Source organism: Streptomyces sp. M-16, assembly GCF_052114405.1.
In the GTDB taxonomy this organism is placed as follows: domain Bacteria; phylum Actinomycetota; class Actinomycetes; order Streptomycetales; family Streptomycetaceae; genus Streptomyces.
The window spans coordinates 1-57,671 of record NZ_JBFRER010000022.1; the positions used below are offsets into that span (position 1 = coordinate 1).

The following is a 57,671-nucleotide window of genomic DNA, read 5'->3' on the forward strand; positions in this document are numbered from 1 at the left end:
CCCGCGGGGCGACGGCCGGCTGCGGAGCGACTGCCGGAACCTGGCCGACGTGCTGCGCCGGACCCGCCACGAGTGCGCCACCCGGCACGCCCTGCTGGCCGCGGCGGCCCGCACCGGCTGCGCGGGGCCGGTCGCCGGGCTGGACGTACGGGGCGCGGCAGCCGGCCCCGGCGGCGGTGTGGTCGGCGGTCCGGGCGGGGGCCTGGTGGCGGCCGTGCTGGACCGGGGACCCGACCTGCCCGCGACCGCCCTCGGCCGGCTCGGCGCGGGCGAACTCCGCTTCCTCGCGCTGGCCCTCGTCCTGCTCACCGGGCCCGGGGTGCTCCAGGTGGAGCCGGTCGCCGACGTGCTGGCCGCCCGGCAGGCGCTCACCGTCCTCGCCGACGACCTCGACCGCGGTCTGGACCGGGGGCAGAGCGCCGAACTGCTGCGCCTGGCCCTGCTGTCCGGCGGGCGCGGCCACGTCCGGCTGGCGGCCGCGGTGGGTGAGGAGACGGCGGGAACCGGGCGCGGGCTCCCCGGCGTCTCGGTGGTAGACCTGATCTCATGAGTGCTGTCCCCGAGAACCCCGAGCCCGAGCCCCCGCACGGCGAACGGCTCTACCGGCTCCAGCGACGGCTGGCCGACTTCGCGGCCGCCCGGGACTGGGGCCCGTACCACACGCCCAAGAACCTCGCCGTGGCACTGAGCGTCGAGGCGTCCGAACTGGTCGAGATCTTCCAGTGGCTGACACCGGAACAGTCGGCCGCGATCATGGAGAAGCCCGAAAATGCCCATCGGGTGACCGATGAGGTGGCCGATGTGCTCGCGTATCTGCTGCAATTCTGTGAGGTTCTCGGGGTGGATGTGCTGGATGCGCTCGCCGCGAAGATCGAGAGGAATGAGGTCCGCTTCCCGGAGACCGGCAATTCGACCTCTGATCGTCACTCTTCGGAGTGATGGTGTCATCCACAACCATGTTTGTGTCCACAGATTTCCGAATACCCCTGGCTTTACTGGCTCGTTGCCTTCACTCTGGGTAGTGAAGGACGGCGGGATGTCGTGCGGACGGGGGACGGCATATGGATGCGGTACGGCTCATCGCGGCCGGCCGGCACGCGCTGGCACAGAGCGGAGCTGCGTGGGACATCGTCGGCGAGGCCTGGCAGGCCCAGGCGCTGGCGCAGGGGATAGGGAGCTGGCTGGCGGTCACCGGACCGCCGGAGCTGAGAGCGGAGGCACGGGGACTGGGGGAAGCGGGAGGCAGAGGCTGCGGGGTCATCGACCGGGCGGCGCTGCGCGGTGAGGGCAGCGCGCCCGAACAGCCGCCGCGCGCCGCGCGGCTGACGGCGGTGACCGACGCGCGGCAGGCGCTGCTGGGACTGCAGGCACTGCTCGGCGAGGTGGGGATAGCGCTCGTCGGCGTGGCCTGCGGGACGGACGACGAGAGCCTGTACTGGCAGTGCATAGAGTCGATCGACGCGGCCGACGAGTCGAGCGACCGGGTCCGCGCACTGCTGCGCCGGATGACCGTACGGGAACGGGGGTCGGCCTCCGGGGTGGTCTGAGGCCGGGGGCCGAGGGGTCCCGCCGTGCGCGACGGGACCCGGGCACGTCAGTGGGAGCGGTCGGAGCTGCGCCCGCTCTCGTGCGCGTGGCCGCCCGGGGAGACCGGCGCGCCGGAGGGAGCGCGGTCCGCGGAGTGCTGGAGGTCGGCGTCGAGCCGGGACAGGTCGGCGTTCAGCGCGGCCATCAGCTCTTCCGTCTGCTGCAGCAGGCCCTTCGGCGCCCCACCGTCCCGGGTGGGTACCGGGGGCTCCTGGCGTGCCCGGTCGTGTGCTGCCTGCCCGGTCTGTCCGTTTTCCTGGCGGGTCTCCGGCACGGCCTCGTGGGACATGGCGGCCTCCTCGGCCCTGGCCCTTCCGGGTGGAAGGGGGCGGTGGGCGCACCGGCGAGAGGCCGCCGGCGCGCGGGCCGGGGCGGTCCGGCTCCTTCCGAGCCAACGAGCCCCATCCGGGCTGGTCACTGGCCGGGCGGGGGGCGGATCTTCCGGTTGACGCAGATTCACCCCGCAGGGGCCGGAAGGGCAGGATGGAAGGCATGGATCTCCGCATTTTCACCGAGCCGCAGCAGGGCGCCGACTACGACACCCTCCTGACCGTTGCCAAGGCCACCGAAGACCTCGGGTTCGACGCCTTCTTCCGCTCCGACCACTATCTGCGGATGGGATCCGTCGACGGGCTGCCCGGCCCCACCGACGCCTGGATCACGCTCGCGGGTCTGGCCCGCGAGACCCGGCGGATCCGGCTGGGCACGCTGATGACGGCCGGCACCTTCCGGCTGCCCGGCGTCCTCGCGATCCAGGTCGCCCAGGTCGACCGGATGTCCGGCGGCCGGATCGAGCTCGGGCTGGGCGCAGGCTGGTTCGAGGAGGAGCACAAGGCGTACGGGATCCCCTTCCCGGCGGATCGGATGGCCCGGCTGGAGGAGCAGCTGGCCGTCATCACCGGCCTGTGGGCCACTGAGCCGGGTGCCACCTTCGACTACCGGGGCGACCACTACCGGCTGGAGAACTCCCCGGCCCTGCCCAAGCCCGCCCAGGCCAAGGTGCCCGTCCTGATCGGAGGGCACGGCGCCCGGCGCACCCCGCGCCTCGCCGCCCGGTACGCCGACGAGTTCAACATGCCGTTCGCGTCGATCGCGGACAGCGAGCGCCAGTTCGGCCGGGTCCGGGAGGCCGCCGAGCAGGCGGGCCGCAGGGCCGACGACCTGGTCTACTCCAACGCCCTGGTGGTGTGCGTGGGCAAGGACGACGCCGAGGTCGCCCGCCGGGCCGCCGCCATCGGCCGCGAGGTGGACGAGCTGAAGGCCAACGGCCTCGCCGGCTCCCCGGCCGAGGTGGTCGACAAGATCGGCGCCTACGCCGGCATCGGCTCCTCCCGCGTCTACCTGCAGCTCCTCGACCTCGACGACCTCGACCACCTGGAGCTCATCTCCGCCCGGGTGCTCCCCCAGCTCGGTTAGGAGGCAGCCGACCATGCCCCGCGCGAGCGGCCCCCTCGCCGACGCCCTGGACGGCCGGAGCGTCCTCCTGGACGGCGGGCTCAGCAACCAGCTCGCCGCCCAGGGCTGCGACCTGTCCGGGGACCTGTGGACCGGCCGGGTGCTCGCCGAGCACCCGGACCAGGTGGAGGCCGCCCACACGGCGTACGTCCGGGCCGGCGCCGAGGTGCTGATCACCGCGAGCTACCAGGTCGGGGCCGACCCGGTCCTGCTGCGGCGCAGCGTTCGGGTGGCCGGCCGGGCCGCGCGGGCCGCCGGCCACGAGGTGTGGGTGGCCGCCTCCGTGGGCCCGTACGGGGYGGTCCTCGCCGACGGCTCCGAGTACCGGGGCCGGTACGGCCTGGGCGTGGCCCGGCTGGCCGCCTTCCACCGCCCCCGGATCGAGGCCCTGGGCGGGGCGGACGTACTGGCCCTGGAAACCGTCYCCGACACCGACGAGGCCGAGGCCCTGCTGCGCGTCCTGGCCGGCACCGGGGCCCGCGCCTGGCTCTCCTACACCGTCGAGGCCGGCCGCACCCGGGCCGGCCAGCCCCTCGACGAGGCCTTCGCCCTCGCGGCCGCCGCCCCCGAGGTCATCGCGGTCGGCGTCAACTGCTGCGATCCCGCCGATGTCCTCCCCGCCCTGGAGACGGCCGCCTCCGTCACCGGCAAACCCCTGGTGGCCTACCCCAACGACGGCTCCGTATGGGACGCCGCCACCCGCACCTGGCACCCCCCGTCCGCCCCCGCCGACTGGAACGTGGCGGCTTGGCGTGCGGCGGGCGCCCGCCTCATCGGCGGCTGCTGCCGCGTCGGACCGGACACCATCGCCTCCTTGCGCACCCGATCGTCCTGACCGGCGCCCCCGGGCCGTCGGCAGGCCCCCGACCCGCGAGCCACCGGCGCGGGGAAGGGTAAATCCGTTGGCCCGAGGGCGACGCTCCGGTCATGCTGATGCGCATGTTCCTCACGATCAGCACCACGGGCACTGCCGAAAATCCGGCCACTGACCTGGGCTTTCTGCTGCACAAGCACCCCGGCAGGGTGCAGGGGTTCACCACCTCGCACGGCACCGCCCACGTGTTCTACCCCGAGGCCACGGCCGAGCGGTGCACGGCGGCCCTGCTGCTGGAGGTGGATCCCGTCGCGCTCGTGCGGCGTTCCCAGGGCGGGGGCCGGAGCGCAGCCCCCGACGCGGCGCTCGCGCAGTACGTCAACGACCGCCCGTACGCGGCCTCCTCCCTGTTCGCCGTCGCGCTGGGCAAGGTCTTCCGCAGCGCCCTGGCCGGCACGTGCGCGGCCCGGCCCGAACTGGCCGGGCAGCCGCGTCCGCTGCGCGTCGAGCTCCCGGCGCTGCCCGCCCGGGGCGGCGCGGACCTGGTGCAGCGGCTCTTCGGCCCGCTGGGCTGGAGCTCCGTACGCACCGAGCCCCTCGCGCTGGACGACCGCTTCCCCGAGTGGGGCGACAGCCGCTACGTACGGCTCGTCCTGGAAGGCGAACTGAAGCTCGACGACGCCCTGCGCCAGCTGTACGTGCTGCTGCCCGTGCTCGACGACGCCAAGCACTACTGGGTCGCCCCCGACGAGGTCGACAAGCTGCTGCGCGCCGGAGACGGCTGGCTGGCGTCGCACCCCGAGCACGCCCTGATCGCCGCCCGCTACCTGGCCCGGCACAAGCGGCTCACCCAGGACGCGATGGAGCGCCTGGAGCTGGCCCGCCTCGCCGAGGCCGACGGCAGCGAGGCCGGAGAGCTCGACGACGCCGCGGAGGAGACCCAGGACGACGCGGAGCGATCCGTCCCGCTCGCGGTGCGCCGGCGCGAGGCGATCCTCGCCGCCCTGCGTTCCGCCGGGGCCGCCCGGGTCCTGGACCTGGGCTGCGGACAGGGGCAGCTCGTCCAGGCCCTGCTGAAGGACGTGTCCTTCACGGAGATCGTCGGCGTCGACGTGTCGGTGCGGGCGCTGGCCACCGCCGCCCGGCGGCTGCGGCTGGAGCGGATGGGGGAGCGCCAGAGCTCCCGCGTCACCCTCCTCCAGGGCTCGCTCGCCTACACCGACAAGCGGCTGGCCGGCTACGACGCGGCCGTGCTCAGCGAGGTCGTCGAGCACCTGGACCTGCCGCGGCTGCCCGCGCTGGAGTACGCCGTCTTCGGCGCGGCCCGCCCCCGCACGGTGCTCGTGACCACCCCGAACGTCGAGTACAACGTCCGCTGGGAGTCGCTGCCCGCCGGGCACGTCCGCCACCGCGACCACCGCTTCGAATGGACCCGCGAGGAGTTCCGCGCCTGGGCCGGCCGGGTCGCCGCCCGGTACGGCTACACCGTCGCGTACGTACCCGTCGGCGACGACGACCCCGAGGTGGGTCCGCCGACCCAGATGGCCGTCTTCACGGCCGCCACCGACGCCACCGCAACCACCGGCACCACCGCCACCGGCACCCCGAAGGAGGGCGAGGCAGCATGAGCACTCCCACCACCCACCGCGTCCTGCCCGTCACCGACCTGTCCCTCGTCGTCCTGATCGGGGCCACCGGATCGGGGAAGTCCACCTTCGCCCGCAAGCACTTCAAGGACACCGAGGTGCTGTCCTCCGACTTCTGCCGGGGCCTGGTCGCCGACGACGAGAACGACCAGAGCGCCAGCAAGGACGCCTTCGACGTCCTGCACCACATCGCGGGCAAGCGCCTCGCCGCCGGACGCCTGACGGTCGTCGACGCCACCAGCGTCCAGCCGGAATCGCGCCGTCAGCTCGTCAGGCTCGCCCGCGAGCACGACGTGCTGCCCATCGCCATCGTCCTCGACATGCCGGAGTCCGTCTGCGCCGAGCGCAACGCGGCCCGCCCTGACCGTGCCGGGCTGCCCCGCCGGGTCATCCAGCGCCACCGCTCCGAACTGCGCCGCTCGCTGCGCGGTCTGGAGCGCGAGGGCTTCCGCAAGGTGCACGTGCTGCGCACGGTGGAGGAGGCCGAGTCCGCCGAAGTCGTCCTGGAGAAGCGGTTCAACGACCTCACCCACCTCACCGGTCCCTTCGACATCATCGGTGACGTCCACGGCTGCGCGTCGGAGCTGGAGACCCTGCTCGGCAAGCTGGGCTACGAGGACGGCGTCCACCCCGACGGGCGCACCGCAGTCTTCGTCGGCGACCTCGTCGACCGCGGCCCCGACAGCCCCGGCGTCCTGCGCCGGGTGATGGGCATGGCCGGGTCCGGCAACGCCCTGTGCGTCCCCGGGAACCACGAGAACAAGCTCGGCCGTTACCTCAAGGGCTCCAAGGTCCAGCTGACCCACGGCCTCGCGGAGACCGTCGAGCAGCTCGGGCGGGAGTCCGAGGAGTTCGTGGAGGAGGTGAGGGCGTTCATCGCCGGCCTGGTCAGCCACTACGTCCTCGACGGCGGCCGGCTGGTGGTCTGTCACGCGGGCCTGCCCGAGAAGTACCACGGCCGCACCTCCGGCCGGGTCCGCTCGCACGCCCTCTACGGGGAGACCACGGGCGAGACCGACGAGTTCGGCCTGCCCGTGCGCTACCCCTGGGCCGAGGACTACCGGGGCAAGGCCGTCGTCGTCTACGGCCACACCCCGGTCCCGGACACCACCTGGATCAACAACACCATCTGCCTCGACACCGGCGCCGTCTTCGGCGGCCGGATGACCGCCCTGCGCTGGCCCGAGCGCGAACTGGTCGACGTACCGGCCGAGAAGGTCTGGTACGAGCCGGTCAAGCCGCTCGTCGCCGAGGTTCCGGGCGGGCACGACGGCCGCCCGCTGGACCTGGCCGACGTACAGGGCCGCCGCGTGGTGGAGACCCGTCACCTGGGCAACGTGGCCGTCCGCGAGGAGAACGCGGCGGCCGCCCTGGAGGTCATGAGCCGCTTCGCGGTGGACCCCCGGCTGGTGCCCTACCTCCCGCCGGCCATGGCCCCGACCGCCACCGCCGCGCAGGAGGGCTGGCTGGAGCACCCGGCCGAGGCCTTCGCCCAGTACCGCGCCGACGGCGTCGAGCGGGTGGTGTGCCAGGAGAAGCACATGGGCTCGCGCGCCACCGTCCTGCTCTGCCGCGACGCCGGCGCGGCCCGCGAGCGGTTCGGGGTCGACGGCACGGTCACCGGCTCCCTCTACACCCGCACGGGACGGCCCTTCTTCCAGGACCCCGAGGTGACGGAGGCGTTCCTCGCCCGCCTGCGCGCGGCGGTCGACGGCGCGGGCCTGTGGGAGGAACTCGCCACGGACTGGCTGTTGCTCGACGGAGAGCTGCTGCCCTGGTCCCTGAAGTCCACCGGCCTGCTCCGCAACCAGTACGCCGCCGTCGGCGCGGCCTCCCGCGCCGTGTTCCCGGACGCCCTCGCCGCCCTGGAGGGGGCCGCGGCCCGGGGCGTGGACACCGGCGCCCTGCTGGAGCGCCAGCGCGGCCGGGCCGCCGACGCGGCCGCCTTCACCGAGGCGTACCGGCGTTACTGCTGGACCACCGACGGGCTGGACGACGTACGGTTCGCGCCGTTCCAGCTGCTCGCGGCGGCCGGCCGTTCGCTGGCCGCCGTACCGCACGACGAGCAGCTGGCGTGGCTGGACCGGCTGGCCGACGCCGACGAACGGGCCGCCGCCACCGACCGGTCCGGCGCCCCGCTGCTGCGGCGCACCGGCCGGATCCTCGTGGACACCGGGGACGAGGCGTCCGTGCGCGCCGCCACCGACTGGTGGCTGGAGCTGACCGCCGGCGGTGGTGAGGGCATGGTCGTCAAGCCGCTCGCGGCGTGCGTCCGCGACGGCAAGGGCCGGCTGGTCCAGCCGGGGGTGAAGGTCCGCGGACGCGAGTACCTGCGGATCATCTACGGCCCGGAGTACACGCGTCCGGAGCAGCTGGAGCGACTGCGTCCGCGGTTCCTCGGGCACAAGCGCTCGCTCGCCCTGCGCGAGTACGCGCTCGGGCTGGAGGCGCTGGACCGGCTGGCCGCGGGGGAGCCGCTGTGGCGGGTCCACGAGGCGGTGTTCGCCGTGCTCGCCCTCGAATCGGAGCCGGTGGACCCCCGGCTGTGAGCCGGCCGTGACCCCGGTCGTCACCCCGGCCGAGGGATGCGCGGCGTAAAGCGGAAGCCCCCGTACGGCCTGGAATTAGGTCGTATGGGGGAACTTCCGCGGTGAAGTCCGGGGAAAACACCGGCCGGATCGTTCATCCAGGGCAGCGGAATGTCCGCGAACCCGGAAGGACGGAACGTCACCTATGAAGATGACCGCGCGCGGAAGCATTGCGGCGCTCATGACCTGTATGGCCGCGGCCGGCGCGGCCACCCCGGCCGTGGCCGACTCGGTTCCCGTGGGAGTCCCGTTGGAGGCGGTGGAGACCACGCTGGGCGTACCCACCCCGCACATCGCCACCGCCGTCCCGATGCCGGTCGTCGGAGCCCCCGAGGCGCCCCGCCACCACAAGGGCGACATGCTCCCGACCCCGCTGCTCCCGGTGGTGCCGATCGGCACCGACCTCGGTGCCACCCGGGTCACCTCGCCGGTACCCAACCTGCTGGGCGACCCCGCGACGGACGGGGAGGGTTCGCTGGAGTCCCCGGGCACCACCCTGCTCACCCGCAGCCCCGGAGCCGTCGTCGGCTCGCCCCTGACGATGCCGGACGGCAGCAACAGCGGCATCCCGAACCTGACCGCCCCCAAGCTGGGCGTGATCGCTCCGGAAGTGATCGGCGCCCCGACGGCACTTCTCGGCCTGCGCTGAGTCCCCACAGCCGACGCCAGGTCAAAAAGCCGTCCGGTCTGGGTACGTGTACGGCATGGGATTCCATGTCGACTCCGAGACCGGGCGGCTCCGCCGCGTCATCCTCCACCGGCCCGACCTGGAGCTGAAGCGGCTCACACCAAGCAACAAGGACGCCCTGCTCTTCGACGACGTGCTGTGGGTGCGCCGGGCCCGCCAGGAGCACGACGGTTTCGCGGACGTGCTCCGTGACCGGGGTGTCGCCGTCCACCTCTTCGGCGACCTGCTCCGCGAGTCCCTCGACATCCCCGAGGCGAGACACCTCGTACTGGACCGGGTCTTCGACGAGAAGGAGTACGGCCCCCTCGCCACCGACCACCTGCGTGCCGTCTTCGGCGGGCTCTCCTCGGCCGACCTCGCGGAGGCCCTGGTCGGCGGCATGACCAAGCGGGAGTTCCTGGAGCGGCACGCCGAGCCGGTGTCGGTGCGCTTCCACGCGCTGGAGACGGACGGTTTCCTGCTGGGCCCGCTGCCCAACCACCTCTTCACGCGGGACACCTCCGCCTGGATCTACGACGGGGTGTCGATCAACGCCATGCGCTGGCCGGCCCGGCAGCGCGAGACCGTGCACTTCGAGGCGATCTACCGGCACCACCCGCTGTTCACCGGCTCGGGGGCCTTCCACTTCTGGTCGCAGGGGCAGGTGGACTACCCCTCGACCATCGAGGGCGGGGACGTCCTGGTCATCGGCAACGGCGCCGTGCTGATCGGGATGAGCGAGCGGACCACCCCGCAGGCGGTGGAGATGCTCGCGCGCGGCCTGTTCGCGGCCGGCTCGGCGACGGCCATCGTGGCGCTCGACATGCCGAAGCGGCGGGCCTTCATGCACCTGGACACGGTGATGACGATGGTCGACGCAGATACGTTCACTCAGTACGCGGGGCTCGGCATGCTCCCCTCCTACACGATCCGGCCCGGCGAGCGCCCCGGGGAGCTGCGGGTGAGCGACCATCCGGCCGAGCACATGCACCGGGCGATCGCGGCCGCCCTCGGCCTGGAGCGGATCAGGGTGCTGACGGCCACCCAGGACGTGCACTCGGCGGAGCGCGAGCAGTGGGACGACGGCTGCAACGTGCTGGCGGTGGAACCGGGGGTGGTGGTCGCGTACGAGCGGAACGTCACCACCAACACGCACCTGCGCAAGGAGGGCATCGAGGTGATCGAGATCCCGGGGAGCGAGCTGGGACGGGGCCGGGGCGGGCCGCGGTGCATGAGCTGCCCGGTGGAGCGGGACGCCGTGTGAGCAGGGGCGTACGACCCGGCCGGACTGTATATCAATACAGAGGATCGTATAGACTTCCAGCATCCCCTGTCAGCGCCACCCTGGAGTGTCCCCCATGGCCACCGACCTCTTCGGCCGCAGTTTCCTCAAGGAGCTCGACTTCACCGCCGCCGAGTTCCGCGGTCTGGTCGAGCTCGCCGCCGAACTCAAGGCCGCCAAGAAGGCCGGGACGGAGCGGCGTCGCCTCCAGGGCAAGAACATCGCGTTGATCTTCGAGAAGACCTCGACGCGCACCCGCTGCGCCTTCGAGGTCGCCGCCGCCGACCAGGGCGCCCACACGGTCTACCTCGACCCCACCGGCTCCCAGATGGGCCACAAGGAGTCCGTCCGGGACACGGCCCGGGTGCTCGGCCGGATGTTCGACGGGATCGAGTACCGGGGCGACAGCCAGGACGCGGTCGAGGAGCTCGCCGCGCACTCGGGCGTCCCGGTCTTCAACGGCCTCACCGACGACTGGCACCCGACCCAGATGCTCGCCGACGTGCTCACGATGACCGAGCACAGCGACAAGCCGCTGGAGCGCATCGCCTTCGCCTACCTCGGCGACGCCCGCTTCAACATGGGCAACTCCTACCTGGTCACCGGCGCGCTGCTGGGCATGGACGTCCGCATCGTGGCGCCGAAGGCCTACTGGCCGGCCGAGGCCGTCGTGGCGCGGGCCCGGGAGCTGGCAGCGGCCAGCGGGGCCCGGATCACCCTCACCGAGGAGGTCGCGGAGGGCGTGGCCCAGGCCGACTTCGTGGCCACGGACGTCTGGGTGTCGATGGGCGAGCCCAAGGAGGTCTGGGACGAGCGGATCGCGGCCCTGGTCCCGTACGCCGTCACCATGGACGTGCTGCGCGCGGCCGGGAACCCGGACGTGAAGTTCCTGCACTGCCTGCCCGCCTACCACGACCTGGGCACCAAGGTGGCCCGCGAGGTCCACGAGCGGCACGGGCTGGACTCGCTGGAGGTCACGGACGAGGTGTTCGAGTCGGCGCACTCGGTCGTCTTCGACGAGGCCGAGAACCGGCTGCACACCATCAAGGCCGTCCTCGTGGCGCTGCTCGCCGGCCCCGGTACCGGGGCGTAGCGGCGGCCCCTCCCGTCCGCGCCGGTCGGCGCCGTCAGGCGGTCGCGGCGCGGGCCGGCAGGGTGAACCACACGGCCTTCCCGCGCGCGGTGCGCCGGTGGCCGCAGGAGGAGCTGAGGGTCCGGATCAGCAGCAGGCCGCGGCCGTGCTCCTGCCAGGGGTCGGGAGGGGTGTCGTCGGGGCGGGTGGCGAGATCGCCCGGCGGGCGCGGGTCGCCGTCGTGCACCTCCACCTGGCAGCCGTTCGCCAGCAGCTCCACGACCAGCTCGATCGGGGCTCCGCCGCCGGAGGTGTGCTCCACGGCGTTCGCGACCAGCTCGGCGGTCAGCAGCTCCGCGGTGTCCCGGTCGGCCGAGGGGCCGCCGTCCGTGAGGGCGGTACGGACCACGGCGCGTGCGAGGGGCACGGCGGCGGTGGAGTGCGGAAGGGCGATCCGCCAGGCGGAGGCGTCGGGCAAGGCGGATCCGTCCGTTCCGGAATCGTCGCGGGGGCGTGGAGGGGCGGTGCGGCGGGAGTCCGTCCGGTGGCGCCCGGGTGAACTCCCACTTTCAACCATACGAAGTGGAATTCCGGCTCCGCAGGGCACCCCGGCCGAAGCGCAAGGGACCGGGGTCGGCGACCCCGGGGACCTCCGGCACGTTGGGTGGCCGGGCCCGGTGGCCGGGCCCGGTGGCCGCGCCAGGCCGGCGGGCGGTGTCGCGTTTCCGTGACGATGGTCACGAGTCGGTGATACCGTCGGTTCCGTGAGCCCCTTCACCGGTTCCACCCCATCGACCGAACGGTGGCGCAACCTGCGGGTGACCCGGCAGGACGGTGTCGCCACCGTGACCCTCGACCGCCCCGAGAAGCTGAACGCGCTCACCTTCGGCGCCTACGCCGACCTGCGCGATCTGCTCGCCGAACTGTCCCGCGAACGTTCCGTACGCGCCCTCGTGCTCGCCGGCGAGGGCCGTGGCTTCTGCTCCGGCGGGGACGTGGACGAGATCATCGGTGCCACCCTCGCCATGGACACCGCCCAGCTCCTCGACTTCAACCGGATGACCGGCCAGGTGGTCCGGGCCGTCCGCGAATGCCCCTTCCCGGTGATCGCCGCCGTGCACGGGGTGGCCGCCGGAGCCGGAGCCGTCCTCGCCCTCGCCGCCGACTTCCGGATCGCGGACCCCACCGCCCGGTTCGCCTTCCTCTTCACCCGCGTCGGCCTCTCCGGCGGGGACATGGGCGCCGCCTACCTGCTGCCCCGGGTCGTCGGCCTCGGCCACGCCACCCGGCTGCTGATGCTCGGAGAACCGGTACGCGCCCCCGAGGCGGAGCGGATCGGCCTGCTCAGCGAGCTGGTCGACGAGGGCAAGGCCGACGTCCGGGCCGCCGAACTGGCCGCCCACCTCGCCGCCGGACCCGCCCTCGCGTACGCGCAGACCAAGGCCCTGCTGACGGCGGAACTGGACATGCCGCTGGCCGCCGCGGTCGAACTCGACGCCAACACCCAGGCGCTGCTGATGCACGGCGAGGACTACGCGGAGTTCCACGCGGCCTTCACCGGGAAGCGGCCGCCGCGCTGGAAGGGCAGGTAACGCCATGCGGGTCGCCGTCGTGGGCGGGGGACCGGGGGGACTGTACGCCGCCGCGCTGCTGGCACGGCAGGGGCACCACGTGGAGGTCTGGGAACGGGGTGCCCCCGAGGACACCTTCGGCTTCGGCGTCGTGCTCTCCGACGAGACCCTCGGCGGCATCGAACGCGCCGACACGGTCGTGCACGCCGCCCTCGGCGGCGAGTTCGTGCGCTGGGACGACGTCGAGGTCGTCCACCGGGGCCGGCTGCTCACCTCCGGCGGCCACGGCTTCGCCGCGCTCGGCCGGCGCCGGCTGCTGGAGATCCTGCACGAGCGCTGCGCGGGCCTCGGGGTCAGGCTCCGCTTCCGCACCCCGGCACCCGACGCGCAAGAGCTGGCCCGTACGCACGACCTGGTCGTCGCGGCGGACGGGGTGCACAGCGCGACCCGCGAGAAGGGCGCGGCGCACTTCCGTCCCACCGTCACCGAAGGACGCTGCCGCTACATCTGGCTGGCCGCCGACTTCGCCTTCGAGGCCTTCCGCTTCGAGATCGCGGAGACCGCGCACGGGGTGATGCAACTGCACGCCTACCCGTACTCCGACGACTCCTCGACCGTGATCGTCGAGATGCGGGAGGAGGTGTGGCGCGCCGCGGGCTTCGACCTGTGCGACGAGCAGGAGTCCGCCTCCCGGTGCGCCAAGATCTTCAGCGAGGCCCTGCGCGGCAGGCCGCTGAGGGGCAACCGCTCCGCGTGGACCCGCTTTCGCACCGTGGAGAACGCGCGGTGGTCGCACGGGAACGTGGTCCTGCTCGGGGACGCCGCGCACACGGCCCACTTCTCCATCGGCTCCGGCACCAAGCTCGCCGTCGAGGACGCGCTGGCGCTCGCCGAGGCACTGGCGGCGGTCACCGAGGAGGAAGCGGGCACGGCGGGACCGGCGGGACCGGCGGGACCGGCCCCGGAGGGGGTCACCCCGGCCGGTGTGGCACGGGCCCTGGCGGCGTACGAGGCCGCGCGGCGCCCCGCCGTGGCCAGCACCCAGCGGGCGGCGGCGGCCAGCATGCGGTGGTTCGAGGAGATCCAGGGCTACGTCGGCCAGCCCGCCCGGCAGTTCGCCTTCAACCTGCTGACCCGCAGCCGGCGGGTGACGCACGAGAACCTGCGGCTGCGCGACGCACGCTTCACGCGAGCGGTGGAAGAGGAGTTCGGCTGCCCGGAGGGCGCGGCGGGAACCCCGCCGATGTTCACCCCGTTCACCCTGCGGGGCCTGACCCTGCGCAACCGGGTCGTCGTCGCGCCCATGGACATGTACTCGGCACGGGACGGGGTGCCGGGGGACTTCCACCTGGTGCACCTCGGCGAGCGGGCCCTCGGCGGGGCCGGGCTCGTCATGACGGAGATGGTGTGCGTCAGCGCGGAAGGCCGGATCACCCCCGGCTGCACGGGCCTGTGGACCTCGGGGCAGGCGGCCGCCTGGAAGCGGATCGTCGACTTCGTCCACACCTGCGCGCCGGGCACCGCCCTCGGCGTCCAGCTCGGGCACTCGGGCCGCAAGGGCTCGACGAGGGTCATGTGGGAGGGCATGGACGAGCCGCTGCCCGAGGGTAACTGGCCGCTCGTCGCCGCCTCCGCACTGCCCTACCGGCCCGGTGTGTCCGCCGTCCCGCGCGCGCTGGACACCGCCGACCTCGCCGCCCTGCGCTCCGACTTCGCGGCGGCCGCCGTGCGCGCCGCGGAATGCGGCTTCGACCTGCTGGAACTGCACTGCGCGCACGGCTACCTGCTGTCCGGCTTCCTGTCGCCGCTCACCAACCACCGCGACGACGCCTACGGCGGCCCCCTGGAGAACCGGCTGCGTTTCCCGTTGGAGGTCTTCGACGCGGTCCGCGCCGTATGGCCGGCGGACCGCCCGATGACGGTCCGGATCTCGGCGACCGACTGGGCGCCCGGCGGCACCGCGCCGGACGAGGCGGAGCGGATCGCCGCCGCCTTCGCCGCCCACGGCGCGGACGCCGTCGACGTGTCCACCGGCCAGGTCGTGGCCGAGGAGACCCCGGAGTACGGGCGCTCCTACCAGACCCCCTACGCCGACCGGATCCGCAACGCGCTCGGCGTTCCCGTCATCGCCGTCGGCGCCATCTCCTCCTGGGACGACGTCAACTCCCTGCTGCTGGCCGGGCGCGCCGACCTGTGCGCCCTGGGACGCCCGCACCTGTACGACCCGCACTGGACCCTGCACGCGGCGGCCGACCAGGGGTACGAGGGACCGGGCGCGCCCTGGCCCGCCCCCTACCGGGCCGGCAGCCGCAAGCCGCCGACGGGGAAGGGGTAGCGGCGGCCGCGGGGACGGGCGGTCAGAGCGCCTCCAGGAGGACGCGGTCCTCGACCGGGACGTAGCCGAGGCGCTGGTAGATGCCGTTGCTGGTGGGGTTGGCGAGGTCGGTGAAGAGCAGGACCTCGCGTGCGCCGGCCACGCGGGCGGCTCCGCTCGCCGCGTGGGTGACACCGGCGGCGTAGCCGCGGCCCCGGACGGCGGGCGGGGTGTAGACGGGGCCGACGCGGGAGGCGCCGGCGATCGGGCGGGAGAACGCCGCCAGGGACACCGGTCTGCCGTCGTGCTCCCAGAGCAGGGCGCCGCCGTAGGAGAGCCGCTGGCGCAGGGCGGCCTCCGAGGCGCGGCCGGGCTGGTCCGTCTCCCGGTCGAACTCCCGGGTCCAATCCAGCAGGAGGGGCAGGTCCGCCTCGTCCGCGAGCCGGGGCCGTCCGGCCGGGGCACGCTCCGGGGCCGTCAGGGTGCCGAGCCGGTAGAGCCGCAGCTCCTCCCCGGTCCGGGTCGGCCGCCCCCAGGCGGCGGCCAGCGTCAGGGCGTCCGTCCGGCGGGCGTTGATCCCGCGGATCCCGGAGAGCAGCGGGTCGGCCGTGAGCTCCGGGCCGAGGGCGCGGACCGCTTCCGGGGGCAGGGCGCCGAGCAGTACGGGGTAGGGCGGCGTGCGGAGCAGGGCGCCCGCGACGGTTCCGTCGGCGCCGGTCCACCAGCCGAAGACGGGGTCGTCGTCGCCGTGGGCGTGCAGGCCGCGCCGTTCCAGGGAGTCGGTGACGGTGAGCAGGCTGGTGTTGACCACCGGTCGTGCGGCCAACGCGGGGCGTGCGGCCGTCAGATAGGCCGCCAGATCAGTGCTGAAGGTCCATGTCATGGTCCATCGTGACGGGGGCCCGGAGCCGGGCGCACCCGAATTTCCGCGCTGTTCGCGGGGGCGCCCGGGGGTGGTCTCGGGGCTCTCCCCCGGGTGGGGGAGAGGGCTCCCCCACGTGGGGGAAGCGGCGGTGCCGGGCCGCTGGGATCTTGGGAATGCGGCAGGAGGCCAGGCCGCCCGGCGGCCCACCCGGGCCCGGCAGGAGGAGGAACCGTGAAGACCCGAACCCCGTACGTGAAGCCGTACAGCCGCCCCGTCACGGAGGCCCGCCGCAGCCGGTCGCTACGTCCGCACGAAGTCGGCGCCCGCGTCCCGCAGCCGGGTGTGCAGCTCGGTGAAGACCGCCGCCGCCCGGTCGCCCGGCCAGTCGGCGGGGAGCAGCTCGCGGGGCAGTCCGGGATCCGCGTAGGGCAGCCGCCGCCAGGAGTCCAGGGCGGCCAGGTAGGTGCGGTAGGCGGCCTCCGGCGTGGGCTCGGGGCCCGACTGGAGGGCGCGCAGCGCCGGCTCGTGCAGATCGAGGAACTCCTCGTGCTGCTTGGCCAGCGCCGCCAGGTCCCACCAGCGGGCCACCGCCTCGGCGGTGGGCGCGAAGCCGAGGTGGGAGCCGCGGAAGAGCTCGACGTAGGCCGTCAGGTGCAACCGCTCCAGTGTGTGCCCGGTCTCGCGGGCCAGCTGGGCCGGGGCGATCCACACGCCCGGGGCCACCGCTCCGAAGCCGAGCCGGGCGAGGCGGGAGCGCAGCAGGTGCCGCTTGTTGCGCTCCTGCTCCGGGACGGAGAAGACCGCGACGAGCCATTCCTCCGACACCTGAGGGGGGCCGTAGATCCGCCGGTCCCCGTCCTCCAGCAGCAGCCGGGCCTCCTCGGAGAGGTCGTAGGCGGCGGCGCCGTCGGCGGTCTTGGCGGGCACCAGGAAGCCGCGCCGCTTCAGCCGGGACACCGAGGAGCGGACGGAGGGCGCGTCGACGCCGGCCGCGCCCAGCAGGCGGACCAGCGCGGACACCGGGACGGGCCCCTCGAAGGTCCGCCCGTAGGCGCCGTAGAACGTGACGATCAGAGATCGCGGAGTGTGCTGCTCGACCACGGGTTCACTCTAGATCGCGCAGCCGGAAGCGCTGAAGTTTCCCGGTCGCCGTTCGGGGCAGTGCGGGCAGGAAGACGAAGGAGCGCGGGCACTTGTGCGGGGCCAGCTCGGAGCGCATGTGGGTGCGCAGGGCGTCCTCGGTCAGCACCGATCCGTCGCGCGGGACGATGTGGGCGACCACGATCTGGCCCCTGCGCTCGTCGGGGAGCCCGACCACCGCCACCTCCATGACGTCGGGGTGGCGCAGCAGGGCCTCCTCCACCTCCGGGCCCGCGATGTTGTATCCGGACGAGATGATCATGTCGTCGGCGCGGGCGACGTAGCGGAAGTAGCCGTCGGTGTCGCGGACGTAGGTGTCACCGGTCAGGTTCCAGCCGTCGCGGACGTACTCCCGCTGGCGGGGGTCGGCCAGGTAGCGGCAGCCGACGGGCCCGCGTACGGCCAGGAGGCCGGGTTCGCCGTCCGCGACGGGCCGGCCCGCGGGGTCCACCACCCGGGCCTCCCAGCCGGGCACCACGCGGCCCGTGGCGCCGGGGCGGGTGTCCTCGTCGGCCGCGGAGATGAAGATGTGCAGCAGTTCGGTGGCCCCGATGCCGTTGATGATGCGCAGTCCGGTGCGCTCGTACCAGGCCTGCCAGGTGGCGGCGGGCAGGTTCTCGCCGGCCGAGACGCAGCGGCGCAGAGCGGACAGGTCGTAGGCGCCCGTGTCGTAGGGGCCCAGGGTGTCCAGCATCGACCGGTAGGCGGTGGGAGCGGTGAACAGGACCGTGACCCGGTGCTCGGCGAGCGCGGGGAGCAGGGCGCGGGGTGCGGCCTGTTCCAGCAGCAGCGCGCACGCCCCCGCGCGCAGGGGGAAGACGACCAGTCCGCCGAGTCCGAAGGTGAACCCGAGCGGGGGACTGCCGGCGAACACGTCGTCGGGGCGGGGCCGCAGCAGATGGCGGGAGAAGGTGTCGGCGATGGCGAGGAGGTCGCGGTGGAAGTGCATGCAGCCCTTGGGGCGGCCGGTGGTGCCGGAGGTGAAGGCGATCAGCGCCACGTCGTCGGCAGAGGTCTCGACGGCGGGATAGGGCTCCCGGTGGGTCTCGGCCAGCCGCAGCAGGTCGTCGGGGGCCTCCCCGCCGTAGGCGGCGATCCGCAGGCCGGGCACCTCGGCCTTGACCAGGTCGTCCAGGACGTCGGCGTGACAGACGGCGTGGCCGACCCGGGCCATGGAGCACACCGTCGCCAGCTCCTGGGCCCGCTGCTGGGCCAGCACGGTGACGGCCACCCCGCCCGCCTTCATCACGGCCAGCCAGCAGGCGGCGAGCCACGGCCCGGTGGGGCCGCGCAGCAGCACCCGGTTGCCGGGGACCACGCCGAGGTCGCTGGTGAGGGCGTGGGCGAGCGAGTCGACGCGTCGGCGCAGCTCCCCGTACGACCACACATCGCCCGAGCCCGAGCGGAAGGCGGGGCGGTCGGGGCCGAACCGGTCGACGGTGGCGTCCAGCAGTTCGGCGCCGCAGTTCAACCGGTCCGGATAGGCCAGTTCGGGCAGCTCGAAGAGGAGCTCCGGCCAGGCGTCGGCGGGCGGCAGGTGTTCGCGCGCGAAGGTGTCGGTATGAGCGGAAGGCTTGAGCTCCAAGGCGGGTTCGCCCCCTTGCGACGTCCGGACGGGGTGGAGCCGGCCGTGCGGTGCCTCTCCCCGTTGACCCCGGGGAGCTGCCTCTAGAGCGTATCGTGATGGTGACGACAGTCAACAGGACGCGATAGGACTGGGGCATTCGGATGGCCGGATTCGCGCTCGGGGTGGATGAAGAGGAATGGTGCGGGCAGTTGCGTGCCCTGTCGGCGGGGCGGTTGCGGCCGCTCGCCGAGAAGGGTGAGCCCGGCCGGGTGAACCGGCCGCTGCTGGCGGCGCTCGGCGAGCTGGGGCTGCTGGACAAGGTGTTCGACTCCGGCGCGCTGGAGCTGTGCCTGCTGCGGGAATCGCTCGCCTACGGCTGCACCGAGGCGGAGACGGCCCTGGCCCTCCAGGGCCTGGGTGCGCACCCGGTGCTGAGGTCGGGCAGCGCGGAGCAGCGCGAGCGATGGCTGCCGGGGGTGCGGGAGGGCCGGCTGGTGGCGGCGTTCGCGCTCAGCGAGCCGGGCGCGGGATCGGACGCGGCGGCCCTGGCGCTGGAGGCCGTACCGGACGGGGCGGGATGGCGGCTGCACGGGCAGAAGTGCTGGATCTCCAACGCCCCCGAAGCCGATTTCTACACCGTCTTCGCCCGGACGGGTGAGTCGCCGGGTGCGCGGGGGGTCACCGCGTTCCTGGTCCCGGCGGACCGGCCGGGGCTGGGCGGCGAGGCCCTCGACATGCTGTCGCCGCACCCCATCGGCTCGCTCGCCTTCGACGGGGTGCCGGTCGGCCGCGCCGACGTCCTGGGGGAGCCCGGGCAGGGGTTCCGGGTGGCGATGGAGACCCTGAACCTGTTCCGGCCGAGCGTGGGCGCCTTCGCGGTCGGCATGGCACGGGCGGCCCTGGACGCGACGCTCACCCACACGGCCGGCCGCACCGCCTTCGGCGGGGTGCTGGCGGACCTCCAGGCCGTCGCGCACCGGGTCGCGGAGATGGCCACCCGCACCGAGGCCGCCCGGCTGCTGGTGTACGCGGCGGCCGGCGCCTACGACGGGGGCTCCCCCGACGTCCCCCGGCGGGCGGCCATGGCGAAGCTCCTGGCCACGGAGACGGCCCAGTACGTCGTGGACCACGCCGTCCAGCTGCACGGTGCGGTCGCGCTGCGCCGCGGCCACCTGCTGGAGCACCTCTACCGGGAGGTGCGGGCGCCCAGGATCTACGAGGGCGCGAGCGAGGTGCAGCGCACCCTCATCGCGAAGGAGCTCTACCGGAAGGGGTCGGTGGGATGAGCCTGGAGCGGATCAACCCCGAGGAGCTGTCCCCGGCGGCCGGCTTCTCGCACGCCGTCACCGCCACCGGGGGCCGGCTGGTGTTCCTGGCCGGCCAGACCGCGCTGGACGGCTCCGGCAAGGTCGTGGGGGAGACCCTGCCGGAGCAGTTCGAGCGGGCCCTGGCCAACCTGCTGACGGCCCTCGCGGCGGCCGGCGGCACCCCGGCGGACCTGGCGCGGGTGACGGTGTACGCGGTGGACGTGGCGGCCTACCGCGACCACGCCGCCGAGCTGGGCCGGATCTGGCGCCGGCTCGCGGGGCGCGAGTACCCCGCGATGGCGGTGGTCGGCGTGGTCCGCCTCTGGGACACGCAGGCCCAGCTCGAACTGGACGGCTTCGCGGTCCTCCCCTAGCCGCCCGCCCCGCCCCCCGGCCCCGCCCCCCGGCCCCGCCCCCCGGCCCCGGCCCCCGGCCCCGGCGCCGCACGAGGCCGGGGCCGGGGTGGGGTGTGGGCGCGGCGTCAGGAGCCCGCGGAGTCCAGGAGGGTGCCCATCCACTCCTCCACGCCCGCGACCGTCCGCGGCAGGGCCCCCGACATGAGCCGCGCCCCGTCGGCGGTGATGACCAGGTCGTCCTCGATGCGCACGCTCACCCCGCGCAGCTCGGCCGGCAGCGTCTCGTCGTCCGGCTGGAGGTAGAGGCCGGGTTCGACGGTCAGCACCTGGCCCTCCTCCAGGACGCCCTCCAGGTACGTCTCGGCCCGCGCCTTCGCGCAGTCGTGGACGTCCAGCCCCAGCATGTGCCCGCTGCTGCACAGCGAGTACCGCCGGTGCAGGTCACCCTCGGCGTTCTTGAGCACGCCCCACTCCGCGAGCCCTTCCGCGATGACCTTCATGCCGGCCCGGTGGAAGTCCCCGAAGCTCGCCCCCGGCCGCAGCGCCGCGATGCCCGCCTCCTGTGCGGCCAGCACCAGTTCGTAGACCTGCCGCTGGACGGGGGAGAAGCGCCCGGACAGCGGGAGGGTGCGGGTGATGTCGGCCGTGTAGAGGGTGTCGGTCTCCACGCCCGCGTCCAGGAGGAGCAGTTCGTCCCGGTTGAGCCGGCCGTCGTTGTGGATCCAGTGCAGGACGCCCGCGTGGGCTCCCGAGGCCGCGATCGTGTTGTAGCCGGTCCCGTTGCCCTCCGCCCGGGCGCGCAGTCCGAACACCCCCTCGATCCAGCGCTCCCCGCGCGGGTGAGCGAGCGCCTGCGGCAGGGCCCGGACGACGTCCTCGAAACCGGCCGCCGTGTGGTCCACGGCCAGCTGCAGCTGGTCGACCTCCCACGCGTCCTTGACCAGCCGCAACTCGGAGAGCGCTGCGGCCAGTTCGCCGTCCGTGGCGGCGTTGCGGGCCGGCGGTTCCCCGAGGGTGTCCAGGTGCGCGCAGCGGATGCCGGTCAGCCGCTCGGCCTCCGCGAGGTCCGGGCGGCGTCCCACCCAGAACTCGCCGTAGCGGCGGTCGCGGAAGAACTCCTCGTTCCCGTCGGCCCGGGGCGAGCGCGGCCTCAGGTACAGCACGGCCTCGTGCCCGTTCGGGCCGGACGGCTCCAGGGCCAGCACGTGCCCGGCCTGGTCCTCGCCCGTCAGTCCGGTCAGCCAGGCGTACGCGCTGTGCGGCCGGAAGCGGAAGTCGGCGTCGTTGGAGCGGACCATCAGCTCGCCGGCCGGGATGAGCAGCCGCTCGCCGGGGAAGCGCGCGGAGAGCCTGGCGCGGCGGCCCGGGGTGACGGTGTGCGAGGGGACGCGGGCGGCGGTGGGGAGCGGGGTGGCCGCCCAGTTTCCGGCCATGTACCGGGACAACTCGGCTGATACGGGCAGGTCGTGGCTGCCGGTGTTGAGGCGGGCGGAGGTGTCGCTCACGGAGGCTCCCTCAAGAAGTACCGAACTGGTGGGCGCACAGGGCTTGCCAGTGCAATTTCACATTACTATGTTACAGCTCACAGCGCGGCACGTTAATCCCCGTCAAACGCCGTGTGAAGCAGGGCAGTTCACGCACCATTTCCCCCACCTCCCTCCCCATCAGGAGCTCTCGGTGTCCCAGCACAGAGTTGTGCGTACGTCCCTCCTCTCCGCCGCCGTGGCGGTCACCCTCCTCGCCACCGCCGGCCAGGCCGTGACCCAGGCCGCGGAGCGGGGCACCCCCGTCGCCGCGTCCGGCGCCTCCGCACCCGCCGCCTTCACCTCCGGAGCCGCCGGCGCCACCGGCACCACGACGCCGAACCCCTTCGACGAGGTCGACCACCGGGCCGACGCCCAGGAGCTCTCACCGGCGCCCGCCCCGGCCCCCGGCGGCAAGGCCGTCACCGACGGCAGGGTGCCCGGCGCCGCCCCGGCCGTCTCGGCCCCGGGCTCCTCCGCGTCCGCCGAGCGCGCGGAGAAGAGCCGCAAGGCGGCCTCCGCCCAGGCCGCACCCACCGCGCGCAGCGTCGCCGCGGGCGTCCCCTGCACCCTTGACGGGATCACCGGCCTCGCGCCGGAGCAGTTCGCCGACTTCCTCGCCGACCCGGCCGTCACCGCCGACGGCTGCCTGCGCAACCTCATCTGGACCTGGGACGCGCGCCTGGCGCCGGTCATGTCCGACGCCCACGTCCAGGCCGTCTCCCGCCGGATATCCAGCCTGGCCGCCGCCCACGACGGCCGTAACTCCTCCCACCTGGAGGAGATGTTCACCTACCTGCACGCCGTCGTGTACCACGACTACTCGCACTCCGAGATCGACGTCACCGACGCCCCCACCGTCGACGCGATGCGCCGGGCCATCGCCGACTTCGGTGACGCCGCCCGCACGTTCGACGTGACGGCCACCAACGCCCGCACCCTGCGCGAGGCCCTCTACGCGGGCAGCGCCCCGGGTCTGCGCCAGCACCAGCTCGGCCTCATCAAGCGGGTCCTGGCCACCATGGACCCGTCCCACCCGGCCACCAACCTCGACGCCGGCTGGGCGGGCGCCGCGCTCTCCGCGCTGTCCGTCAACTACCTGGGCGTCTACCCGGGCAACCAGGACGCCGCCTTCCACTCCGCGGTCGCGGGCGACGCCGCCTACCGCGCCACCTTCAAGGCCTTCGCCGGCTACACGCACCTCAAGGGCACGGTCAACGCCTGGGTGGTGCGCGACGCGATCAGCGAGTACGGCCGCTTCGGCCAGGTCGACGGCCTCAAGGACCAGGTGGTCGCCGACCTCGGCGCCATGCTGCAGCCGCTCAAGTCCACCTTCGGCACCGAGCCCTGGGCCAAGGCCGTCTCCTGGCTGAACCTCTACGAGGCCTGCAAGCAGTACGGGGTGTGCAAGGAGGACATCGAGAAGCAGCTCTTCCCGAACACCTACACCTACGACAACGGCGGCATCAAGGTCCGCACCGCCCTCGACCGGGCCACCGTCGACCAGCTCTACTACGCGAGCAAGCAGGTCAAGACGCAGTTCCACCGCGTCATCGGCACCGACCAGCCCCTGGCCGGCGACACGAACACCACCCTGAACATCGTGCTCTACGCCTCCCGCGCCGACTACGAGAACTACCACCCCCTCCTCACCGGCTACGGCACCAACAACGGCGGCATCTACATCGAGAACGGCGCCACCTTCTACACCTACCAGCGCCGCGTCCCGCAGGACTCCTCGCTCACCCTCGAAGAGCTCTTCCGCCACGAGTACACGCACTACCTCAACGGCCGCTTCGCCGTCCCGGGCTCCTTCGGCCAGGGCCCCTGGTACGAGGGCGACCGCACCACCGCCATGGACGAGGGCACCGCCGAGTTCTTCGACGGCTCCACCCGCGACAACGGCATCGCCGTCCGCAAGTCCCTGGTCCGGGGCGTCATCAACGACACTTCCGGCGGCGGCCCCCGCATGAGCGTCCAGCAGCTGCTCAACGCCACGTACGACGGCGACGGGTTCCGCTTCTACAACTACGCGGGCACGTTCTTCGAGTTCCTGTGGACCGAGAAGCCCTCCCTGCTGCGCGAGATGTACGGCTACCTGCGCGCCAACGACGTCGCGGGCTACGACGCCTGGCGCAACCGCATGGGGTCGGACAGCTACCTCCAGCGCGACTACAACCGCTTCCTGGACGCGCAGATCGCCAAGGTGGACCAGCTCTACGTCCCGAACACCACCTTCACCGCCAACGACAAGCTGCGCGACTCCGCGCTCTCCTCGGTCAAGTCCGCCTTCGCGGCGGCCACGTACAACACCCCGGACTGCGTGGAGAACGGCGACCCCGGCAAGCGCCGCTTCACCTGTACCGGCCGGATCACCGCGAACCTGTCGAACTGGCGGAGCGACGACCAGAACTTCAAGGACATGTCCGAGACGGTGGACTACTTCATCCTCGACCGGGCGGGCGCGGCCTCCAACAACCTGGCCGACATGAACTGTTCCTTCGCTCCGGTGGAGATCTGGGCGAACAAGGTCGCGGGCACCTCCTCGTTCAGCTGTGAGGGCCCCCTGCGCAGCTGACGGCCACCGGGCCGGTCCCGATTCCCGCGGGGGGCGGGACCGGCCCGGGGCACCCCTCCGGCATGCCTAGGCAGCCCCTAAAGAATGTGACATATTACTGTCGTGTCCCAGAACCACTCCCCGGACGTCGTGATCATCGGTGCCGGTGTCGTCGGCGCCGCGTGCGCGTACTACGCGAGCCGCCGCGGACTGTCCGTGGCCGTCGTCGACCGCGGCCCCGTCGCGGGCGGTACGACCGGTGCCGGCGAGGGCAACCTGCTCGTCTCCGACAAGGAGGCCGGCCCGGAGCTCGACCTCGCGCTCCTGTCGGCCCGGCTCTGGCAGGAACTGGCGGAGGTCCTCCCGCGGGAGACCGAGTACGAGCCCAAGGGCGGCCTGGTCGTCGCCCCCGACGAGACCACCCTCAAGGCGCTCCGCACCTTCGCGGACGGCCAGCGCGCCGCGGGCGTGACCTCCACCGAGGTGGGGCCGGACGCCCTGCGCGACCTGGAGCCGCACCTGGCCCCGGGGCAGGCGGGGGCCTTCCACTACCCCCAGGACGCCCAGGTCCACCCGGCCCAGGCCGCGGCCCGCCTGCTGGCCGCGTCCGGCGCCGACCGCTACCTCGGCGAGGAGGTCACCGAAGTGCTCCTGCGGGGCGGCCGCGCCGTCGGCGTCCGCACGCCCCGCCGCACCCTCCTGGCCCCGGCGGTGCTCAACGCGGCGGGCACCTGGGGCGGCCACATCGCCTCCCTCGCCGGAACCACCCTGCCGGTCATGCCGCGCCGCGGCTTCGTCCTGGTCACCGAACCCCTGCCCCGCGTGGTCCGCCACAAGGTCTACGCCGCCGACTACATCGCCGACGTCGCCAGCGACTCCGCGTCCCTGCAGTCCTCGGCGGTGGTGGAGGGCACCCCGTCGGGCCCCGTCCTGATCGGCGCGACCCGCGAACGGGTCGGCTTCGACCGGACCCTGTCCACCGAGGCCCTGCGCCGGCTCGCCCGCCAGGCGGCGGCGCTCTTCCCGGTCCTGGCGGACACCCGCGTCCTGCGCACCTACCACGGCTTCCGCCCCTACCTCCCCGACCACCTCCCGGCGATCGGCCCCGACCCCCGCGTACCGGGCCTCTTCCACGCCTGCGGCCACGAGGGCGCCGGCATCGGCCTGGCCCCGGCCACGGGCGCCCTCATCGCCGCCTCCCTCACCGGAACCGACCCCGCCCTGGACCCGGCACCGTTCCGCCCGGACCGCTTCGAGGCCCCGAGCCCGGATTCCGAGGGCGACCGGGGCCGGGGGCGGGGCGGGGCGCCCTCCGGGACGTAGAACGTGATGGGGTGGCGCGAGGTGCCGCACCACCGGGCCGCCCCGGACGGGGCGCCATCAATCACGCAGTCCCGCACGGCAACCCCGCCCCGGCCCCGGCCCACCCCACCCCGCACAGACCCCGCCACCCCCGAACCCGCCCGGCAGGGCAAGACCCCGAGGAGACCCCGCTGATGCGCAGCCCCCGCTCGCTGGTAGGCGGCACCCCGGCGGCCACGTACCCGGTCACCTTCGACGGCCGTGAACTGACCGCCCAGGAAGGCCAGAGCATCGCCGCCGTCCTCTGGAACGCCGGGATCCTCGCCTGGCGCACCACCCGCGAAGGCGGCTCCCCGCGCGGGGCGTTCTGCGGCATCGGCGCCTGCTACGACTGCCTCGTCACCGTCAACGGCCGCCCGAACCAACGCGCCTGCCTCGTCCCGGCCCGCCCCGGAGACTCCGTCACCACCCAGGAGGGGACCGGACATGCCGACCTCGCCGTCTGACCGGGCCGCCCACGCCGCCGTCCCCGCGCCCCCGGCCGACCTCGCCGTCGTGGGCGCTGGCCCCGCCGGACTCGCCGCCGCCGTCACCGCGGCCCGGCTCGGTCTGCGCGTCACCCTCCTCGACGCGGGGGAGCGCCCCGGCGGCCAGTTCTACCGCCACCCGGCCCCCGGCCTCGGCGCCGTCCGCCCCCAGGCCCTGCACCACGACTGGCGGGCCTTCACCGCGCGCGAAGCCGCCCTGCGCGCCCACGTGGCGGCCGGCCGGATCGCCCACCTCCCCTTCCACCACGTCTGGACGGTGGTCCCGGACGGCGCCGACGGCTGGACGCTGCACGCCGTCGCCGGCCCCGAGGAGCGGGCGGCGACCTTCGGTGCCCGTGCCGTCCTGCTCGCCACCGGCGCCTACGAGCGGCAACTGCCGTTTCCCGGCTGGACCCTGCCCGGGGTCGTCGGCGCGGGCGGGGCGCAGGCCATGCTCAAGGGCGGCCTCGTGCTGCCCGGCCGCCGCGTCGTCGTCGCCGGGAGCGGCCCGCTGCTGCTCGCGGTGGCCGGCTCCCTCGCCGCCGCCGGGGCCGCCGTGCCCGCCGTCGTCGAGGCGGCCTCGTACACGGCGTACGCCCCGCAGGCCCGCGCCCTGCTGCGCAACCCGGCCAAGCTCGCCGAAGGCGCCGTGTACGGGGGCGCCCTGGCGCGCCACGGCATCCGCCTGCTGACCCGGCACGCGGTGACCGAGGCGCACGGCCGGGGCCGGGTGGAGGCCGTCACGGTCGCCCGCCTCGACCGGGACTGGCGCCCGCTGCCCGGCACCGCCCGCCGGATCCCCTGTGACGCCCTGGCCGTGGGCCACGGGCTCGTGCCCCAGCTGGAACTGGCCACCGCCCTCGGCTGCGACACCCTCCGGGCCCCCGACGGCACGGTCGCCCTGGACCTGGACGCGGCGCAGCGCACCTCGGTGCCCGGCATCTGGTCGGCCGGCGAGACCGGCGGCATCGGCGGCGCCCAGCTGGCCCTGACCGAGGGGGAGATCGCCGCGCACGCGATCGCGGGGGCGCCCGTCGCTTCCTCCCTCACCCGGACCAGGGCCAGGCTGCGGGCCTTCGCCGGGGCGATGGCCGCCGCCCACCGCCCCGGTGCGGGGTGGACCGAGTGGCTGCCCGACGCGGCCACCGTCTGCCGCTGCGAGGAGGTCCCGGCGGGCGGGATCCGCGAGGCCGTCGCCGAGCTCGGCGCGCGGGACGCCCGTACCGTCAAACTGCTCACCCGGGCCGGGATGGGCTGGTGCCAGGGCCGGATGTGCGGTCCGGCCGTCGCCGCGCTCGCCGGGGAGGACCCCGCGCCCGACCGGCGTCCGCTGTCCTGCCCCGTTCCGCTGCGCCACCTGGCCGCGCTGCCCGCGCCGGCCGACACCGAACTTCCCCCCTCCGCCCGCTGATCGGGCCCTCCCGGCCCTTGTGGCCACCTCACACCCACTAGTAAAATGTCACACACCACACTAGGGAGTCTGCTCATGAACCACGCGCCCACCCCCGCGCCCCGTCCCGACACCCGCACCCGCCCCTGGCACGGCATCATGGTCGCCACCGCCCTGCCGCTGCGCGAGGACCTGAGCGTCGACTACGACGCCTACGGCGAGCACGTGGCCTGGCTGATCGCCGAGGGCTGCGACGGCGTCGTGCCCAACGGCTCCCTCGGCGAGTACCAGACCCTCACCGACGAGGAGCGGGCCCGCGTCGTGCGCACCGCCGTCGAGGCCGCCGGCGACGGCGCCCGTGTCATGCCCGGCGTCGCCGCGTACGGCAGCGCCGAGGCCCGCCGCTGGGCGGAGCAGGCCGCCGAGGCCGGCGCGGGATCCGTCCTGCTCCTGCCGCCCAACGCCTTCCGCGCCGACGAGGCCACCGTCCGCGCCCACTACGCGGAGGTCGCCGGCGCCGGGCTGCCCGTGGTCGCGTACAACAACCCCATCGACACCAAGGTGGACCTGACCCCGGCGCTGCTCGCCCGCCTGCACGGCGACGGCAGCATCGTCGCCGTCAAGGAGTTCAGCGGGGACGTCCGCCGCGGCTACGAGATCGCCGAGCTCGCCCCGGGCCTCGACCTGCTCATCGGCGCCGACGACGTCCTGCTCGAACTCGCCCTCGCGGGCGCCGTCGGCTGGATCGCCGGGTACCCCAACGCCCTGCCGCGCTCCTGCGCCACCCTCTACCGGGCCGCCGTCGCCGGAGACCTCGCCACGGCCCTGCCGCTCTACAAGTCCCTGCACTCGCTGCTGCGCTGGGACTCCAAGACCGAGTTCGTCCAGGCCATCAAGCTCTCCATGGACCTGGCCGGCCGTCCCGGCGGCGCCACCCGTCCGCCCCGCTTCCCGCTCTCGGGCGAGATCGAGGCCGCGGTGCGCGCCGCGACCGAGAAGGCCCTCGCCGAAGGCCTGAACTAAGCGTCAATCAGGCCCCGAACCGGGCCCCGACCAGAGGGAAACCCATGCGCACGCGCCACATCTACCACGCGGTGGACTCGCACACCGAGGGCATGCCCACCCGGGTGATCACCGGGGGAGTCGGGGTGATCCCGGGTTCCACCATGGCCGAGAAGCGGCTCCACTTCATGGAGCACACGGACCACGTCCGCACCCTGCTCATGTACGAGCCGCGCGGCCACGCGGCGATGAGCGGCGCCATCCTCCAGCCGCCCACCCGGCCCGACGCCGATTTCGGCGTGCTCTACATCGAGGTGTCGGGCCTGCTGCCGATGTGCGGGCACGGCACGATCGGGGTGGCCACCGTCCTGGTCGAGACCGGCATGGTCCCGGTCGTCGAGCCGGTCACCACGGTCCGGCTCGACACCCCGGCCGGTCTGGTCAGCGTGGACGTCCGGGTCGAGGACGGCGCGGCCACCGCCGTCACCCTCACCAACGTCCCGGCCTTCAGCGTCGGCCTGGACCTGAAGGCCGAGGTCCCCGGCTACGGCACGGTCACCTACGACCTCGCCTACGGGGGGAACTTCTACGCCTTCGTCGAACTGGACGCACTCGGCCTCCCCTTCGACCGCTCCCGCAAGGAGGACCTGATCGCCGCGGGCCTGGCGATCATGGGCGCGATCAACGACGGTCCGGACCGTCCCGTCCACCCCGAGGACCCGGCGATCGCCGGCGTCAAGCACGTGTACCTCGCCGCCCCCGGCTCAGACGCCCGCCGCTCCCGCCACGCCATGGCCATCCACCCGGGCTGGTTCGACCGCTCGCCCTGCGGTACGGGGACCAGCGCGCGCATGGCCCAGTTGCACGCCCGCGGCCTGCTCGAACTCGACACCGACTTCGTCAACGAGTCGTTCATCGGCACCGAGTTCACCGGCCGTCTCACCGGGCGGACCACCGTCGGCGGTCTCCCGGCCGTGGTCCCCACCGTCACCGGCCGGGCCTGGATCACCGGCACCGCCCAGTACTTCCTCGACCCGACCGACCCCTTCCCCGGAGGGTTCCTGCTGTGATCAGCGTCCGCACCACCGACTACCACACGGCGGGGGAGCCCTTCCGGATCGTCGACCTCGCGGCGGGCGACATCGCGCCCGCGCCCGGGGACACCGTCGCCGAGCGCTGCGCCACGGTCATCGGCCCCGGGGGTTCCGGGACCGCGCCGAGGCGGAGCGCGCTGGACGACGTACGGCGCCTGCTGGTGCAGGAGCCGCGCGGGCACGCCGGGATGTACGGCGGGTTCGTGGTCCCCCCGGACGACGACGGGGCGCACTTCGGGGTGCTGTTCTGGCACAAGGACGGCTACTCCACCGCGTGCGGCCACGGCACCATGGCCCTCGGCGTATGGGCGGTGGAGACCGGGCGGGTTCCGGCGCCGCACGACGGGGACGTCCAGGTGCGGATCGACGTCCCGTCGGGTCGGGTCGGGGCCACCGTCCACCGGGACGGGGGCCGCACCACGGGGGTCACCTTCCGCAACGTCGCCGCCCGGGTGGGCGCCCGGAAGGTCCCGGTGGCCACCACGCTGGGCCTCGCCGAGGTGGACATCGCGCACGCCGGAGCCTGCTACGCCTCCGTCGCCGCCCGGGACCTCGGCCTGGACGTCTCGCGCGCCGCGCTGCCCGAGCTGGTCCGCGCCGGGCAGGAGATCCGGGCCGCACTGGCCACCCATCCCGCCACCTGGCACCCGGGCGGGCCGCTGCTGTCCGGGGTGTACGGAGTGGTCCTGTACGAGGAACTGCCCGACACCCCCTTCGGGCCGTACCAGCGCAACGTCACCGTCTTCGCGGACGGGCAGATCGACCGCTCCCCCTGCGGTTCCGGCACCTCGGCCCGGCTCGCCCTGCTCGCGGAGGACGGGCGGCTCGGGCCGGGGGAGGACCTGCTGCACGAGTCGGTGGTGGGCACGGTGTTCACCGGCCGGATGCTGGAGGGCGGGGTCACGGAGGTCACCGGCACGGCCTACCGCACCGGCGAGCACACCTTCACCGTCGATCCGCACGACGCCCTCGGCACGGGGTTCCCGCTGTGACGGTCCCCCCGGCGCCCGCGCTGCCGCAGTACGACGCCGGGCGGATCGCGGGCCTGCTCACCCCCGCCGGGGCGGCCGACGCCCTCGCCGAGGCCCTGCGCGCCGGGCTCGATCCGGAAGGCTGCCCGCAGCGCAGCTCCCTGCCCGCGCCGGGCGGCGAACTGCTGCTGATGCCCGCCGCGTCGGCGGAGTACGCGGGGGTGAAGGTCGCCGGGGTGGCGCCGGGCAACCCGGGGCGGGGCCTGCCCCGGATCACCGGGAGCTACCTGCTCCTCGACGGGGTGACCCTGTGGCCGGTGGCCCTGTTCGACGGCGCGGCCCTGACGGCCCTGCGCACCCCGGCGGTGTCCGCGCTGGCGCTGCGCCACCTGGCCCCGGCCGGGCCGGCGGGGCGGCTGGTGCTGTTCGGCTCCGGGCCCCAGGCGTACGGGCACCTCGACGCGGTGCTCGCGGAGCGGGTTCCCGCGGAGGCGGTGGTCGTCGCCCGCGACCCCGGACGGGCGGGGGCGCTCGTCGCGTACGCCCGTGAGCGGGGTGTCGCGGCGCGCACCGGCACCGCGGCGGACGTGGCCGGCGCGGACCTGGTGGTCTGCTGCACCACGGCCCGCGAGCCGCTCTTCGACGGGCGCCTGGTGGCCCCGGGCGCGCTGGTGGTGGCCGTGGGCTCGCACGAACCGGGCGCCCGCGAGACGGACACGGCCCTCGTGCGGCGGGCGGCCGTGTACGTGGAGTCGCGCGCGGCGGCCCTGCGCGAGGCGGGGGACCTGCTGATCCCGGAGGCGGAGGGGGCGATCGGACCCGGTCATATCAGCGGAACGCTCGCCGACCTGGTCACCGGGCGGATTCCCCCGGGAGGGCGGACGGGTTGTCCACAGCTCTTCAAGAGCGTGGGCATGGCCTGGGAAGATCTCGCAGTGGCGGTCGCACTGTTCCGGGCCGCAGGGACGAGTAGCGCAACGTGACATTGTACGCTGTTCCTCTGCTCGTCGCGGTGTCGGGGGTCTCGGAGGAAAAGCACATGGGTGACCTGAAGCAGCACAGTCTCATCAAGGCCCAGGAACGGCTCCGCGACCAGGTCGGCCACGCCCTCCGAGCGGCCCTGATCGCCGGGGAACTGCGCCCCGGGAGCGTGTACTCCGCCCCCGGCCTCGCGGCCGAACTCGGCGTCTCGGCCACGCCCGTGCGCGAGGCCATGCTCGACCTGGCCCGTGAGGGCCTGGTCGAGCCGGTCCGCAACAAGGGGTTCCGGATCACCGAGGTCAGCGAGCGCGACCTCGACCAGTACACGGAACTGCGGACGATGATCGAGGTCCCGACCGTCGGGCGGATCACGAAGATCGCCACGGTCGAACAGCTGGAGGCCCTGCGCCCCATCGCCGAGGAGATCGTCACCAGCGCCCGCGAGCACAACCTCATCGGGTACCTGGAGGCCGACCGCCGCTTCCACCTCTCCCTGCTGGCCCTGGCGGGCAACGACCGCCTCGTGGAGACCGTCGGCGACCTGCGCAAGCGCTCCCGCCTCTACGGCCTGACGGGCCTGGATGAGGCCGGCAAGCTGGTCTCCTCCGCCGAGGAGCACGTCGAACTGCTGGACCTGATGATCAGCGGGGACGCGGAGGCGGCGCAGGCCTGCATGGTCCGCCACCTCGGACACGTCCGCTCCCTGTGGGCCCAGGGGCGCGACGAGCCGGTCGGCCGTACCCCGGGAGGCCTCGGCTCGGGCGTCCAGTGACCCGGTGAGCCCCCCGCGCGGCCGGCGGGAGCGGTCTCGCTCCTGCCGTTCGTCGTGACGTGCCGCGCCAGGTGGTGACGGGGTGAAGAATCCCCGGCCGCCTGGCGCTGCGCGTTGTCGGGCTGCTGCCGTGTTCGGACCGCCCGCCGGCCTCAACTCGACTTCGAGGGGCCGGACTTGGACACGGCTGGATAACGGCGGCGCCAACCTCTTGTCAGTACAATTTCACATTACTATGTTACCGGTCACACCCTAAAGCGCGGCCCTTCACTGGAGTGACCCATGACCAAGCGCACCCAACTCGCCCTCGCCACCGCCGTGGTGGCCGCTCTCGCACTCGGTGCCTCGGGTTGCTCCGACCCCAAGAAGGGCGCGAACGCCGGACCCTCCGCGGCCAACCCGGCCGCCGCCAACGACGGCAAGACCATCGGCGGCACCCCGGTGAAGGGCGGCACCCTCACCGTCCTGTCCAACCAGGACTTCGCCCACCTCGACCCCGCCCGCAACTGGGTGATGCCGGCCATGGACTTCGGCACCCGCCTGCTCTACCGCACGCTCGTCACCTTCAAGGCCGAGCCCGGCAAGAGCGGCAGCGAACTCGTCCCCGACCTCGCCACCGACCTCGGCACCCCCTCCAACGGCGGCAAGACCTGGACCTTCACCCTCAAGGAGGGCGTGAAGTACGAGGACGGCTCGCCGATCAAGGCCCAGGACATCAAGTACAACGTCGAGCGCTCCTTCGCCCCCGATCTCACCGGCGGCCCCGACTACGCCGCCCAGTACCTGGCCGGCACCGAGGGCTACAAGGGCCCCCTGGACGGCAAGCACCTCGACTCCGTCAAGACCCCCGACGACCGCACGATCGTCTTCGAACTCAAGCGCCCCGTCGCCGAGTTCTCCCAGACCGCCACCCTGCCCACCTTCGCGCCGGTCCCGCAGTCCCAGGAGAAGGGCACCCAGTACGACGCCCGCCCGTTCTCCTCCGGCCCGTACAAGATCGAGACGTACGACCGGGACAAGAAGCTGGTCCTCGTGCGCAACGAGCACTGGGACCAGAAGACCGACTCCGTCCGCAAGGCCTACCCGGACAGGTTCGTCGTCGTCATGGGCCTCAAGGGAGGGCAGGTCGACGACCGCATCATCGCCGGCGAGGGCGCCGACGCCTCCGCCATCGAGTACTTCAACATGCGTCCCGAGAGCGCCGCGAAGGTCCTGCCCAAGCCCGAGATCAAGTCCCGCCTGCTCGCCGAGTCCCAGGGCTGTACGGTCATGCTCCACCTGAACAACTCCCGCGCCCCCTTCAACGACCCCAAGGTCCGCGAGGCCATGCAGTACGCGGTCGACAAGGAGGCCGTCGTCACCGCCGGCGGCGGCCCCGCCCTCAACGAGGTGGCCACCGCCTACCTGCCCCCGGCCCTCTCGGGCGGCAAGCAGGCCGACACCCTCAAGATCCCGGCCTCCGGCGACCCCGCCAAGGCCAAGGAACTGCTCAAGGCCGCCGGCAAGGAGCACCTGAAGGTCTCCCTCGCCGTCTCCACCGGGGACAAGGGCAAGGCGGAGGCCTTCCAGCAGGGCCTGGCCCGGGCCGGCATCGAGGTCGTCATCGACACCGTCGACCCCGGCGCGTACTACGACGTCATCGGCGACCTCTCCACCACCCCCGACATGACCTACACCGGCTGGTGCCCCGACTACCCCTCCGGCTCCACCTGGCTCCCCTTCGTCTTCGACGGACGCACCATCAAGGACAAGGGCAACCAGGGCAACTACGCCCAGTTCCGCGACGAGGCCACCATGAAGCGGATCGACGAGATCAACGCCATGGCCGACGCCAAGCAGGCCAACCAGGCCTGGATCGACCTCGACGCCGAGATCATGAAGAAGTCCCCCTCCATCCCGATCCTCCTGGAGCGCAAGCCGCTGCTCGTCGGCCCCAACATCGCCGGCGCCTACGGCCACCCCGTGTGGACCGGCACCGTCGACTACGGGACCGTGGGCCTCAAGGACCCGTCGAAGAGCCAGGGCTGAGAAGCCGGGGCCTGAAGACACCATGACCACCACCGCATCCGGCGCCGCCCCCGAGGCGGCCCCGGCCGGGACACCGGCCAAGGACGTCGCCCCGGGCAGCAGCCCCTGGCAGCTCGCCCGCCGGGAACTGCGCCGCCGCCCCGCCGTCCGCGTCAGCCTCGGCGTCGTCCTCCTCTTCGTCCTGATGGCCCTGGCCGCCCCGTGGCTCGGCGCCCTCGGCGGCTGGTCCCCGGACGAGTTCGACAAGGCCGCCATCGACCCCTACCTCGGCGGACAGCCCCTCGGCTCCTTCGGCGGGATCAGCCCCGAGCACTGGCTCGGCGTGGAACCCGTCACCGGCCGCGACCTGTTCGCCCGCGTCGTGCACGGCGCCCAGGTCTCCCTCCTGATCGCCTTCGCCGCCACCGCCATCGTCGTCCTCGCGGGCACCGCCGCCGGGATCGCCGCCGGCTACTTCGGCGGCCGCACCGACGCCGTCCTGTCCCGGCTCATGGACCTCACCATGTCCTTCCCCTCGCTGATCTTCATGATCGCGATGCTGTCGGTGGCCAAGGACGTCAACCGGATCGTCCTGATGACCAGCGTCATCGGCCTCTTCGGCTGGCCCGGCGTCGCCCGCGTCGTCCGCGGCCAGACCCTCTCCCTCAAACACCGCGAGTACGTCGACGCCGCACGCGTCGGCGGCGCGAGCTCCTGGCGGATCCTGACCCGCGACATCCTCCCCGGCGTCTCGGGCCCGGTCATCGCCTACACCACCCTGCTCATACCCGGCATGATCAGCACCGAGGCCGCCCTCAGCTACCTCGGCGTGGGCGTGCGCCCGCCCACCCCCTCCTGGGGCCAGATGATCGCCGAGTCCGTGGCCTTCTACGAGACCGACCCCATGTACTTCGTCATCCCGAGCGTCTTCCTCTTCCTCGCCGTGCTCGCCTTCACCCTCCTCGGCGACGCCCTGCGCGACATCCTCGACCCGAGGGGCGGCCGCACGTGATCCTCTACCTCGTCCGCCGCCTGCTCGCCCTCGCCGGCGTGCTCCTCGCGATCGCCGCCGTCACCTTCCTCATCTTCTACGTCCTGCCCAGCGACCCGGCCGCCGCCGCCTGCGGCAAGACGTGCAGCGCCGAACGGCTGGCCGACGTCCGGGTCTACCTCGGTCTCGACAAGCCCGTGTGGAAGCAGTTCGCCGACTTCCTCACCGGCATCTTCACCGGGCGCACCCTCGGCACCGGACAGTTCGCCGTCCAGTGCGACTTCCCGTGCCTGGGCTACTCCTACGAGAACTCCCTGCCCGTCTGGGACCTCCTGATGGACCGGCTCCCCGTCTCGGCCTCCCTCGCCGTCGGCGCCGCCGTCCTGTGGCTGCTGCTCGGCCTCGGCGCCGGGGTCACCGCCGCCCTGCGCAAGGACACCGCCACCGACAAGGCCCTGATGGTCGGCGCCGTCGCCGCCGCCTCCCTGCCCGTCTACTTCACCTCCGTCATGCTGATCTACGGAGTCATCCGCGTCGCCGACCTGCTCCCGTACCCCAGCTACCAGGCCCTCACCGACGACCCGCTCGCCTGGGCCTCGAACCTGCTGCTGCCCTGGACGGCCCTCGCCCTGCTCTACGCCGCCATGTACGCCCGCCAGAGCCGCGGTTCGATGATCGAGGCGATGGCCGAGCCGTACATCCGCACCGCCCGCGCCAAGGGCATGCCCGAGCGCACCGTCGTGGTCAAACACGGACTGCGCTCCGGGATGACCCCGATCCTCACCATCTTCGGCATCGACCTCGGCGGGCTCCTCGCCGGAGCCGTGATCACCGAGTCCATCTTCGGACTCCCCGGCATCGGCAGGCTGTTCTACGGGGCGCTCGTCAGCTCCGACCAGCCCGTGGTCCTCGGGGTCACCCTGCTCGCCGCCTTCTTCATCGTCGTCGCGAACCTCGTCGTCGACCTCCTGTACGCCGTGGTCGACCCGAGGGTGAGGTACTGATGACCACCGCACCGCCCCTGCTCGAAGTGCGCGACCTGCGCGTCACGTTCACCACCCCGCGCGGCACCGTCCGGGCCGTCGACTCCCTCGGCTTCACCGTCGAGGCCGGACGCACCCTGGGCATCGTCGGCGAGTCCGGCTCCGGCAAGTCCGTCACCTCGCTCGCCGTCATGGGCCTGCACCGGGCCGGCGCCGAGGTCACCGGCTCCGTCAGCCTCGCCGGACGGGAACTCACCGGACTCTCCGAGAAGGAGCTGTCCGCGGTGCGCGGCCGCCGGATGGCCATGATCTTCCAGGACCCGCTGTCCAGCCTGCACCCCTACTACACCGTCGGCGAGCAGATCGCCGAGCACTTCCGGGTCCACTTCCGGGCCGGGCGGGCCGCCGCCCGCAAACGGGCGGTCGACATGCTCGGCGAGGTCGGCATCCCCGAACCGGCCCGCCGCGCGGGGGAGTACCCGCACCAGTTCTCCGGCGGCATGCGCCAGCGCGCCATGATCGCCATGGCCCTGGCCTGCGAGCCCGACCTGCTGATCGCCGACGAGCCCACCACCGCCCTCGACGTCACCGTGCAGGCGCAGATCCTGGAGCTGATCGCCCGTCTCCAGCAGGAGCGCGGCCTCGGCGTCGTGATGATCACCCACGACCTCGGGGTGGTCGCCCGCGTCGCCCACGAGGTGCTCGTCATGTACGGCGGCCGCGCCGCCGAACAGGCCTCCGCCGACGACCTGTTCGCCGCGCCCGCCCACCCGTACACCCGGGGCCTGCTCGACTCCCTGCCCCGCCTCGACACCCCCGACGACGCCCCCCTGCCCTCCATCCCCGGCTCCCCGCCGTCCCTGCTGGCCCCCGCCCCGGGCTGCGCCTTCGCCCCCCGCTGCACCCGGGCCGCCGCCCGCTGCACCGGGGAACGACCGCTGTTCGTCCCGTACGGGGACGGCCCGCGGCACACCGTGGCCTGCCACTTCGCGGGAGTGCGCACCCCCGAGGAGGCGGCCCGATGACCGGCACCGACACAGGGACCCCCGAGCGTCCGCTGCTCTCCGTCCGGGACCTGACCATGACCTTCCCCGGCCGGCGCGCCCTGACCGGCCGCCGCGGCGCGCCCGTGCGGGCCGTCGACGGGATCTCCTTCGACCTGGCGGCGGGCCGGACCCTCGGGCTGGTCGGGGAATCGGGCTGCGGCAAGTCCACCACCGGCCGGATGCTGGTGCGGCTGCTGGAACCCACCTCCGGCAGTGTCACCTTCGACGGCAAGGACATCAGCCGGCTCTCCCAGGGCGCCCTGCGGCCCCTGCGCAGGAACATCCAGATGGTCTTCCAGGACCCGCACTCCTCCCTCAACCCCCGCCAGACCGTGGCCCGGATCATCTCCGACCCGCTGCTGGTGCAGGGCTGGAGCGCGTCGGACGCCCGCCGCCGGGCCGCCGAGCTGATGGAGCTGACCGGACTGATCCCGGAGCACATCGACCGCTACCCGCACGAGTTCTCCGGCGGCCAGGCCCAGCGCATCGGCATCGCCCGCTCCCTGGCCACCAACCCCCGGCTCATCGTCGCGGACGAGCCGGTCTCCGCCCTCGACGTCTCCGTCCAGGCGCAGATCGTCAACCTGATGGAGCGGCTGCGCGTGGAACTGGGCCTCGCCTACGTGTTCATCGCGCACGACCTCTCGGTCGTCAAACGGGTCAGCGACCGGGTCGCCGTCATGTACCTCGGCCGGATCGTCGAGATCGGGGACAAGAAGTCCCTCTACGAGAACCCGCAGCACCCCTACACCAAGGCGCTGCTGTCGGCCGTCCCGCTGCCCGACCCGGCGGCGGAGCGGCGGCGCGAGCGGATCGTCCTGCTCGGCGACCCGCCGAGCCCGGCGGCTCCGCCCCCGGGCTGCACCTTCCACCCCAGGTGCCCCAAGGCCCAGGACATCTGCCGCACCGAGCGCCCGCTCCTGCGGATCGCCGCCTCCCGAGAGGTGGCCTGCCACTTCCCCGGTGACTGACGGGGATCCAGGGGAAGGAAGCGGAGGACCCCGGAGCCGACACGATCGGCTCCGGGGTCCTCCCGCCGTTTCCCCCCGTCCGCCCCGCCGGCGGTGGTGCCGGCGGGGCCCGTTCGCGTAGGGCTAGGCGAGGCCCAGTTCGCGGCGGAAGAAGGCCAGTTCCTGTGCCATCACCTTCTCGCGGGTCCCGCCCGGGGTCATGTGGGTGACGCCCGGCAGGGCCAGCAGGTGGTGCGGGCGGCCCGCGTCGGTCAGGGCGCGGGACAGGCGCAGGGTGTGGGAGGGGTGGACGTTGTCGTCGGCCAGGCCCGTGACCAGCAGCAGCGGCCGGGTCAGCTGCGGTGCGTCGGGGAGCAGGCAGTCCCGCTCGTACACCTCGGGGTGTTCCTGCGGAAGCCCCAGGTACCGCTCGGTGTACGCCGTGTCGTAGTGCCGGAAGTCGGTCGGAGCGGCCCCCGCGGCGGCCGCGTGGAAGACGTCCGGGCGGCGCAGTACGGCCATCGCCGCCAGGTAGCCGCCGTAGGACCAGCCGCGTACGCCGACCCGGCCGAGGTCCAGGTCGCCGTGGCGGGCACCGAGGGCCCGCAGGGCGGCGACCTGGTCCTCCAGGGTGATCTCGGAGAAGCCCCGGTACATGGCGTGGGTGAAGGCGGGGGAGACGTAGGGGGTGCCCCGGTTGTCGACGGTGACCACCGCGAAGCCCTGGTCGGCCCACCACTGCCGGGCCTGCCAGCGGCGCGGCTCGGCGGCCACGTCCTGGAAGCCGGGGCCGCCGTAGCTGTCCATCAGCACGGGCAGCCGCCGCCCCGGGACGTGGTCGCGCGGCAGTACGAGGGCGGTGGGCACGCCGTGCTCGGTGACCCGCTCCAGGACGGGGACCACCCGGTACGGCAGCGGCGCCGACAGGTCGCGGGGGACGAACGCGCGGCCGTCGGCGGTGCGCACGGTGCGCCGCAAGCCGTCGGCGTCGGCCGAGGTCAGCAGCAGCGCCCCGCAGGAGGCCTGTACGGAGTGCACCCCGGGCCCGTCGGCGAGCGGGGTCAGCCCACCGGTGTCCGGGTCCAGCAGCAGCACCTGCTGCTCGGCGGGGTCGCGCAGTCCGGCCTCGATCAGCAGCCGGCCCTCGTGGATCCCGGCCACGCGCCGGACCTGGATCCCGTCACCGGTGAGCGGCTTCCCGTCGAGGGCCAGGCCGCGCGCGGCCCCGCCGGGGGTGTCGGCGGCGGTGAGCATCCGCCCGTCGGGCAGCCGGGCCGGGGTGCCGGGCACCAGGGGGTCCACCCACTGGGGGTGCGTGGTGGCCGACAGCTCCCGGGTGCGGCCGGTGGCCGGGTCGGCGCTGAGCAGCAGGACGCTGCGCTGGAGCCGGTCCTGGACGGTCAGCAGGATCTCCGTCGGCGACTCCCAGCCGGCGTCCGAGACGTAGGGGTGGGCCGTGGCGTCCCAGTCGACGCGCACGCGGCTGCCGTCCGGGCCCAGTACCCACAGCTGTACGTCGGCGTTGGGGCCGCCCGCCTCGGGGTAGGCGAAGTCCTCGGCGGGCAGTTCCGGGTGGGCGGGGTCGGCGAACCAGCGCCGCTGCAGGGCGCTCTCGTCGACCCGGGCGGCGAGCAGGGTGGTCCCGTCCGGGGACCACCAGTGGCCGCGGGCGCGGCCGAGCTCCTCGGCGGCGGCGAACTCGGCGATGCCCCAGCGGGCCCCGTCGTCGGGGCTGATCCGGCCGCCGGGGGCGATGTGGAGGGCGTCGTCGGCGACGTACGCGGTGCGCGATCCGTCGGCGTTGGGGCGCGGGTCGAGGGCGGGGCCGGCGGAGGGTATCTCCGCGGGTCCCCCGGTGCCGTCCCAGGTGACCCGGTAGAGCCGCCCGTACAGGGGGAAGACGGCGCTGCGCCCGTCGCCGGAGAGGGCGTACGAGCCGATCCCGGCGGCGACCAGCCGGGTGCGCTCGCGCAGGCGCCTTTCGGTGACGGGGAGTTCACCGGGCTCGGGGGAGAGCGCGCGGGGGTCGGCGAGCAGGGTTTCGGTGCCGGTGGCGGTGTCGAGCACCCACAGGGCTTCGAGGGCGTCGGTGGGCCCCGTCGAGCGCAGGAACCACAGGAGGCGGCCGTCGTCGCCGAACGCGAGGGCGCGGGGCGCTCCGTGGGTGAACCGGGCCGTGTCGGCGGAGAGCCTGAGGAAGTCGTCCATGATCCCAGTCTGACATGTGCAATATCACATAGCATAGAGAGCGACGGAGGACTGGGCCGTTCGAGTGGTGACCCCCGGGGTGCGGGCATAGCGTCGACTAGTGGACCCGAACGCACTGCCGACCAACAAGGGGACCGACGGCACGGTCCGATGGGGCGGAAGAGGGCTGGCCCTGTTCGTGATCGCCTCCTGCCAGCTGATGGTCGTTCTCGACATCACCATCGTGAACATCGCGCTACCACACATCCAGACCGCGCTCGACTTCTCGACGGAGAGCCTGTCCTGGGTGGTCAACGCGTACACCCTCACCTTCGGCGGACTGCTCCTGCTCGGCGGGCGGACCGGCGACATCCTCGGCAGGAAGCGCGTCTTCATCTTCGGTGTCCTGCTCTTCGGCCTGGCCTCCCTGCTCGGCGGCCTCGCCCAGAACGAGGGCCAGCTGATGGCCGCACGGGCCCTCCAGGGCGTCGGCGGCGCCATCGCCTCGCCGACCGCGCTCGCCCTGATCACCACCACCTTCCGTGAAGGCCCGGCCCGCAACCGGGCCTTCGGCGTGTTCGCCGCCGTGTCGGCGGGCGGCGGCGCGATCGGCCTCCTCGCGGGCGGCGTCCTCGTCGAATGGCTCAACTGGCGCTGGGTGTTCTTCGTGAACGTCCCCATCGCCGTGCTGATCGCCGTGCTCGCGACGCGGGTCCTGCACGAATCCGAACGCCACCCCGGACACTTCGACCTCGCCGGCGCGCTGCTGTCGACCACCGGCATGGTCGCCCTCGTCTACGGGTTCATCCGCGCGTCCCAGGAGGGCTGGGACGACCCCTACACGATCGGCTCCTTCATCGCCGCCGCGATCCTGCTCACCCTGTTCGTCCTCAACGAGCGGCGCTCGCCCCAGCCGATCACCCCGCTGCACATGTTCGCCGACCGCAACCGGGCCGGCACCTACGGGATCATGCTCTTCCTCGCCTGTGCGATCTTCGGCATGTTCTTCTTCCTCACGCTCTTCGTGCAGAACGTCCTCGGCTTCAGCCCGCTGCAGGCGGGGCTCGCCTTCCTCCCGGTCAGCGTGATGATCGCGATGGCCGCGGGAGTCACCTCGCAGCTGCTCCCCAGGTTCGGGCCCAAACCCTTCATGGTCACCGGAGCCCTGTGCTGCGCGGCCGGGCTGGCCTGGCTGACCCGGATCGACATCGACTCGACGTACCCGGGCAGCATCCTCGGCCCGATGCTGGTCTTCGCCACCGGCATGGGCCTGCAGTTCGTCTCGCTGACCCTGATGGCCCTGTCCAACGTGCCCGAACGGGAATCGGGCGCCGCGTCCGGCCTGCTCAACACGATGCAGCAGATAGGCGGCTCGCTCGGCCTCTCCATCCTGGTGACCGTGTTCGGCACGGCCAGCCGCAACGAGGCCAAGGAGCAGGTCCCGGACTTCCTGAGCTCCTCCACCCCCGCGCAGAAGCTCCTCTTCGCGCACACCCACCAGCTCCCCAAGCCCTGGGCCGACCAGGTGCTCACCTCCGGCGTGAGCACGGCCTTCGTGGCGGCCGCGGCCTTCACCCTGATCGGCGCGGCGATCGCCCTCTTCGTGATCCAGGTCCGGCCCTCGGACCTCGCGCGGCTCCAGGGGAACCACACCCCGGCGGCCGTCCAGGGGGAAACGGGTGGGTAAGGTCGTCGATCATCGACTTCGGGGGGAATCCGATGCCCAGATCCACCACCGCCCGCCGGGCGACCACCGCCGCCCTGGCGCTGTCCCTGGCCGTCCTCACCGCGGCCTGCGGCCACGACGCAGCGCCGAAGGCCTCCTCGGCCCCGTCACCGGCGTCGGCCGCCTCACCGGGGTCGGCCGCCTCACCGGGCACGGACCCGTCGCCGGCGTCCGACCCGTCCGGCCCGTCCGCCGCGGGCGCACCCCCTTCGCCCCGCGTGCCGGGGAGCACCCCGCCCGTGTCGGCTCCGGCCGGCAGCGGCGCGCCCGCCCCCGGGCCGGAGAAGGTCCGGGACGCCTTCGCCGGGCTCCAGGCCACCCTCGGCGAATCCTGCACCCCGGGGAACTGCGCCTACTTCCTCGGCCGGGTCGACGACGAACTCCACCGGATGGACCGCGCGATGAAGGCCGACCCGAAGGGTCCCGGCCACTTCCCCGAGCCGATCGCCGCCGTGGCGAAGCTCGACCGGGAGCTCGGCGGCGACCGCACCTTCGAGAACCTGAAGAAGCACCAGAGCACCCTCATCGGCACCCGCGACGAGATCAACACCTGGATGCAGGACCACCCCGACGACTACCGCTGATCCCGGCTCAGGGCCGGACGCGGCGGATCCGGCAGCGGGCCGGGCCCGTCGTGCGCAGGGTGATCCCGGCGCTCACCGGCACCTCGGTGTCCACCGCCTCGAACTCGTAGGCGCGCAGGACCATCGCCAGCGCGATCACCGACTCCAGCATCGAGAAGTGCTGCCCGATGCAGGCGCGCGGCCCGCCGCCGAAGGGGAACCAGGCGTAGCGGGGGCGGGCCGCCTCCGCCTCCGGGGTGAAGCGGCCGGGATCGAAACGGTCCGGGTCGCTCCAGTACCGGGGGTGGCGGTGCGTCACCCAGGGCGCAAGGATCACGGTGGCGCCCGCCGGGACGGTGTGGCCGTCGATCACGGTGGCGGCCACGGCCTCGCGGCCGATGACGGGGGCGGCCGGGTAGAGCCGCATCGCCTCCTTGAGCACCTGGGTGAGGTACGGGAGCCGGTCCAGGTCGGCGGCCTGCGGCGTGCGGTCGCCCAGCACGCGGGAGACCTCCTCGCGGGCCCGCGCCTGCTCCTCGGGGTGGCGGCCGAGCAGGTGTAGGGCGAAGGCCAGCGAGGTGGCGGTCGTCTCGTGGCCGGCCAGCAGGAAGATCAGTACCTGATCGCGCAGTTCGGCCGCGTCGAAGCCCGCGTCGTCCGCGCTCTGGGCGGCCGCGAGCAGGGTCAACAGGTCGTCGCCGCCCGCCCCCTGCCCGTCCGGGGCGTCCCGGCGCGCCGAGATGATCCCGTCGCAGACGGCGTACAGCTCCTCCATCGCCGCCGCGGCCCGCCGGTTGCCCGGGGTCGGCCAGCCGCGGGGCACGTTGGCGGGGGAGTATCCGCGGCGCAGCACGTACTCCGTGATGACGGGGAAGCACCGGTCCACGACGTCCACCGTGGCGTCCACGTCGGTGCCGAAGAGGATCCGGGCCACGGCGCGCAGGGCCAGGTGCGTCATCTCCTCGCCGACGTCGACGACCCCGTCCCCGCCGTCCTCCCAGCCGGCGAGGGTGCTCGCGGTCTCGGCGGCGACGGCGTCGGCGTAGCCGTCCACCCGCTTGCGGGTGAACAGCGGCTGCACGAGCCGGCGCTGGCGCAGGTAGTCCTCGTCCTGGCTGGTCAGCAGGCCGTTGCCGAAGGACTCCCGGATCTCCTGGTAGAAGGGGTTGTCCTTGCGGAAGTTGGCGGACTCGGTGGCCAGCACCCGCTGGGCGCCCTCCGCGGAGAAGACGCAGTACAGCTCGGCACGCAGTCCGGGCGGACCGGCCGAGATCCGCACGACGTCCCCGTGCCGCCGGCGGGCGCGCAGATAGGTGCCCAGGGAGTCCGACTTCAGGTCGAGGAGGGACCCGAGCAACGGGACGCCCTCCAGGGCGGGGACCTCCGTGCCCGCGTCCGCTCCGTGCCCTGTTCCCACTGCCATGACCGCCCCCTCGAAACCGTACCGGTGGCCGATTCTGCCGCCCGCGCCCCGCCCCGACGAGGCCTTTCCCCGGCCACCTGGCCGAAAACCGCCGCCTGGCCCCCCGATCGCGTGCCCCCGCCCCTGCCAAAGGGGGCCCACGGAGCGCGACCCGGCGGGCCGAGGGCCCGAACGAGCCGCCCACGCAAGGCGATCGGCGGTGCAGGAGGCGGAATTCGCGCGGTGACGGGGCAGTCGATAGGGTGTCGGGTCACGACCGCACCCGGTTCGGACCACGGGCGGGTCAGGGCTCTGCCACCACTCGTGGCACCTCCACGGCCGCCATGCCGGCACCTCCTGCCCGGGGCTCGGGAAACCGGGGCGGTCTTCACGGCCGGGCAGTCGGGCCCGGTCGACGGGCCAGGAGGAACGAGTGGCACAGATCATCGCCGAGGTCTCAAGGACGTTCAACGAGTTCCTGCTCTTGCCGAACAGGACCAGGACCGACTGCTCGTCGGCGACGGTCGACCTGCGCACGCCCCTGGTGCGGCACGTCGTGGGAGAGCGGTCGGCGATCGAGCTCGGCTCCCCGTTCACGTCCGCGATCATGCAGGCCGTCAGCACACCGGAACTCGCGATCGCGCTCGCGCGCAACGGCGGTCTGAGCTTCCTGCACCACAACCAGTCGATACAGGACCAGGCCGCGGCCGTCCGCCAGGTGAAGAACTTCAAGGCGGGGTTCGTCACCAGCGACACCAACGTCCGCCCCGACGACAGCCTGAGCCACCTGGTCGCCGTCATGGAACGCACCGGTCACAGCACCGCCGCGGTCACCCACGACGGCAGCCCCACCGGGCGTCTGCTCGGCCTGGTCACCTCCCGCGACTTCCACCCCCGGCGCCATGACCTCGACGGTCCGGTGGGCGGTCGGATGACCGCCATCGCCGACCTGCCCCACGCCGGGGCCGACACCACGCTCTCCGAGGCCAACGCCCGGCTGTGGGACCAGCGGCTGGACTGCCTCCCCGTGGTGGACGCCGAGGGCCACCTGCAGTACCTGGTGTTCCGGTCCGACTACGCGGACAACAAGCGCTTCCCGAACCAGGCCGTGGACAGCGACAAGCGCCTGCGCGTGGGCGCGGGCGTCAACACCCACGACTACCAGGAGCGCGTCCCCGCCCTGTTGGAGGCCGGCGCGGACGCCCTGTGCTTCGACTCCTCCGACGGCTACAGCGACTGGCAGGCGCACGCCCTGACCTGGGTGAAGAAGAACTACCCGGAGATCCCGGTCGGCGGCGGCAACGTGGTCGACGGGGAAGCGTTCACCTTCCTCGCCGAGGCCGGAGCGGACTTCGTCAAGGTCGGCGTCGGCGGCGGCTCCATCTGCATCACCCGCGACCAGAAGGGCATCGGCCGCGGCCAGGCCAGCGCGGTGCTGGACGTCGCCGCGGCCAGGGACGCCTTCCGCGAGCGCACCGGCGAGTACGTGCCGATCTGCTCCGACGGCGGTCTGGTGCACGACTACCACGTGGCCCTGGCGCTGGCGATGGGAGCCGACTTCGTCATGATGGGGCGTTACTTCGCCCGCTTCGACCAGGCCGCCGGCGCGAAGCTCCCCACCCGGGACGGCTTCGTGAAGGAGTACTGGGGCGAGGGATCGAACCGGGCCCGCAACTGGCAGCGCTACGGCCAGGGCGGCCAGGGCCTGATCTTCGAGGAAGGGGTCGACGGCTACGTCCCCTACGCCGGCGACCTCAACGAGGGGCTCGCCCTGACCATCGCCAAGCTCAAGACCACGATGGTGTCCTGCGGCTCCACCACCCTCGCGGAGCTCCAGTCCACCGCCCGGCTGACCCTGGTCTCCGACCAGAGCTTCCAGGAGAGCCACGCCAACGTCACCCTGCGGGACACCCCGGCGACCGTGGCGTAGGCAGAGGCGGAGACCACGGGGTGCGGATCGCGCGCCGGTCTCCCGAACGGAACGAGGCACCATCGCTCTCCGCGAAGAGCGATGAGGCCTCGTCCGGGTGACGAACCGCGTCCCGGTCGGTCCCGGTATGCCCTGTTCCGCAGCTGTCCCTGAATTCCTCAACGCCTCATCCGACCTGCGGAAACACCCTCCTCACATTCCACATCATCGACGCCTACAGGTACCGAAGCGTGCGAAATCGTGTCGCGGGACTTCCCGCACCGCCGGCCCGGCCTTCTCGGGGTCCAGCGGCTTGATGAGCCCGCCGGCCGCCAGGGCGGGCTTCCATGGAGCAGCAGGTCCGGTGCGGCGGGGATCAGGTGGCCGGAGGCGATGCCTCCGTCCGGCGAGGGCAGCACCTTACCGGCCCCGGCAGGGGTGGCGCTGCGGGTTAGATCAGCGAGGGCAGGACTCCCCGGGGCCAGTGGCCGAGCCAGAAGGCCATGGCGGACGGCTCGTCCTGTCCCTCGGTGGATCCGTCGTGCAGCAGGTACTCGGTGGGGGCGATGTAGCCCTCTCCGGGGGCGAGGCGGATGCGTATGAGGCGGCCCGGGTGTCCCGCAGCGACGTGGGCTCGGTAGTCGTTCGTGTGGGGGTAGCGGAGGGCGTAGTCGTCCGGGTGGACGGCCCGGCATACGGCCTGGGCGTCCACAGCGCCGAGGATGACGTACCGCGTCCCCGGCCCCAGGTTGAGGGCGAGGCGTCGCCGGCCGCGGGCCTTGGCGCCATGGATGAGTTTGTCCCAGTTGTCGAGATGCAGGCCGAGCAGCAGCCCGGCCGCGTAGTTCTCCGTGGTGGTCGTCATGCCGGGCATGGCGAGGGCCTGCCCGAGGTAGTGCGCGTTCTCGTCGCCCAGGTGGTCCGCGAGGCGTTCCAGGTCGTCCTCGTCAGGGAGGGGCGGCCGGACGACCTCGGCAAGCGTGCAGTGGGGCGCCCACTGAGGCGCTTCCAGGGAGCGCCCGGCCTCCTCCGTCAGCGATTGCCAAGGCCCGGAGGGGACCACTGCCCCCTCCTCGTACTCCGGCTCGTCTTTGGTGGTGCGCACGGCGGCCATGTCGCACCGCTCGTGCAGTGCGTCCAGGTCGTTGAACGCCAGGTGCAGGGGCACGGGGGCCTCCGGCCAGTCGTCGCTGACGTCGATGTCGAGGTCGGCCACCAGGGCCACGGCGAGGTCGACCTGTTGCGCGGGGGTGATGCGGACCTTGGCGAGGCTGGCGACGCCTCGCACCGCGGAGAGATCGTTGCCCCGGAGGTCTGCGTCCCGATACCGTCCCGTGCCGAATTCGGTCAGGCGCAGCGTGCACTCCGAGAAGACGACGTCGGACAGGTCGCAGTCGGTGAACGTGGCCTCGGTGAGGACGCAGCCGGCGAAGGCGACGGGGCCGGTGGCGCGGACCTTCTCGAAGGTGGCGTGGTCGAACTTGCAGCCTTCGAAGAGGACGTCATCGAGCACCAGGCCGTCCAGGGCGGCGCCCATCAGCTTGCAGTCGCGGATCATTACGCGTGTCAGCTTGCTGTCGCTCCAGCGGGCCGATCCGAGGTCGCTGCCGGTGATCTCCACGCCGTGCAGGTTGAGGCTCTCGAACTCCACGCGCTTGGCGTGGATGCCACTGATGCGGCCGGTGATGAGCTGAGCGTCCGTGAGGTCGAGTGAGCGCAGGTCTCCGTCTCCGTAGCGGATGTAGTCGGTGACCGGCTCGGAAACGATCCGGGCCCGCCGCATGACCACGCCGCGGCCGACCGCCTCGCGGGCGATCGGGGTCCAGCCCAGCCACAGCGGCGACTGCGGATCCAGGTCGGCTTCGCCCGTCGACAGGAACCGGTTGAACGTGCCGACCTCCTCGCCCACGCTGTAGACGTCCCGCATCTCCAGGTGGACCGCCGTGTGTCGGGCGGAGCCGAGGAGTTCAGAGAAGTCCGGAGCGTTCTGCGTCATCGAGAGCCTTCCTCAGGATCGCGGCCATACGGAGCGGCACGCGGGTCAAACCCAGCCCTGGATCACAAGCTCCCGCTTCACGTCGTCCACCCACACGGTGGGCGATCCGCCGCCCGTGGTGAATCGCCGCCACCTGCGCAGACGTCAGATCAAGCACACCATTCCGGAGCCCAAGGACCAGCGCGCAAACCGGCAACGTCGAGGCAGTCAGGATGGTCGGCCGGCGGGCTTCGACAAAGAGACGTACAGGCGCCGCAATGAAGTCGAGCGCACGATCAATCGCCTGAAGCACTTCCGCGCCGTCGCGACGCGCTACGACAAGCGCGCCTACATCTTCCACGGGACTGTCAGCGTTGCTTCGATCTGGCTCTGGCTCCGTGGATAGATCAAGTATCCCAAGATCAGGACGGGTCTGTCACCGTCCTCTGGAAGGAAATTTTGGTGTGATTTGCACGCCTGGGGTTGCGGATGACCAGCGGGAACCTCGATCTGACTTGGAGTTGGGATGACATCCGACGTTGCCGTAGTGACCAGGGAGCTCACCGACATGGCGGCGGCAGATCACCAGGCCGCGCGCCACGCGAACAGCGATGACCCGGCAGAGCAGTTGGCATGGCGCCGCTTGACCGCGCAGCATGCGGACCGTCTCAGCGAGATCATGGACGCGCACGGATGGCCGACCGCGGAACTGCTCGGTGAGGACGCGGCCCGGGCCGCATGGCTGATCGCACAACACGCCGACCGACAGCTCGACGTTCAGCGACGCGCGCTGCGGCTGATGGAGCAGGCCGTCGCCAACGGCGCCGCCAGCCCGCGAGATCTTGCCTTCCTGCGGGATCGCACGCCAGTGAACGAAGGGAAGAAGCAGATCCACGGCACGCAGATCGCTGGCGTGAAGGACGGCTCGCCGATCCCGTGGCCCTGCGAGGAGCCCGAGCGCATGGACGAGCGCCGTGCAGAAGTCGGAATCCCGCCGTTCGCCGAGTACATCGCTCAGTTCTCGGTCGCCTGAGTCGCCCCGGCATCCGGCGGATCACGCTCACGCCTGATCCGCCGGACAGACCTTAGCCTGCGCGCTTCGCGCTGGTGATGGTGCGTCAGTCGATGTGGTTTCCGTTGCGCGGATCCTGCACAAGGCGACGGAAAATGCTGGAAGACGTCGAGGGGTGTCGGAAGGTGCTTTCGCAGGTCAGCAGTCACTTTTGAGGGGGTGTCTGCAATGCCTGCTTGGTCACCTTATGTCCGTCTCCCTAGATGTCCCGGAAGATCTCGATCTGGGCGCCCACGGAGTTGAGGCGCTCGGCGAGCTCCTCGTAGCCGCGGTTGATGACGTAGACGTTGCGCAGCACCGAGGTGCCCTCGGCCGCCATCATGGCGAGCAGGACGACCACCGCCGGGCGCAGGGCCGGCGGGCACATCATCTCGGCCGCGCGCCAGCGGGTGGGGCCCTCGACCAGGACGCGGTGCGGGTCCAGGAGCTGGAGGCGGCCGCCGAGGCGGTTGAGGTCGGTCAGGTAGATGGCCCGGTTGTCGTACACCCAGTCGTGGATCAGGGTCTGGCCCTGGGCGACCGCGGCGATGGCGGCGAAGAACGGGACGTTGTCGATGTTCAGCCCGGGGAAGGGCATCGGGTGGATCTTGTCGATCGGCGCTTCGAGCTTCGAGGGGCGGACCGTGAGGTCGACCAGGCGGGTGCGGCCGTTGTCGGCCACGTACTCCGCCGAGCGGTCGTGGTCGAGGCCCATCTCCTCCAGCACCGCGAGCTCGATCTCCATGAACTCGATCGGGACCCGGCGGATCGTCAGCTCCGACTCGGTGACGACGGCGGCGGCGAGCAGGCTCATCGCCTCGACCGGGTCCTCGGAGGGGGAGTAGTCCACGTCGACGTCGATGACGGGGACGCCGTGGACGGTGAGCGTGGTGGTGCCGATGCCCTCGACCTTGACGCCCAGCGCCTCCAGGAAGAAGCAGAGGTCCTGGACCATGTAGTTGGAGGAGGCGTTGCGGATGACCGAGACGCCGTCGTGGCGGGCCGCGGCCAGCAGGGCGTTCTCGGTGACCGTGTCCCCGCGCTCGGTCAGCACGATCGGGCGGTCGGGGGAGACCCCGGCCTCGACCTGCGCGTGGTAGATGCCCTCGGTCGCGGTGATGTCCAGGCCGAAGCGGCGCAGGGCGATCATGTGCGGCTCGATGGTGCGGGTGCCGAGGTCGCAGCCGCCGGCGTACGGCAGGCGGAAGTGGTCCATCCGGTGCAGCAGGGGGCCCAGGAACATGATGATGCTGCGGGTGCGGCGGGCCGCGTCCGCGTCCATGGCGTCCATGTCGAGACGGGCCGGCGGGACGATCTCCAGGTCCACGCCCTCGTTGATCCAGCGGGTGCGGACGCCGATGGAGTTCAGGACTTCGAGGAGCCGGTAGACCTCCTCGATGCGCGCCACCCGGCGCAGCACCGTACGGCCCTTGTTGAGGAGCGAGGCGCACAGCAGGGCGACGCACGCGTTCTTGCTCGTCTTGACGTCGATGGCACCGGACAGGCGGCGGCCGCCCACGACGCGCAGGTGCATCGGCCCGGCGTAGCCCAGGGAGACGATCTCGCTGTCGAGGGCTTCCCCGATGCGGGCGATCATCTCAAGGCTGATGTTCTGGTTGCCGCGTTCGATGCGGTTCACGGCGCTCTGGCTGGTGCCGAGTGCGTCGGCGAGCTGACTCTGTGTCCAGCCCCGGTGCTGCCGGGCGTCACGGATGAGCTTGCCGATGCGTACGAGGTAGTCGTCTGCCATGGGTGCACCGTATCTCAGATATGAGATTCGGCTCGCGCGGGGTGTGGCGGACGGGTGTAACCCGCCGTCAGCTTCCGCTCGACTCCCATGGTGGGGCCGGAACGCGTGCGGTGCGCGCGGAGTCGGCCGGACGGGTCACGGTCCTGCGCGGGCCGGCTCCGGCCGCCTCGGCGTCCGCAGGACGGTGCCGGCCCCTGGCGCCGCCGTGCAGCGAGCGTACGGGTCCGGCCACGCCCGCCGAAGTCGCCCGCCCCGCCTCCGAGTCGGCCTCGTGCGTCACATGGCCGCCGACCAGGGGCATTCGTACGCCCGGCCCGCTGACGTCGGCCCCATGGGCAGCGCCGAGTCCCGGCCCAGCCCTCGAACTCCCCGTCCAGCTCGCCCGCCCGGGGCGCACTGCCGGTGAGCCGCGCGCCCGCCTTCTCCAGGCTGCGTGCCGGGTACATCCACCGGTGCCGCCCGGGCTCGATGCAGGGGAGTAGCGCCGCCCGATTCCGGATGTCCCGAGTCGCCCACGGGAGCTGCACGCATGCCGGGACGCCCAGTTGCGCGAAGCGCCGCAGCTCCGCCGGGTCCACGAGCAGCAGGTGGGCCGCCGTGTTGCGGGCGTCCCGGTGCCCCGTCAGTTGACGGGCGTACGGGTATCCGCCCAAAGCGGCGCGTACCGCCCGGTCTCGGAGTCCGTGGGCGTGCATCTGCCGGCCCCCGCCCGGGTCCCCGATGCCGGCACCCGCGCCCGTTCCCGGTCCGACCCCCGCCGACCCCCGCCCGGAGGACGTGCGGGTGGACGACGGCCACGCCCGTCACCACCCGCGAGGCGCTGGACCACCTCGCGGCCTGCCGTGCCCGGCGGATCGCGCCGCGCGCGGGCTGCGGCCGGGAGTTCCACCGCGGGGCCGTCACGTCAGCCTGTGAACACGGGTGCGCCGAGCGGGGGTGGCCGCCGCCGCGTGCCACGGCATCCGGATTCCCGGTGGAGGCCCGGCGGAGGACGGGCCGCTGCTGGTGTGCGTGGGTGGGGATCCGGGGTACGCCGAGAACGAACCTCCGTGACCACCGTCACCTTCGATTCGGAGCGGATCACCGAATCGGCGGTTTCGTCCCTGGTCAAGCTGATCGAATCCGGACAAGCGGAATCGACTGGCCGACTGACGGTCCCGGCGGGGCCGAGGGTGCGTGCCTCGTCCCGGGCCCCTCTCATGTACTAGAGTTATCTCGACATCGAGATATCTGCCCAAGACGTACCGCAGCCGTCCCATCGGTAAGGGTTACCTAACTTAGCCTTACCTTAGCGGATTGGCCAGCGTGCCGCGCGGCAGGATTGCGGTAATACGCGCGAATTCATGCATGAAGGAGACTGTCGTGTCGGCGAACAGCTTCGACGCCCGCAGCACGCTGCAGGTGGGCGACGAGTCGTACGAGATCTTCAAGCTGGACAAGGTCGAGGGCTCTGCCCGCCTTCCCTACAGCCTGAAGGTCCTGCTGGAGAACCTGCTCCGTACCGAGGACGGCGCGAACATCACCGCCGACCACATCCGGTCGCTCGGAAACTGGGACTCGCAGGCCCAGCCCAGCGAGGAGATCCAGTTCACGCCGGCCCGCGTGATCATGCAGGACTTCACCGGCGTCCCCTGCGTCGTGGACCTCGCCACCATGCGCGAGGCCGTCAAGGCCCTCGGCGGCGACGCGTCGAAGATCAACCCGCTGGCGCCGGCCGAGCTGGTCATCGACCACTCCGTCATCGCCGACAAGTTCGGCACCCCGGAGGCGTTCACCCAGAACGTCGAGCTGGAGTACGGCCGCAACAAGGAGCGCTACCAGTTCCTGCGCTGGGGCCAGACCGCCTTCGACGAGTTCAAGGTCGTCCCCCCGGGCACCGGCATCGTCCACCAGGTCAACATCGAGCACCTGGCCCGCACGGTCATGGTCCGTAACGGTCAGGCGTACCCCGACACCCTCGTCGGCACCGACTCGCACACCACCATGGTCAACGGCCTGGGCGTACTGGGCTGGGGCGTCGGCGGCATCGAGGCCGAGGCCGCGATGCTCGGCCAGCCGGTCTCCATGCTGATCCCGCGCGTCGTCGGCTTCAAGCTGACCGGCGAGCTGCCGGCCGGCACCACCGCCACCGACCTCGTGCTGACCATCACCGAGATGCTCCGCAAGCACGGCGTCGTCGGCAAGTTCGTCGAGTTCTACGGGCAGGGCGTCGCCGCCACCTCCCTCGCGAACCGCGCCACCATCGGCAACATGTCGCCGGAGTTCGGCTCCACCGCCGCGATCTTCCCGATCGACGACGAGACGCTGAAGTACCTGCGCCTGACCGGCCGCGACGCCCAGCAGGTCGCCCTCGTCGAGGCGTACGCCAAGGCCCAGGGCCTGTGGCTGGACCCGGCCGCCGAGCCGGACTTCTCCGAGAAGCTGGAGCTCGACCTCTCCACGGTCGTCCCCTCCATCGCCGGCCCGAAGCGCCCGCAGGACCGCATCGTCCTCGCGAACGCCTCGCAGCAGTTCGCGCAGGACGTGCGCAACTACGTCAGCGACGACGAGGAGGCCGGCAAGGAGTCCTTCCCGGCGTCCGACGCCCCGGCGTCCTCCAACGGTGTGCCCACCAGGCCCACCCTGGTGACCCTGGCCGACGGCACCTCCTTCGAGATCGACCACGGCGCCGTCACGGTCGCCGCGATCACCTCGTGCACCAACACCTCGAACCCCTACGTCATGGTCGCCGCGGCGCTCGTGGCCAAGAAGGCGTCCGAGAAGGGCCTGACCCGCAAGCCCTGGGTCAAGACCACCCTGGCCCCCGGTTCGAAGGTCGTCACCGACTACTTCGACAAGGCCGGTCTGACCCCGTACCTGGACAAGATGGGCTTCAACCTCGTCGGGTACGGCTGCACCACCTGCATCGGCAACTCCGGTCCGCTGGACGAGGAGATCTCGAAGGCGATCAACGAGGCCGACCTCGCGGTCACCTCGGTGCTCTCGGGCAACCGCAACTTCGAGGGCCGCATCAACCCCGACGTCAAGATGAACTACCTGGCCTCCCCGCCGCTGGTCGTCGCGTACGCCATCGCGGGCTCCATGAAGGTGGACATCACCAAGGACGCCCTGGGTACGGACCTCGACGGCAAGCCGGTCTTCCTCGCGGACATCTGGCCCTCCGAGGCCGAGGTCAACGACGTCGTGGCGAACGCCATCGGCGAGGACATGTTCAACAAGTCCTACCAGGACGTCTTCGCGGGCGACGCCCAGTGGCAGGCGCTGCCGATCCCGACCGGCAACACCTTCGAGTGGGACCCGCAGTCCACCTACGTCCGCAAGCCCCCCTACTTCGAGGGCATGACGATGGAGACCACCCCGGTCTCCGACATCGCCGGCGCCCGCGTCCTGGCGAAGCTGGGCGACTCGGTCACCACCGACCACATCTCCCCGGCCGGTGCGATCAAGGCCGACACCCCGGCCGGCAAGTACCTCACGGAGCACGGCGTCGAGCGCCGCGACTTCAACTCGTACGGTTCCCGCCGCGGCAACCACGAGGTCATGATCCGCGGTACCTTCGCCAACATCCGCCTGCGCAACCAGATCGCGCCGGGCACCGAGGGCGGCTTCACCCGCGACTTCACCGTCGAGGGCGCGCCGGTCGCGTTCATCTACGACGCCTCCCAGAACTACCAGGCCGCCGGCATCCCGCTGGTCATCCTGGCGGGCAAGGAGTACGGCTCGGGCTCGTCCCGCGACTGGGCCGCCAAGGGCACCGCGCTGCTCGGCGTCAAGGCCGTCATCGCCGAGTCCTACGAGCGCATCCACCGCTCCAACCTGATCGGCATGGGCGTCCTGCCCCTGCAGTTCCCCGAGGGCGCCTCCGCGGCCTCCCTGGGCCTCACCGGCGAGGAGACCTTCTCCTTCACCGGTGTGGAGGAGCTGAACGCCGGCACCACCCCGCGCACGGTCAAGGTCACCACCGACACCGGTGTGGAGTTCGACGCGGTCGTCCGCATCGACACGCCGGGTGAGGCCGACTACTACCGCAACGGCGGCATCATGCAGTACGTCCTGCGGAACCTCATCCGCGGCTGAGCACTGCGGCCGCCGACCCGGCGGCACCGAAGGGCCGTATCCCCGGCAAGGGGGTACGGCCCTTTCGCTTATTTGGCCGGAAGCCAGGTTTCGGGGAGGTCTCAACTCGGAAAAGCTGACGGACAACCGTGTGCATGATCTTGCTCACATGAACGGAAGTGGACTATACCTGTGCGCGTCCGGCCCGCCGCGGCACGAGCGGCTCCGGACCGGGGGACGGGCGGGGACCTGCGGTGTGTCCGCATGCACGGCAACGGCCGTGACTTCCGGCTTCCTTCACACTTCTGACGAAGGCGAGGACATGAGCATGGGATCCACTGGTGAGGGCCTCGGCCGCCGCGATCTGATCAAGCGCTCGGCTGCGCTCGGACTGATCACGGTACCGACGATGAGCTTCCTGTCCGCCTGCGCCTCCGGCGGTGAGGACGGCTCCACCAAGGGCCCGGACAAGGCTCCGGTGACCAAGGAGAACCCCTTCGGCGTCGCCAAGGGCGGCAAGCTCGACGTCGTCGTCTTCAAGGGCGGTTTCGGCGACGACTACGCGAAGGCCTGGGAGGCCGCGTTCGACAAGAAGTGGGGCACCACCAGCATCCACCTGGGCACCCAGGAGATCACCGGAAAGCTGCAGACGCGCTTCAACGGCGGCACCCCGCCGGACGTCGTCGACGACTCCGGCGCCCAGAAGATCAAGCTGGACGTCCTCGCCAAGGGCGGCCAGCTCGCCGACCTCGCCCCGGTGCTCGACGCCCCCTCGCTCGACGACCCGTCCAAGAAGGTCCGGGACACGCTGATCGCGGGCACCGTCGAGCAGGGCATGCAGGGCGGCAAATTCGTCGCGCTCAACTACGTGTACACGGTGTTCGGCTTCTGGTACTCCGGCAAGCTCTTCAAGGAGAAGGGCTGGACGGCGCCCAAGACCTGGGACGAGTTCCTCGACGTCTGCAAGAAGGCCAAGGACGCCGGCCTCGGCGGCCTCGCCCACCAGGGCAAGTACCCGTACTACATCAACGTCGTCATCATGGACCTGATCGCCAAGAAGGGCGGTCTGGAGGCCATGAAGGCCATCGACAACCTGGAGCCGAACGCCTTCGAGGGCAGCGCCGCCGCCCTCGCCGCGGTCGAGGCCGTGTACGAGGTGGTCGAGAAGGACCTGCTGATGCCGGGCACCAACGGCCTCACCCACACGGAGTCGCAGACCGCCTGGAACCAGTACAAGGCGGCCTTCATCCCCTCGGGCTCCTGGCTGGAGAACGAGCAGCTCAAGCAGACCCCCGACGACTTCGACATGCAGTTCCTGCCGGTTCCCCTGCTGGCCGACAGCAAACTGCCCTTCGAGGCCATCCGGGCGGGTGCGGGCGAGCCCTTCATCGTCCCGGAGAAGGCCGCCAACAAGGCGGCCGGCCTGGAGTTCGTCCGCTCGATGCTCTCCCGCGAGTGGTCCACGCTCTTCGCCCAGCAGGCCAACTCGCTCACCGTGGTCAAGGACGGCGTCGACCCCAACGTCAAACTGCGGCCGGGCACCCAGTCGGCGGTGACGGCGCTCAAGGCGGCCGGGGACAACACCTTCAACTTCCTGTACCCCGACTGGTACAGCGCGATGGACACCGAGATCCAGGACGCGTCCAATGAGCTGATGGCCAAGCGGATCCAGCCAAAGGAGTGGATCAAGCGGGCCCAGGCCGCGGTGGACAAGGCCGCCAAGGACCCGAACGCCAAGAACAACCACCGCAGCTGACATCGCGTCCCAGGGACGGACACCCATGAGCCAAGTAGCCACGAGCAGAGGGCGGGCCGGCTTCATCGCCGGTTTCCTCGTCCTGCCCCTCGCGCTGTACCTGACCTTCGTCATCTGGCCGTACGTGCAGACGTTCGGCTACTCCTTCACCAACTGGTCCGGCCAGTCGCCGACGTTCGGCTTCGTCGGCCTGGACAACTACACGGCCCTGCTGAAGGACGAGGTCTTCCTCGGCGCCCTGTGGCACAACCTGCTGCTCCTGGTGTTCGTCCCGGCGCTGACCATCCTGCTCGCCCTCTTCTTCGCCTTCATGGTGAACGTGGGAGGGCGCAGCGGGGCCGGCGGTGTCCGGGGTGTCCGGGGCTCCGCCTTCTACAAGATCGTCTACTTCTTCCCGCAGGTCCTCTCCCTCGCCATCCTCGCGGTCCTGTTCGGCGCCGTGTACCGCAGCGACGAGGGCGGCCTGCTCAACGGCTTCCTCATCGGCCTCGGCCTCGTCGACCCGGCGCACCCGGTCGAATGGCTCAACGAGCCGAACCTGGTGCTGTGGTGCCTGCTGCTCGTGGTCGTCTGGCACGGCGTCGGCTTCTACCTGGTGCTCTTCTCCGCGGCCATGCAGTCCGTGCCCAAGGACATCTACGAGGCCGCCCTGCTGGACGGCGCCGGCCGGGCCCAGACCTTCGTCAGGGTCACGCTGCCCCTGCTCTGGGACTCCGTACAGACCTCGGCGGTCTACCTGGGCATCGCCGCGATGGACATGTTCGTCCTGGTGTCGACGATGACCTCCGGCCAGTTCGGCGGAGGGCCGGACCACCACAGCGAGGTCATGGCGACCGTGCTGATGCGCAACTTCCTCTACTTCGGCAAGAGCGGCTACGCCTGCGCCATGGGCGTGGTCATGCTGGTCCTCACCATGATCCTGTCCCTTGTCACGCTGCGCGCCACCCGCCGCGAGCGCATCGAGTTCTG

At 72.5% G+C, this 57,671-nt stretch carries 44 protein-coding genes and 3 pseudogenes (1 of these 47 running past the window's edge); 36 read left to right on the top strand and 11 right to left on the bottom strand.

What is annotated here, in order from left to right:
• From AB4039_RS12835 to AB4039_RS12845, 3 genes and pseudogenes are all read left to right on the top strand, one after another.
• Positions 1-550: pseudogene (locus tag AB4039_RS12835) on the top strand (ATP-binding protein); the annotation flags it as partial.
• Positions 547-939: a nucleotide pyrophosphohydrolase gene (locus AB4039_RS12840; RefSeq protein WP_266843181.1), complete on the top strand. Its 393-nt coding sequence runs from the start codon at positions 547-549 to the stop codon at positions 937-939. The pseudogene AB4039_RS12835 and the gene AB4039_RS12840, both read left to right, overlap by 4 nt.
• A 122-nt stretch (positions 940-1,061) precedes the next feature.
• On the top strand, positions 1,062-1,547 hold the full coding sequence (locus AB4039_RS12845) for a DUF6099 family protein (protein WP_266843183.1): 486 nt from the start codon (positions 1,062-1,064) through the stop codon (positions 1,545-1,547).
• Between the two features lie 47 nt (positions 1,548-1,594).
• On the opposite strand, the gene AB4039_RS12850 is transcribed toward AB4039_RS12845, so the two are convergent.
• Positions 1,595-1,876 (bottom strand): hypothetical protein, encoded by a 282-nt coding sequence (locus AB4039_RS12850; RefSeq protein WP_442270766.1) that lies wholly within the window; start codon positions 1,874-1,876, stop codon positions 1,595-1,597.
• A 203-nt stretch (positions 1,877-2,079) separates the two neighbouring features.
• Here AB4039_RS12850 and AB4039_RS12855 point away from each other — a divergent pair, with 203 nt between their 5' ends.
• The 7 genes from AB4039_RS12855 (at position 2,080) to argF (ending at position 11,132) form a co-directional block, all read left to right on the top strand.
• A complete protein-coding gene (locus AB4039_RS12855) occupies positions 2,080-3,003 on the top strand; it encodes an LLM class F420-dependent oxidoreductase (protein WP_442270767.1) in 924 nt (307 codons plus the stop codon).
• A gap of 13 nt (positions 3,004-3,016) precedes the next feature.
• Positions 3,017-3,877 (top strand): homocysteine S-methyltransferase, encoded by an 861-nt coding sequence (gene mmuM, locus AB4039_RS12860; RefSeq protein WP_442270768.1) that lies wholly within the window; start codon positions 3,017-3,019, stop codon positions 3,875-3,877.
• Between the two features lie 104 nt (positions 3,878-3,981).
• Positions 3,982-5,484 carry a 3' terminal RNA ribose 2'-O-methyltransferase Hen1 gene (locus AB4039_RS12865; protein ID WP_442270789.1) on the top strand — a complete coding sequence of 501 codons (1,503 nt, stop codon included), beginning with the start codon at positions 3,982-3,984 and terminating at the stop codon, positions 5,482-5,484.
• Positions 5,481-8,051: a polynucleotide kinase-phosphatase gene (locus AB4039_RS12870; RefSeq protein WP_266843187.1), complete on the top strand. Its 2,571-nt coding sequence runs from the start codon at positions 5,481-5,483 to the stop codon at positions 8,049-8,051. Before AB4039_RS12865 ends, AB4039_RS12870 begins: the two co-directional genes overlap by 4 nt.
• 184 nt (positions 8,052-8,235) lie before the next feature.
• Positions 8,236-8,739, top strand: a complete 504-nt coding sequence (locus AB4039_RS12875) for a hypothetical protein (protein ID WP_266843188.1) — start codon at positions 8,236-8,238, stop codon at positions 8,737-8,739.
• Between the two features lie 55 nt (positions 8,740-8,794).
• Entirely contained in the window at positions 8,795-10,021 is a 1,227-nt protein-coding gene (locus AB4039_RS12880; RefSeq protein WP_266843189.1) for an arginine deiminase, read from the top strand.
• Between the two features lie 94 nt (positions 10,022-10,115).
• A complete protein-coding gene (argF, locus tag AB4039_RS12885; protein ID WP_266843190.1) occupies positions 10,116-11,132 on the top strand; it encodes an ornithine carbamoyltransferase in 1,017 nt (338 codons plus the stop codon).
• 34 nt (positions 11,133-11,166) lie between these two features.
• On the opposite strand, the gene AB4039_RS12890 is transcribed toward argF, so the two are convergent.
• On the bottom strand, positions 11,167-11,589 hold the full coding sequence (locus AB4039_RS12890) for an ATP-binding protein (protein ID WP_442270769.1): 423 nt from the start codon (positions 11,587-11,589) through the stop codon (positions 11,167-11,169).
• A gap of 286 nt (positions 11,590-11,875) precedes the next feature.
• Here AB4039_RS12890 and AB4039_RS12895 point away from each other — a divergent pair, with 286 nt between their 5' ends.
• The gene (locus AB4039_RS12895) at positions 11,876-12,703 is read left to right on the top strand and encodes an enoyl-CoA hydratase family protein (RefSeq protein WP_266843192.1); all 828 of its coding nucleotides are present in this window, start codon (positions 11,876-11,878) and stop codon (positions 12,701-12,703) included.
• Positions 12,704-12,707: 4 nt separating this feature from the next.
• A complete protein-coding gene (locus tag AB4039_RS12900) occupies positions 12,708-15,017 on the top strand; it encodes a bifunctional salicylyl-CoA 5-hydroxylase/oxidoreductase (RefSeq protein WP_266843194.1) in 2,310 nt (769 codons plus the stop codon).
• Between the two features lie 22 nt (positions 15,018-15,039).
• Here the strand turns inward: AB4039_RS12900 and AB4039_RS12905 are convergent, their stop codons facing one another.
• The 3 genes from AB4039_RS12905 to AB4039_RS12915 all read right to left on the bottom strand — a co-directional run bounded on the left by AB4039_RS12905 (position 15,040) and on the right by AB4039_RS12915 (position 18,586).
• Positions 15,040-15,879: a GNAT family N-acetyltransferase gene (locus tag AB4039_RS12905; RefSeq protein WP_442270770.1), complete on the bottom strand. Its 840-nt coding sequence runs from the start codon at positions 15,877-15,879 to the stop codon at positions 15,040-15,042.
• Between the two features lie 282 nt (positions 15,880-16,161).
• Positions 16,162-16,962, bottom strand: coding sequence for a PaaX family transcriptional regulator C-terminal domain-containing protein (locus AB4039_RS12910; protein WP_266843198.1), 801 nt, complete (start codon positions 16,960-16,962; stop codon positions 16,162-16,164).
• A gap of 4 nt (positions 16,963-16,966) precedes the next feature.
• Positions 16,967-18,586, bottom strand: coding sequence for an AMP-binding protein (locus AB4039_RS12915; RefSeq protein WP_442270771.1), 1,620 nt, complete (start codon positions 18,584-18,586; stop codon positions 16,967-16,969).
• Positions 18,587-18,729: 143 nt separating this feature from the next.
• Between AB4039_RS12915 and AB4039_RS12920 the strand changes: the two genes are divergently transcribed.
• Positions 18,730-19,854 (top strand): acyl-CoA dehydrogenase family protein, encoded by a 1,125-nt coding sequence (locus AB4039_RS12920; RefSeq protein ID WP_266843200.1) that lies wholly within the window; start codon positions 18,730-18,732, stop codon positions 19,852-19,854.
• Positions 19,851-20,249, top strand: a complete 399-nt coding sequence (locus AB4039_RS12925) for a RidA family protein (protein WP_266843202.1) — start codon at positions 19,851-19,853, stop codon at positions 20,247-20,249. The genes AB4039_RS12920 and AB4039_RS12925 overlap by 4 nt, the downstream gene beginning before the upstream one ends.
• A 107-nt stretch (positions 20,250-20,356) precedes the next feature.
• Here AB4039_RS12925 and AB4039_RS12930 read toward each other — a convergent pair whose 3' ends face one another.
• Positions 20,357-21,736 (bottom strand): aminopeptidase P family protein, encoded by a 1,380-nt coding sequence (locus tag AB4039_RS12930; RefSeq protein WP_266843203.1) that lies wholly within the window; start codon positions 21,734-21,736, stop codon positions 20,357-20,359.
• A gap of 172 nt (positions 21,737-21,908) precedes the next feature.
• Here AB4039_RS12930 and AB4039_RS12935 point away from each other — a divergent pair, with 172 nt between their 5' ends.
• The 14 genes from AB4039_RS12935 (at position 21,909) to AB4039_RS13000 (ending at position 38,348) form a co-directional block, all read left to right on the top strand.
• Entirely contained in the window at positions 21,909-24,332 is a 2,424-nt protein-coding gene (locus AB4039_RS12935) for a collagenase (protein ID WP_266843205.1), read from the top strand.
• A gap of 102 nt (positions 24,333-24,434) precedes the next feature.
• A complete protein-coding gene (locus AB4039_RS12940) occupies positions 24,435-25,634 on the top strand; it encodes an NAD(P)/FAD-dependent oxidoreductase (protein ID WP_266843206.1) in 1,200 nt (399 codons plus the stop codon).
• Positions 25,635-25,807: 173 nt separating this feature from the next.
• Positions 25,808-26,119: a (2Fe-2S)-binding protein gene (locus AB4039_RS12945; protein ID WP_266843208.1), complete on the top strand. Its 312-nt coding sequence runs from the start codon at positions 25,808-25,810 to the stop codon at positions 26,117-26,119.
• Positions 26,100-27,551, top strand: coding sequence for an NAD(P)/FAD-dependent oxidoreductase (locus tag AB4039_RS12950; RefSeq protein ID WP_442270772.1), 1,452 nt, complete (start codon positions 26,100-26,102; stop codon positions 27,549-27,551). Before AB4039_RS12945 ends, AB4039_RS12950 begins: the two co-directional genes overlap by 20 nt.
• Before the next feature lie 75 nt (positions 27,552-27,626).
• Positions 27,627-28,553, top strand: coding sequence for a dihydrodipicolinate synthase family protein (locus AB4039_RS12955; protein ID WP_266843212.1), 927 nt, complete (start codon positions 27,627-27,629; stop codon positions 28,551-28,553).
• A 44-nt stretch (positions 28,554-28,597) separates the two neighbouring features.
• Entirely contained in the window at positions 28,598-29,602 is a 1,005-nt protein-coding gene (locus AB4039_RS12960) for a proline racemase family protein (RefSeq protein WP_266843214.1), read from the top strand.
• On the top strand, positions 29,599-30,618 hold the full coding sequence (locus AB4039_RS12965; protein WP_266843216.1) for a proline racemase family protein: 1,020 nt from the start codon (positions 29,599-29,601) through the stop codon (positions 30,616-30,618). The genes AB4039_RS12960 and AB4039_RS12965 overlap by 4 nt, the downstream gene beginning before the upstream one ends.
• Positions 30,615-31,580 carry an ornithine cyclodeaminase family protein gene (locus tag AB4039_RS12970; RefSeq protein ID WP_266843218.1) on the top strand — a complete coding sequence of 322 codons (966 nt, stop codon included), beginning with the start codon at positions 30,615-30,617 and terminating at the stop codon, positions 31,578-31,580. Before AB4039_RS12965 ends, AB4039_RS12970 begins: the two co-directional genes overlap by 4 nt.
• A gap of 56 nt (positions 31,581-31,636) precedes the next feature.
• Positions 31,637-32,350 carry a GntR family transcriptional regulator gene (locus tag AB4039_RS12975; RefSeq protein WP_266843219.1) on the top strand — a complete coding sequence of 238 codons (714 nt, stop codon included), beginning with the start codon at positions 31,637-31,639 and terminating at the stop codon, positions 32,348-32,350.
• Between the two features lie 282 nt (positions 32,351-32,632).
• Positions 32,633-34,378: an ABC transporter substrate-binding protein gene (locus AB4039_RS12980; RefSeq protein WP_266843220.1), complete on the top strand. Its 1,746-nt coding sequence runs from the start codon at positions 32,633-32,635 to the stop codon at positions 34,376-34,378.
• A gap of 22 nt (positions 34,379-34,400) precedes the next feature.
• Positions 34,401-35,369, top strand: a complete 969-nt coding sequence (locus AB4039_RS12985; protein WP_266843221.1) for an ABC transporter permease — start codon at positions 34,401-34,403, stop codon at positions 35,367-35,369.
• Complete coding sequence (locus AB4039_RS12990) at positions 35,366-36,352, top strand: ABC transporter permease (RefSeq protein WP_442270773.1); 987 nt, start codon at positions 35,366-35,368, stop codon at positions 36,350-36,352. Before AB4039_RS12985 ends, AB4039_RS12990 begins: the two co-directional genes overlap by 4 nt.
• A complete protein-coding gene (locus AB4039_RS12995; protein ID WP_266843224.1) occupies positions 36,352-37,356 on the top strand; it encodes an ABC transporter ATP-binding protein in 1,005 nt (334 codons plus the stop codon). The genes AB4039_RS12990 and AB4039_RS12995 overlap by 1 nt, the downstream gene beginning before the upstream one ends.
• Positions 37,353-38,348 (top strand): ABC transporter ATP-binding protein, encoded by a 996-nt coding sequence (locus AB4039_RS13000; protein WP_442270774.1) that lies wholly within the window; start codon positions 37,353-37,355, stop codon positions 38,346-38,348. The genes AB4039_RS12995 and AB4039_RS13000 overlap by 4 nt, the downstream gene beginning before the upstream one ends.
• A gap of 123 nt (positions 38,349-38,471) precedes the next feature.
• Here AB4039_RS13000 and AB4039_RS13005 read toward each other — a convergent pair whose 3' ends face one another.
• Entirely contained in the window at positions 38,472-40,535 is a 2,064-nt protein-coding gene (locus AB4039_RS13005) for a prolyl oligopeptidase family serine peptidase (protein ID WP_442270775.1), read from the bottom strand.
• Positions 40,536-40,635: 100 nt separating this feature from the next.
• On the opposite strand from AB4039_RS13005, the gene AB4039_RS13010 reads away from it, so the two are divergent.
• Positions 40,636-42,201, top strand: a complete 1,566-nt coding sequence (locus AB4039_RS13010) for an MFS transporter (RefSeq protein WP_442270776.1) — start codon at positions 40,636-40,638, stop codon at positions 42,199-42,201.
• A 32-nt stretch (positions 42,202-42,233) separates the two neighbouring features.
• Complete coding sequence (locus tag AB4039_RS13015) at positions 42,234-42,824, top strand: hypothetical protein (protein WP_266843226.1); 591 nt, start codon at positions 42,234-42,236, stop codon at positions 42,822-42,824.
• 7 nt (positions 42,825-42,831) lie between these two features.
• Here the strand turns inward: AB4039_RS13015 and AB4039_RS13020 are convergent, their stop codons facing one another.
• A complete protein-coding gene (locus AB4039_RS13020) occupies positions 42,832-44,226 on the bottom strand; it encodes a cytochrome P450 (protein WP_266843227.1) in 1,395 nt (464 codons plus the stop codon).
• A gap of 412 nt (positions 44,227-44,638) precedes the next feature.
• On the opposite strand from AB4039_RS13020, the gene AB4039_RS13025 reads away from it, so the two are divergent.
• Positions 44,639-46,135 (top strand): IMP dehydrogenase, encoded by a 1,497-nt coding sequence (locus AB4039_RS13025; RefSeq protein ID WP_266843228.1) that lies wholly within the window; start codon positions 44,639-44,641, stop codon positions 46,133-46,135.
• Positions 46,136-46,565: 430 nt separating this feature from the next.
• Here AB4039_RS13025 and AB4039_RS13030 read toward each other — a convergent pair whose 3' ends face one another.
• Positions 46,566-47,672, bottom strand: a complete 1,107-nt coding sequence (locus tag AB4039_RS13030; protein ID WP_442270790.1) for a pentapeptide repeat-containing protein — start codon at positions 47,670-47,672, stop codon at positions 46,566-46,568.
• A 174-nt stretch (positions 47,673-47,846) separates the two neighbouring features.
• Positions 47,847-48,110, bottom strand: a pseudogene (locus AB4039_RS13035) (DUF6879 family protein); the annotation flags it as partial.
• A gap of 121 nt (positions 48,111-48,231) precedes the next feature.
• Between AB4039_RS13035 and AB4039_RS13040 the strand changes: the two are divergent.
• Both AB4039_RS13040 and AB4039_RS13045 read left to right on the top strand, forming a co-directional pair.
• Positions 48,232-48,495, top strand: a pseudogene (locus tag AB4039_RS13040) (IS5/IS1182 family transposase); the annotation flags it as partial.
• 120 nt (positions 48,496-48,615) lie between these two features.
• A complete protein-coding gene (locus AB4039_RS13045; RefSeq protein ID WP_442270777.1) occupies positions 48,616-49,122 on the top strand; it encodes a DUF6624 domain-containing protein in 507 nt (168 codons plus the stop codon).
• A 238-nt stretch (positions 49,123-49,360) separates the two neighbouring features.
• Here AB4039_RS13045 and AB4039_RS13050 read toward each other — a convergent pair whose 3' ends face one another.
• Positions 49,361-50,890, bottom strand: coding sequence for a helix-turn-helix domain-containing protein (locus AB4039_RS13050; protein WP_030234828.1), 1,530 nt, complete (start codon positions 50,888-50,890; stop codon positions 49,361-49,363).
• A 1,362-nt stretch (positions 50,891-52,252) separates the two neighbouring features.
• Between AB4039_RS13050 and acnA the strand changes: the two genes are divergently transcribed.
• The 3 genes from acnA to AB4039_RS13065 form a co-directional block, all read left to right on the top strand.
• Positions 52,253-54,967 (top strand): aconitate hydratase AcnA, encoded by a 2,715-nt coding sequence (gene acnA, locus AB4039_RS13055; RefSeq protein WP_442270778.1) that lies wholly within the window; start codon positions 52,253-52,255, stop codon positions 54,965-54,967.
• Between the two features lie 307 nt (positions 54,968-55,274).
• Positions 55,275-56,702: an N-acetylglucosamine/diacetylchitobiose ABC transporter substrate-binding protein gene (gene ngcE / locus AB4039_RS13060; RefSeq protein WP_442270791.1), complete on the top strand. Its 1,428-nt coding sequence runs from the start codon at positions 55,275-55,277 to the stop codon at positions 56,700-56,702.
• A gap of 25 nt (positions 56,703-56,727) precedes the next feature.
• Positions 56,728-57,671, top strand: partial view of a carbohydrate ABC transporter permease gene (locus tag AB4039_RS13065; RefSeq protein ID WP_266843238.1) — the 5' portion only. The gene runs 1 nt beyond the window's last position; only the first 944 of its 945 coding nucleotides appear in the window; it begins with the start codon at positions 56,728-56,730; the stop codon is cut by the window's right edge — 2 of its three bases fall inside, at positions 57,670-57,671.

Bases quoted from the DNA above. Each gene is read 5' to 3' on its own strand.
- AB4039_RS12840 (WP_266843181.1), top strand. From the start codon at position 547: ATGAGTGCTGTCCCCGAGAACCCCGAGCCCGAGCCCCCGCACGGCGAA.
- AB4039_RS12845 (WP_266843183.1), top strand. From the start codon at position 1,062: ATGGATGCGGTACGGCTCATCGCGGCCGGCCGGCACGCGCTGGCACAG.
- AB4039_RS12850 (WP_442270766.1), bottom strand. From the start codon at position 1,876: ATGTCCCACGAGGCCGTGCCGGAGACCCGCCAGGAAAACGGACAGACC.
- AB4039_RS12855 (WP_442270767.1), top strand. From the start codon at position 2,080: ATGGATCTCCGCATTTTCACCGAGCCGCAGCAGGGCGCCGACTACGAC.
- AB4039_RS12865 (WP_442270789.1), top strand. From the start codon at position 3,982: ATGTTCCTCACGATCAGCACCACGGGCACTGCCGAAAATCCGGCCACT.
- AB4039_RS12870 (WP_266843187.1), top strand. From the start codon at position 5,481: ATGAGCACTCCCACCACCCACCGCGTCCTGCCCGTCACCGACCTGTCC.
- AB4039_RS12875 (WP_266843188.1), top strand. From the start codon at position 8,236: ATGAAGATGACCGCGCGCGGAAGCATTGCGGCGCTCATGACCTGTATG.
- AB4039_RS12880 (WP_266843189.1), top strand. From the start codon at position 8,795: ATGGGATTCCATGTCGACTCCGAGACCGGGCGGCTCCGCCGCGTCATC.
- argF (WP_266843190.1), top strand. From the start codon at position 10,116: ATGGCCACCGACCTCTTCGGCCGCAGTTTCCTCAAGGAGCTCGACTTC.
- AB4039_RS12900 (WP_266843194.1), top strand. From the start codon at position 12,708: ATGCGGGTCGCCGTCGTGGGCGGGGGACCGGGGGGACTGTACGCCGCC.
- AB4039_RS12905 (WP_442270770.1), bottom strand. From the start codon at position 15,879: ATGACATGGACCTTCAGCACTGATCTGGCGGCCTATCTGACGGCCGCA.
- AB4039_RS12920 (WP_266843200.1), top strand. From the start codon at position 18,730: ATGGCCGGATTCGCGCTCGGGGTGGATGAAGAGGAATGGTGCGGGCAG.
- AB4039_RS12925 (WP_266843202.1), top strand. From the start codon at position 19,851: ATGAGCCTGGAGCGGATCAACCCCGAGGAGCTGTCCCCGGCGGCCGGC.
- AB4039_RS12945 (WP_266843208.1), top strand. From the start codon at position 25,808: ATGCGCAGCCCCCGCTCGCTGGTAGGCGGCACCCCGGCGGCCACGTAC.
- AB4039_RS12950 (WP_442270772.1), top strand. From the start codon at position 26,100: ATGCCGACCTCGCCGTCTGACCGGGCCGCCCACGCCGCCGTCCCCGCG.
- AB4039_RS12955 (WP_266843212.1), top strand. From the start codon at position 27,627: ATGAACCACGCGCCCACCCCCGCGCCCCGTCCCGACACCCGCACCCGC.
- AB4039_RS12960 (WP_266843214.1), top strand. From the start codon at position 28,598: ATGCGCACGCGCCACATCTACCACGCGGTGGACTCGCACACCGAGGGC.
- AB4039_RS12975 (WP_266843219.1), top strand. From the start codon at position 31,637: ATGGGTGACCTGAAGCAGCACAGTCTCATCAAGGCCCAGGAACGGCTC.
- AB4039_RS12980 (WP_266843220.1), top strand. From the start codon at position 32,633: ATGACCAAGCGCACCCAACTCGCCCTCGCCACCGCCGTGGTGGCCGCT.
- AB4039_RS12985 (WP_266843221.1), top strand. From the start codon at position 34,401: ATGACCACCACCGCATCCGGCGCCGCCCCCGAGGCGGCCCCGGCCGGG.
- AB4039_RS12995 (WP_266843224.1), top strand. From the start codon at position 36,352: ATGACCACCGCACCGCCCCTGCTCGAAGTGCGCGACCTGCGCGTCACG.
- AB4039_RS13000 (WP_442270774.1), top strand. From the start codon at position 37,353: ATGACCGGCACCGACACAGGGACCCCCGAGCGTCCGCTGCTCTCCGTC.
- AB4039_RS13005 (WP_442270775.1), bottom strand. From the start codon at position 40,535: ATGGACGACTTCCTCAGGCTCTCCGCCGACACGGCCCGGTTCACCCAC.
- AB4039_RS13015 (WP_266843226.1), top strand. From the start codon at position 42,234: ATGCCCAGATCCACCACCGCCCGCCGGGCGACCACCGCCGCCCTGGCG.
- AB4039_RS13020 (WP_266843227.1), bottom strand. From the start codon at position 44,226: ATGGCAGTGGGAACAGGGCACGGAGCGGACGCGGGCACGGAGGTCCCC.
- AB4039_RS13030 (WP_442270790.1), bottom strand. From the start codon at position 47,672: ATGATCCGCGACTGCAAGCTGATGGGCGCCGCCCTGGACGGCCTGGTG.
- AB4039_RS13045 (WP_442270777.1), top strand. From the start codon at position 48,616: ATGACATCCGACGTTGCCGTAGTGACCAGGGAGCTCACCGACATGGCG.
- AB4039_RS13050 (WP_030234828.1), bottom strand. From the start codon at position 50,890: ATGGCAGACGACTACCTCGTACGCATCGGCAAGCTCATCCGTGACGCC.
- ngcE (WP_442270791.1), top strand. From the start codon at position 55,275: ATGGGATCCACTGGTGAGGGCCTCGGCCGCCGCGATCTGATCAAGCGC.